Source organism: Pseudomonas sp. LBUM1649 (assembly GCF_059716155.1).
This window is the reverse complement of sequence record NZ_CP166807.1, coordinates 2,273,868-2,331,276: the sequence shown is the minus strand read 5'-3', so window position 1 is coordinate 2,331,276 and position 57,409 is coordinate 2,273,868. Positions and strand designations below refer to the sequence as shown.

Below are 57,409 nucleotides of genomic sequence, written 5' to 3'. Positions count from 1 at the left end.
CACTTCAGGCAACGCTCTACGAGCTCCGCGGCGCTGGTCACTGGGACTTCGCAGGTTCGGTTTCGGCACACATAGGCGCTGGTTTTCCCCGCGAGCGAATGCCGGCCTACGCCGATGGGCACATCCTCGGCAAAGCCCAGGACGCGTCCCGGCAAGTAACAGCGCTGCAGGTTCGCCACCAGGGCGCTGGCGGCGGAACGTTCGCCAGCAATGAAGATGCTGATAGGGCCACTCTGTATGAAGTCCTGTGCCGCCAGGAGATGGGCGAAGCCGAAGGGATTCTGGGCGGCTGCGGCGCGGTACATCGCGAACACCTGCTCGGCGCGCTCCCGGTAAAGCTCGCGGCCGGTTAGCTCATAGAGTCGCAAGAAAGCGAACGTACTGGTCGAGGTGCCCGATGGCCAGGCATTGTCGTGCGGCGCGCGAGGCCTGTGCACCAGCGGCTCGCCATCGCCGGGCGTGAAGTAGAGTCCGTCCTCCCAGAACTTCTCGAGGATCAGTTCGACCAACTGCGTGGCGCGTTCGAGATAACGCTGATCGAAGTCGCACTCGTAGAGATCGATCAAGGCGTTGGCGAGGAAGGCGTAGTCATCGAGGAAACCTGGAACCTTGGCGGTGCTCTCCCACCAAGCCCGGTACAGGCCACCCTCGGGAATCGAGAGTCGGTCCAGAATAAAATCGGCGGCGCGCCTCGCGGCGTCCAGGTGGGCTGTGGTTCCGGTCGCCTGGTAAGCGGCACAGAGGCCCTGGATCATTAGTGCGTTCCAGCTGGTGAGGATGTTCTCGTCGCGCCCTGGACGAATGCGTTGGGCACGCGCCACTAATAGCGTGTCGCGCAGCCCCGCCAGTTGCACCTCCTGCGCCGCGTCCAGTGCTGCTGCGCGGTGCAGCACGGTGGTGCCATGCTCGAAGTTGCCTGTGACGGTCACGCCGTAGGCCAGGCAGGCCAGCTCGGCGTCCGGGTCGCCGAGGACGGTCTGCACCTGCGCGGGTGTCCACACATAAAACTTGCCTTCTTCTCCCTCGCTGTCAGCGTCCTCACTGGCGTAGAAACCGCCCTCAGGGTGCGTCATGTCACGCAGGATGTAGTCAATCGTTTCCTCGAACACGCGCCGCCAGGCAGGCTTGCCGGTCGCGCGATAGGCGTCGGCATAGAGCTTCACGAGCTGGCCGTTGTCGTAGAGCATCTTTTCGAAATGGGGTACGGCCCAACGCTCATCCACGCAGTAACGAGCGAAACCACCGCCCAGGTGATCATAGAGCCCACCGGCGGCCATGCGATCGAGGGTCAGCGCCAGAGAGCGCAGCAAGTCCGGCTCGTGTAGACGCTGATAGAGGCGTAGGACGAGATCGTGGCAGGCCGGGTTGGGAAACTTCGGTGCGCTGTTCAGGCCACCGTGCACAGGGTCGGTGTTCTTGGCAAACAGCCGGGCGGCGGCGGCCGGCGGGTCTTGCTCCAGTAGCGTATTGCCCTCCAGCATCAGAGTCTCCATGACGCCGTAACCCTTGAGAAACTGCTCGACGTTCTGCTGAAGTGCCGCGCGGTTGTTTTGCCACGCCTCGCTCAGACCGCGCAGGAGCTGCGTGAATCCAGGCCTGCCATAGCCCTCCTGCGGCGGGAAGTAGGTGCCGCCGAAGAACGGCTCGCGCTGCGGGGTGAGGAACACCGTCAGCGGCCAGCCGCCGCCCTGCCCCAGCATCTGCACAACTGTTTGATAAATGTCATCGAGGTCAGGCCGCTCCTGGCGGTCGACTTTGATGTTGATGAAGTGCTCGTTCATCAAGCGCGCAATCTCCGGGTTCTCGAACGACTCGTGGGCCATCACGTGACACCAGTGGCAGGCGGCGTAACCCAGCGACAGGTGGATAGGCTTGTCCTCATCGCGCGCACGGCGGAACGCCTCCTCGCCCCAGGGATACCAATCGACGGGGTTCTCTGTGTGCTGCCGTAGATAGGGCGAAGTTTCTTCGGCGAGTCGATTGCTCATCGCTGGCTCCTCACAACAGACCAAGCTGCAGGCGGGCCGCATCGGACATACGGCTTTGATCCCAGGGCGGCTCCCAGACGATCTCGACCTCGACCTGGCTGACCCCGGAGATGGACTGGACCTTGGTGCGCGCCTCCTCCTTCAGTACATCGCCCATCCCGCAACCGGGGGCGGTCATGGACATCTTGATCTCGACTCGCTGGCGGCCGTCGCCGAGCGGCCGGGTTTTGCATTGGTAGATCAACCCGAGATCGACCACGTTGACCGGAATCTCCGGATCGTAGACAGTGCGCAGCATGTCGAGTACCTGCTGGATGTCGAAGGCGCTGCTGATCGTCGGTTGGCCGCCCGCTTGGGGCTGCCCTTCCTGATGAACATCCTGGCCCAGTGCATCGGCATCGCTGGCGGCGATCCGCGCCAGCCGGCCCCCGGAGATCTGAACCGTGAAGCTGCCACCGAGCGCCTGGGTCACCACCACGCGCTCGCCGCGCCTCAGCTGCAGCCGCTCACCGCGCGGAATCAGGGTCACCGCGCAGTCCCGCGTGAGCTCGATCGGTTGCAGACGACCCGGCTGATTCGGGTTATCGAACTGGAAGCCGGCGCCATGCAGGTCATACACGAAATCGATAGACAGGCCATCGGCTCGCTCTGCGCTCGCGGGATCGAGCAACAGGGTGATGCCGTACGTTTCGACGGCAATATCGCCCTCTGTGCCGAGCTCGAAAAGCAACTCATGGGCGAAGCGCTCGTCGATCTTGAGTCGCACCGAGTCCCCGCTCCCATCTTCCTGAGCGGAGCGCAAGATTCGCCGCGCCGAGTCGCTGAGGCGAATGTTGGGGATGAATAGATCGGCTGACATGGCTTACTCCGTGGAGACCTGTGAACCGCCGTCTTCCAGGGCACTGCGCAGCGTGTGCCAGGCCAGAGTGGCGCACTTGACCCGCACAGGGAACTCCCATACCCCCGAAAGCACCGCGAGTTTGCCTAGCTCCGCGGGTGTCACTTGGGCGTTTGGCCCTTCGGTGAGCAGCGTATGCACACGGACAAAGAGTGCCAGCGCCTCTTCCGGCTTCTTCCCCTTGACCGCCAGGGTCATCAAGGACGCCGAGGCCTGGGAGATAGCGCAGCCGGCACCCTGGAAGGCGATGTCCTCGATCACGCCGTCTGCGAGCCTGATATAAACCCTGAGCTGATCGCCGCACAGCGGATTGAAGCCCTCCGCCGTACAGGAAGCATCCTCGATCTTGCGGAAATTGCGCGGCCGCTTGCCGTGATCGATGACCACCTCCTGGTAGAGGTCGCGCAGTTCATCGCCGCTCATCGAAACACCTCCTGGACCTTGGCTAAACCTGCCACCAGCGCATTGATATCAAGCTCGGTGCTGTAGCAGCCAAGCGAAGCGCGGGCGGTGGCGGCCACACCGAAACGGTTCATCAAGGGCTGTGCGCAGTGGTGCCCGGTGCGAATCGCTACCCCCTCGCGGTCGAGGATGGTACCGATATCGTGCGGATGGATGCCGTCGAGGACGAACGAAAGAACGCCGACCTTCTCCGCAGCGGTGCCGATCAGCCTGAGGCCGGGCACCGCCACCAGCGCCTTTAGTGCGTAGGCCAGCACGACCTGCTCGTGGGCAGCAATGGCCTCTGGCCCCAGCTCACCGAGAAAGTCGATCGCCGCACCGAGACCTATTGCGCCGGCCATGTTCGGTGTCCCCGCTTCAAACTTGTACGGTGGTTTGTTGTAGACAGTCTTCTCGAAGCTGACCGAGAGGATCATGTCGCCGCCGCCCTGGTAGGGAGGCATGGCTTCGAGCAGCTCGCGACGGCCGTAGAGCACGCCTATGCCGGTGGGACCGTACATCTTGTGGCCCGACAGGGCGTAGAAATCGCATCCTAGCGCTCGCACGTCGACCTTGAGGTGGGGAGCCGCCTGGGCGCCGTCGACCAGCACACGTACGCCTCGGGCGTGGGCGAGTTCGACAATGCGCCGGATCGGGTTGATGGTGCCAAGCACATTTGAAACATGGGTGACGGCCACTAGTCGGGTCCTGGGCCCGATCAGCCGTTCCAGCTCATCGAGCAAGAGTTCGCCGGCGTCGTCGATGGGGGCCACCCGCAGCCGGGCACCGGTCTGCTCGCAGAGCATCTGCCAGGGCACGATGTTCGAGTGGTGCTCCATGGTGCTGATCAACACCTCATCGCCCGCGCGGACCTGAGCCTTGCCATAGGTTTGCGCCACGAGATTGACCGCTTCGGTCGTGCCGCGGACGAAGACGATCTCTTCGACGTGCTCGGCGTTGAGGAAGCCCTGGACCTTGGCCCGAGCCTTCTCGTACTCCTCGGTAGCGCGCACCGAGAGGTAGTGCACACCACGATGCACGTTGGCGTTCTCCTTTAAGAAGAAGTGCGACATGGCATCGATGACCGCCTGCGGCTTCTGGCTGGTCGCGGCGCTGTCGAGGTAAATCAGCGGCTTGCCGTAGATCATCTCCGCGAGGATCGGAAACGCCTGGCGCACGCGCTCAACGTCGTAGCCTGCCGCCAGGTTGAGCTGTTTCGGTAGTGTCTGAAGGCTGCTTTTGAGGTCACTCATACCAACACCGCCAAGCCCCGCAGCTGCGCGGCGACCACTCGCTCCACATGGGCCCGCAGCGGCTCCAGGTGAATGAGCTCCAGCATCTCGCTGACGAACGCAAAGGTCAGCAGAGACCGCGCCGCCGCCAGGGGAATCCCCCGCGAGCGCAGGTAGAAAATAGCCTGCTCATCCAGTTGGCCGACGGCGACGCCGTGGCCGCACTTGACGTCATCGGCGAAGATCTCCAGCCGTGGCTGGGTGTTGACCTGGGCCGACGTCGACAACAATAGATTCTTGTTGATCTGGCTGGCATCCGTTTTCATCGCACCCGGGCGCACGATGATCCGCCCGTCGAAGACCCCGTGCCCACGATCATCGATCACGCCCTTATAGAGTTCGCGACTGGTGCAGCGCGGAGCCAGGTGCTCAATGGTCGTCTGGTTGTCCAGGTGCTGCTCGCCCCGGGGCAAGTACAGACCGTTCAGGGCGACCTCCGCGCCGGGCCCCTCGAGCACGACCCGAACCTCCTGCCGTGCCAGCGCCGCGCCTAGTGCCCAGGAGTGCGCGGAAAAGTGACTGCCCTGGGCCTGGCGCACGCTGAGCAAAGCAACATGGAACGCCGCCCTGCTCTCGTTCTGCACCGTGTAATGATAGAGCGCCGCGCCTGCGTCGAGCACCACCTCGCTGACCGCATTGCTGAGGTAGACCTCACCCTCGCGACCAACGTGGCTTTCCACCAGGATCGCCTGGCTCCCTGCCCCCACCCACACCATGGAGCGCGGATGGGTCACGCGCGGCACGGCCCCCGGGTCCGATAGGAACACCAGGTGGATCGGTTTTTCGACCGTCGTGTGGGCGGGTATCTGCACCCACGCGCCGTCCTCGGCGAGGGCCGCATTGAGCGCCGTGAAGGCCTGCGTCCGCACACCGAACGCATGCGAGAAAAGAGCTTCAAGCGCCGCCCCGCTATCGGCACGCAGCAGCGTCGCGAGAGGGCTCACCTGGATGCCTGGGGGTAGCCCCTCGAGCATCGAGAGCTCAGCGGCGAAATAGCCATTGACGAAGACCAGTCGCGGGCCGCCGTAGTCGCCGGCCAGCCGTTCGACGCTGGCAGTGGACAGGCGCTGGCTCGCGTCCGGCACGGCCGGCTGAAAAGGGGTTTCGAGGATGGGCGCGACTCGCGTGTACTTCCAGGCCTCGTCCTTGGCCGTGGGAAAGCCCTGTTCGGCCACCCACTGAAACGCTGCGCGGCGCAATTCCTGCAGCCAGGCAGGATGCCGCGCGTCGGCCCGGGGCTCGAGCCGGCCGAGGAACGCTACACTCGCCGCGGTGTTCATGGCCCGGCTCCGGGCTCTGGCGCGGCCTGTTCGAAGCTCGCATAGCCGTGTTTCTCGAGCTCGACGGCAAGGTCCTTGTCGCCGGACTGCACGATCCGGCCGTTGGCCATCACATGGACGCGATCCGGGACAATGTAGTTGAGCAGTCGCTGGTAGTGCGTGATGACGAGCAGCGCGCGATCCTCGCGCTGCAGCGCGTTGACGCTGGCCGCGACGATCCGCAGCGCGTCGATGTCGAGGCCCGAATCGGTCTCGTCGAGAATCGCCAGCTTGGGTTCCAGAATCGCCATCTGGAAGATCTCGTTGCGTTTCTTCTCGCCACCAGAAAAGTCCACGTTGACGCAGCGGTTCATGAAGCTCTGGTCCATCTCGAGCAGCGCCATGCGCTCCTTGGCGAGCACGAGGAAATCCAGCGCATCGAGCTCATCGAGCCCGCGCTGCTTGCGCACGGCGTTGAGGGCCGTGCGCAGGAAGTAGAGATTGCCGACGCCGGGGATCTCAACCGGGTACTGGAACGCGAGGAAGATGCCAGCGACCGCGCGCTCTTCCGGTGGCATGGCAAGCAAATCCTGGCCTTCGTAAAGCACCTCGCCGCTGACCACGTAGGTATCAAAGCCTGCTAGCACCTGGGCCAGCGTGCTTTTACCAGAGCCATTAGGCCCCATGATCGCGTGCACCTCGCCGGCGTTGACCCGCAACGTGATTCCCCGCAGGATTTCACGGCCTTCGACACTGGCGTGCAGATTCTTGATCTCGAGCATGCTCCACCCCGGGCCTCAGCCCACGCAACCCTCCAGGCTCACGCCCAGCAGTTTCTGGGCTTCCACGGCGAACTCCATCGGCAGTTCCTTGAGCACCTCGCGGCAGAAGCCGTTGACGATCATCGGCACCGCGTCCTCCGCGCTGATGCCACGCTGCCGGCAGTAGAAGAGCTGCTCATCGCTGATCTTCGAGGTGGAGGCCTCATGCTCTACCTGAGCGCTCGGGTTCTTCACCTCGACGTAGGGGAAGGTGTGCGCGCCACATTGGCTACCCAGCAGCAGGGAGTCGCACTGCGTATGGTTGCGGGCGCCCGTCGCGGCCTTCTGGATCTTCACCAGGCCACGGTAGGTGTTCTGCCCATGGCCAGCTGAGATCCCCTTAGAAAGGATGGTGCTGCGCGTGTGTCGGCCGATGTGGATCATCTTGGTGCCCGTATCCGCCTGCTGGTGGTTGGCCGTCAGGGCGACCGAGTAAAACTCGCCGACCGAATAGTCGCCCTGGAGAATCACCCCCGGATATTTCCAGGTGATGGCGGAGCCGGTCTCGACCTGAGTCCAGGAAATCTTCGAGTGAGCTCCTGCGCACTTGCCGCGCTTGGTGACGAAGTTGAAGATGCCGCCCCGCCCCTGGGCATCGCCCGGGTACCAGTTCTGCACCGTGGCGTACTTGATCTGGGCGTTATCCAGCGCGACCAGCTCGACCACCGCTGCGTGCAACTGGTTATTGTCGCGCATTGGCGCGGTGCAGCCCTCGAGGTAGCTCACGTAAGCGCCCTCTTCCGCGACGATCAGCGTGCGCTCGAACTGGCCGGTATCCGCGGCGTTGATGCGGAAATAGGTCGACAGTTCCATTGGGCATCGCACGCCCTTTGGCACGTAGCAGAATGAGCCGTCGGAAAACACCGCTGAGTTCAGTGTGGCGAAGAAGTTGTCGCTATAGGGAACGACCGAGCCCAGGTATTTGCGCACCAGGTCTGGATGGTTCTGCACGGCTTCGGAGAAGGAGCAGAAGATCACGCCGACCTTCGCGAGTTTGTGCTTGAAGGTGGTCGCCACCGAGATCGAATCGACCACGGCATCCACCGCGACGCCCGTCAGGCGCTCCTGTTCGGCGAGCGAGATACCGAGTTTGCCAAACATCTCGCGCAGATCGGGATCGACCTCGTCAAGACTATTGGGCCCCGGCGTTTTCGGCTTGGGCGCCGAGTAATAGATGATGGCCTGGTAGTCGATGGGCTCATAGTGGACGTTCTGCCAGGTTGGCTCGCGCATCGTCAGCCAGTGGCGGTAGGCCTTCAGGCGCCAGTCGAGCAGCCACTGTGGCTCGTGCTTCTTCGCCGAGATCAGGCGAATGAGGTCTTCGTTGAGGCCGCGCGGGGCGGCGTCGCTCTGAAAATCAGAGACAAAGCCATACTTGTACGCCCGGTTGCTGAGCTCGCGGATCCTGGCATTGTCGGTGCTCATCGCTGATACCTCCTGCTTTTGGCAGGACGATGTGATCGTTTAACTATACTCCTTCCCTATATCTTGCGACTCGAGCTCGTCCGCAGCGTTCAAACATCCGACGATGTCCGCAACAGGATGTCGTTGCCGTCCACCCGGACCTCGAACTGCTCGACTCGATAAACCGGTTCTGTGAGGCACTCGCCGCTGGTTACGTCGAACTCGTAGGCGTGAATGGGGCACGTCACCACGCTGGCGCAGAGCGTTCCTTCTCCCAGCGGGCCGTCCTCGTGCGGGCAGGTGTTGTGGATGGCGAAATACTGGCCGTTCACGTTGAACAGCGCGACGGGGGTTCCCCCCAGGTTCACGGTCTTGCCGGTACCCGGTTCGATATCGCCCACACATGCGACCTTGACGAATTCACTCATGGCGCCGCTCCAGGGTGCGACCGGTGCTAGTAGCTGAACGCTGAGCCGCCTGAGTCAACAGCTAGACGGTCCCCTCTTGATTGTCATTTTAGCTTCTAGATCTGCTCCTGACTCGTCAGGTTTCGATCACCGAGACTTGCGCACAGCCACAGTAGGCTACGCTTTCAGCAGCTCATTGCTCACGCTGCTCGCTCCGGCAGGTTTTGCGTTTTTCTGAAGAGTGTCTGCAACAGCTATTTCAGACAGACCCAAACCATTCACGCAGGACTGACGTGATGACCGAGTCCCTCCTCAGCTTCGAAGAACTCAAGCGCGCCGCTGCCTCCGGTGAGATCGACACTGTGCTGGTCTGCATGGTCGACATGCAGGGACGACTGGTCGGCAAACGGTTTCAGGTCGAGTTTTTCATCGACAGCGGCCATGAAGAAACTCACTGCTGCAATTACCTACTGGCCGACGACATCGACATGGAGCCGGTGCCGGGTTACACCGTGGCCAGCTGGAGCAAAGGCTATGGCGACTTTGTGCTCAAACCCGACATGGCCACGTTGCGACGGGTGCCCTGGCTTGAATGCACGGCGCTGGTGCTCTGCGATGTGCTCGATCATCACCATCGGCGCGACCTGCCACACAGCCCGCGGGCGATCCTGAAAAAGCAGATCGAGCGACTGCGCGAGCGCGGCTACACCGGCATGTTCGCCTCGGAACTGGAGTTCTACCTGTTCGACGAAAGCTACGAGGCCATCCACGAGCGCAACTACCACAACCCGAAGACGGCCGGCCACTACATCGAGGATTACAACATCCTGCAGACAACCCGCGAAGAGCCGGTGCTCCGGGCGATTCGCAAGCATCTGCAGGCATCTGGCATCCCCGTTGAAAACTCCAAGGGTGAATGGGGGCCGGGCCAGGAAGAGATCAACATTCGTTATGCCGATGCCCTGACCATGGCCGACCACCACGTCATCATCAAACACGCCTGCAAAGAGATCGCGCAATTGCAGGGCAAGGCGATCACCTTCATGGCCAAGTGGCGCTATGACGCCGCCGGCTCCAGCAGCCATATACATAATTCGCTGTGGGACAAAAATGCCAAGAAGCCGCTGTTCTTCGACCCCAAGGCTGAGTTTGGCATGTCGAAGCTGATGCGCGCCTGGGTTGCCGGGCAGCTCAAATATGCCAACGACATCACCTGTTTTCTCGCGCCCTACATCAATTCATACAAGCGTTTTCAGGCCGGCACTTTTGCGCCGACGCGGGCGGTATGGAGTCGGGACAATCGCACCGCAGGTTTTCGTTTGTGTGCCGAAGGCAGCAAAGCTATCCGCATCGAATGTCGCATCGGCGGCGCCGACCTCAACCCTTATCTGGCGTTCGCTGCCCTGATCGCTGCGGGCCTGGCCGGCATCGACGAGAAGCTCAACCTCGCACCGCCCTTCGAGGGCGATGCCTACCTCGACGAGCACTTGCCTGAAGTGTCGAAGACCCTGCGCGAAGCCTGCGCCGCGCTCCAGACCTCAACCATGTTGCGCGAGGCGTCCGGTGACGAAGTGATCGACCACTATGTACACACCGCCGAATGGGAGCAGAAAGAGTACGACCGGCGGATAACCGACTGGGAACTGCAGCGCGGCTTCGAGCGCTATTGAGACCATCATGACTTCGATGATTCAACTCATCTCTCCGGTCGATGGCCGGATCTATGCCGAACGCCGCTGCGCCGATGCGCCGATGCTGCGATGCTGCGATGCTCAAAGCCAACGTCCATGCTACCATCGCCCGCCGCCTGGGTATCTTCGACAAGGTCCTGACTGGCCAAGACTACCTCACCGGCGCCCAGTTCAGCGTGGCCGACGCCTACCTGTTCACCATCGTCAATTGGTCCGGCCTCATGGCCATCGACCTCACGCCCTGGCCGGCCGTCTCCGCCTTCCAGAAACGTGTTGGCGCCCGCCCCGCCGTTCAACAGGCATTGAAAGCCGAAGGCTTGATCTGATTTTCGATCCGGCGCTGCGGCCAGCACAAAAAAATGCCCAGTAATCCGGGCGGGTTTTCATCCCGTCTTCTTCTGCTGGCCATCGGAAGGCGACGCTAACTAGCCGGGAAATCCCCGGCCAGTCTTCTCAATGTTCAAGTCCGGGTTTAATGCACATGTACGTAGGTGCCGGGTGCGGTCTCCATCGGCGGGTGGTTCTGGTTGCCCAGCGCCAGCTGGGTTTCGGTTTGCTCACCCGAGCGCGCCTGAATCCAGCTCAGCCACTCTGGCCACCAGCTGCCATCGTGCTTCTGCGTGTCGAAATACCAGGCACGCGGGTCGGACGGCAGCTTGTCGTTCTCCAGGTAGCTAGCCTTGGGATTACCTGGCGGGTTGAGGATGCTCTGGATATGCCCGCTGTTGCATAGCACGAAGCGCCGGTCGCCACCGAGCAGCAGGGTCGAGCGATAGACCGCGTCCCAGGGCGTGATGTGGTCGTTGATGCCGGCGATGCTGAAGCTGTCGACTGTGACCTTCCGCAGGTCGGTCGGCATGCCGCAGACCTCCAAGCCGCCAGGGTGCGTGAAGGGGTTGTGTTTGAAGAAGTCCAGCAGATCGCCATGCAGGGCGGCCGGTAGGCGCGTGTTGTCGTTGTTCCAGTAGAGGATGTCGAAGGCTGGGGGTTGCTTGCCGAGCAGGTAGTTGTTGACCCAGTAGTTCCAGATCAGGTCATTCGGGCGCATCCAGGCGAACACTTTCGCCATGTCGTGGCCATCCAGCACACCTTGCTGATAGGAGCGACGCCTGGCGGCTTCCAGGGTTTGCTCATTGACAAACAACATCGCTGAGCTGTCGATCTGACTGTCCAGCAGGCTGACCAGATAGGTGGCGCTGGCGACTTTGCGTAGCTGTCGTTTGGCTTGCAGGTAACCTTGCAGGGCGGCGATGCTCAGGCCGCCAGCGCAGGCGCCCATCAGGTGGGCCGCTTTGCTGCCGCTGATGGCGCGGGTCACATCGAGGGCTTCTCCGATGGCCTGTACATAACGCGATAGGCCCCACTCGCGATGGCGAGCGTTCGGGTTGCGCCAGCTGACGATGAACACCTGCAAGCCGTTCTTCAGCGCGTACTGGACGAAGCTCTTCTCCGCGCCGAGGTCGAAGATGTAGTACTTGTTGATCTGCGGCGGCACGATCAGCAGCGGGCGGGCATACTGTGTTTCGCTCATCGGCTGGTACTGGATCAGCTCCAGCAGCTCGTTGCGGAACACCACGGCACCGGGGGTGGTGGCGATATTCCGACCGACTTCGAAGGCCTGCTTGCTGACCTGGCTGGGCATGCCGCCGTTGTGCCGCAGGTCGTCGAGCAGATGACCAATCCCCTTGAACAGGCTGGCGCCGCCGGTATTGAACAGCTCTTTGACCGCCAGCGGATTGAGCGGGTTGTTGGACGGCGACAGTGCATCGCCGAGCTGGGCCAAGATGAAGCGCGCGCGGGCTTGGTCGTCGGCCGCCAGGTTGCTCTCGTCGACCCAGGCGTTCAGTTGCTTCTGCCAGGCTAGATAGGCCTGCAGGCGGCGGCGGTAGAAGGGGTTGAGGTGCCAGGATGGGTCCTGGAAGCGCGTATCCTGGACGGGGGGTTGGTGCGACGTATCGCCGAGCAGCACGCGGCCCAGTTGGCCACCGAGGGCCAGAGCATGGCGGGCGCTGTGGATCGGCTGCTTGATGCCCTGCAGCGCCAGGGTACGCAGCGTGGGGAACAGACTGCGGCCACGCAGGCCGAATATTGTGCTTTGTTCTGCCTTCACAAAGGACGCGGATACGGGCAAGGCGCCTGCCGCTGGTTTCTTTCGCATGGACCACACTCCATCGTCGTATCGTCGTATCGCCATAGAGCCAAACAGAAAGCACTTGTACCAAGGCGCGCCAAACTGCCGCGCGAATTGTCAACCCAGAGCCACGCCACTCTAGCGGAACAAGTGGTTATGCACCGCACTGTGACTATAGATACGGTCACTGGCTGCGTAGCGGTGCCGGCTGCCCAGCGGCGGCGTGCTCTTCGGCTTGACCAGGCTGGAAGCCGGCTGCAGAAAGCCGAGTAAGGCCTGCTGGGTGTCGTGCCAGGCCGCCGGGTGTTCCATATCGAGGAAGTGCCCAGCGTTCTTGATTGTATGGAACCGGGACTGACGGGCATGACCGACAAAAAAGCGGGCGTCATCCACCGAGGTGTACTCATCCCATTCGCCGTTGACAAACAGCAGCGGGACTTCGATGGCATCGGCACAGGCGACGTAGCACTGGGTGTCTTGGGTCAGCACCTCATTGATGTGGAAATGCATCTGCCTGTATTCGTGTTCGGCCAGGCTGCTGACATGGCGGTAATTAAAGCGTTTGAACAGCGATGGCAGGTGCTTGCCAATAGTGCTGTTGATCAAGCGACCGACATTGAGACGATCGCAGGCATGGAGAAAGTTCAGGCCGCTCTCCAGATAATCGCGCATCGGCGTATTGATCCGCGCTGCGAATGAATTGATCACCGCCTTCTCGATTCGTCGCGGCTGTTGGGCCAGCGCCAGCAAGGTAGCCGCTCCGCCCCAGGAAAACGACAGCACATGGTGTGCGCAGAAGTGCTCGATCAGTTCCAGCAGTATCTCTGCCTCGTCTTCCTTGCGGATCGGTTGGCCGTGGCGGTTATGCGGTCGCGACTGGCCGGCGTAGGGCTGGTCGTAGAGAACCACATTGAATCGCGGCTGCAGGTAACGCACCGTTTGGGCGAAGGATGTGGTGGTTGCCAGCGAGCCATTGACCAGAATGATGGTCTTGTCAGCGGCGGTGTTGAGATAGCATTCGGTATAAACCTTGTACTTCTTGCAAATCTCGACGATGGCAGTTTTCGGCTTCATGTCGTTATCCTTCTGGCACAAGTTGGGCTCAGCGGACAGCGTGAGCGGCTGTTTGCAGAACCATATGTAGGCAGCAGAACGCTTAGCCCCGACAGTTGACTGCCAGGCAGTTATATTAATAACTTATTAATTTTCAACTAGTTACGGATATCAATCGGGTAATTCTCGTGCGCCAAGCACTGGATCCCCCCCGTTTTACCAGGCAGCCCAGACAAACAACAACAGCGCGAGGGCTCTTATATGGCCGCTCATATGGCCGCTGCGACTATGGAGTCACCAAACGACCAAATGTCCAGAGTTAAGCAGGCGACTACTCCACATGCAAGCGTGCAAACGAACTATTCCGACGAGCCGTGAGCTATGTGTGACATTTCGCAATAGATGCAACTTGCGGATTCCACGCCATCCGGCCACCCAGCCCACCAACATCCGGCCACCTGTTCCACGATCATCCGGCCGGGCAGTCGGAGCGCAGCGACGCAGGTTTGCATTGTTAGTCTGAAGTCTCTGTCGCCGTCAATTTCGTTGCGCGTCTGCGCATCGATTCGCCCTTCAGTTCGATCCGATAAGCGTTGTGCACCAGCCGGTCGAGGATCGCATCGCCCAAGGTCGGATCGCCGATCAGCGCGTGCCATTTGTCCACTGGCATCTGGCTGGTCACTAGCGTCGAGCGGTTACCGTAGCGGTCGTCCAGCAGTTCAAGCATGTCGCGCCGTTGCGCAGCGGTAAACGGCGCCAGGCCCCAGTCGTCCAGGATCAGCAAGTCAGTCTTGGCATAACCCGCCATCAGTTTCGCGAAGCGGCCGTCGCCGTGGGCCAGGCCTAGTTCTTCCATCAAGCGCGGCAAGCGCAGATAACGCACGCTGTAACCGTCGCGGCAGGCCTTATGAGCCAGCGCGCAGGCGAGCCAGGTTTTGCCTACGCCAGTTGGGCCGCCGATGATCAGGTTCAGACCATCGCGCAGCCACTGGCCGCTGCCCAGTTGCAGGATCAAGGCCTTGTCCAAGCCACGCGGACTGCGATAGTCAATGTCTTCCAGGCAGGCGTTATGGCGCAGTCGGGCCGCCTTGAGGCGAGTAGTCAGGCGGGCGTCTTCGCGCTCGGTCAGCTCGCGATCGACCATCAGACCGAGGCGTTCGTCGAAGCTGAGATCGTTGATGTCAGGCGTTGCGTGTTGTTCGCCAAGGGCCTTGATCATGCCGTGCAGGCGCAGGGTTTGCAGCTTGTCGAGTGTCGGGTTGGGCAGCATTTTGGTGCTCCTTTTTCAGGTCAGTGGTAGTAGCCAGGGCCGCGCAGGTTGATGTGTTCTTCAGGCAGTAACGGCAGGTTTTGCTGGGCCAGCGGCAGCCGTTCCAGCCCTTGGCGCAGGATCGATTCCAGGCTTTTGTAGCTGCACGCGCCCAGTGCCAGTGCTCGCTGGCAAGCGGCTTCCAGCCGCTCTTCGCCGTGCTGTTTGCTCAGGCGCAGGATCCCCAGGCAGGCGCGGAAGCCGTGCTGCGGATGGATCCGGCGTTCGAGGATGTAGGCGATGACACCAGCGGTGTTCGGCCCGGTCTGCTCAGCCCAGTGGATCAGTCGCTGCGGCGTCCATTCGGCATGTTCGCGGTGACTTTTGGGCATGTGCTCGGTTTGGGTGGTGTGGCGGCCTTTGTGCGGTGAGCGCAGATGGCTGGCTACCCGCTGGTTGGCGTGGAAGCACTCGACAGTCCTAGCGGTTAGCCGCACTTCGAGTTGGTGCTTCACCAGCTGGTATGGCACCGAGTAGTAATGACCATCGACCTCGACGTGGTAGTCGATGTGCACCCGCACCTTTTTCCATTCGGCGTAGACATACGGATGTTCTGGTAGCGGTTGCAGTGCGGGTTGGTCGATGGTCTCGAAGGCTGAGCGCCGTGAGCCGGGCAGCTTCTTGAAGGGCTTCTGATTGAGGCGATCGAGCAGCAGCGCGATGGCTGTGTTGAGTTCGCCCAAGGAGAAGAACTGGCGGTTGCGCAGCACCGCCAGGATCCAGCGCTCGACTACCTGTACGCCGACTTCAACCTTGGCTTTGTCCTTGGGTTTACGCGAGCGCGCGGGCAGCACAGCTACGCCGTAATGCTCGGCGAGATCGCGGTAACTGGGGTTGATATCCGGCTCATAGCGATGCGCCTTGGTGACGCCGCTGCGCAGATTGTCCGGTACCAGGATCTGCGATGTACCGCCGAGAAAGGCGAAGCAGCGCACGTGCGAGCCCAGCCAGTCGGGCAGTTTCTGCGACCAGGTGGCCTCGGCGAAGGTGTAGCTGGACGCGCCGAGGACGGCGACGAAGATCTGCGTTTGGCGGATCTCGCCGGTTCGCCGATCAATGACTGGCACGGTCTGGCCGGCGTAGTCGACAAACAGCTTTTCGCCGGCGCGATGTTCCTGGCGCATGACCACATCGATCTTCGCGGCCCAGAGGCGGTAGTGCTCGCAGAACCAGCTGTACTGGAAGCCTTGCGGGTGGGTGAGCCGATACTCTTGCCAAAGCAGGGCCAGGGTGACGCCGGGGCGACGTAACTCGGCATGGACATGAGCCCAGTCCGGCATCGGGCGTTGGTCGCTGGGAACATCGGGCGGAGGCGGAAAAAGGCGCCGTTGCAACTCAACGTCGCTCAAAGCACACGGCCAAATCAGCCCGCTGGCAGCAAAGCGATTGAGGTACTCACCGATGGTCGCGCGACCCACTTCCAAGCTGACAGCGATCTGGCGAGCAGACAGGCCGACCTCGAATTTGAGACGTAGCACTTCCTTAATTTTACGCATGGATAACCGCTCCACGACGACCTCTCTGCTTCGATAAAAGAGGTCGATGGTAATGAATTAATCCTGCGTTGCTGCCTGCCTTATGAGTGGCCGGATGGCCGTGGAATGGGTGGCCGGATCATCGTGGAATCAGTGGCCGGATGTTCATGGAATAGATGGCCGGATGCCCGTGGAATCCGCATGCAACTGATCGGAAATAGATGCAACTGCCGGGTAAAGCTTCACCACGAGTGATTTCACGTAGAAGCCAGACGCTCCGCGGTGTTGCGCCTTTCGCCTGGCAAGGTCAGTTGTGTTTCTCGCCAGTAACCGAAAGCATCGCCCGCCCCGTGGCCCAGGCACTGGAATGCGCCAATACCATCGCTAATGGCGATCTTCGGGAAATGTCGCTGGACGCCGGCGGAGACGATGAGGCGGCACAACTGCTAAGGGCAGTGGCCATCTTGCGGGAAAGCCTGAGTCTTACCTTGGCCGGGATTTCTCAGACAGCGGGCCAGCTTTCTAGCGCCGCCAAAAAGCTGAGCATGCTGGTCAGCAACAGCAACGATGACCTTCAAGCCCAGAACAGTGAATTGGAACAGGCCGCAACAGCCATCACCGAGATAAGCCAGGCAGTTGACGGGGGGGCATATGGGCGACACTGGATAGCAACTTCGGTCCAAGGGCACTCCACGATGATTTCCGTACTTGAGTTGCGCCATGTCATTGAAAGTGGATTCAAGCCGTTTTCCTGCAACTGCACCGTAAACCCGGATGGTTCACTGATGATCAAGGTCTTCGACCCATCCACAGAACGTATTGAATTCCTTGCCACAGCCGTATCCGCCGAAAATCTGACCTCCAACCAGGCGATCGCGAATCTGGTACTTGAGCGGCACAGCGAGATGAGCTCGAGAAAAACTTCTTTCCATGTAAGTAGGCGGCTTCCGCAACGTAACTTCGCCGTTCCCTAGCGCTCCGTACTCGAACTCAGCATCGTTTGATGAAGCTGTATCGCGCTTTCACGCTGCGGGTCGGCAGGATCGAGTGTCTTCAGTTGTTCCTCGAAACGACCAAGGCTCAAAATCACCCAAGGTTCCGGGTAGTGGCGTAGAAGGGACTTCGCACCCTGACGAACAGACTCCGGAAGAGACTGATCCGCCAACAACTCACGCAAAAAATCACCTGTTTGGATAATACTGCGGCTCCGCTCATGGGGCATCGTCATCTCGCCGTCCTCTCAACAAATCCTGACCTTAGTCCAGTATGCGCGAGATGACACACAGTCCGGAGGGTTGCCCGCGACGCCGAGGAAGCCAAGCTCGGTGATCAGAAGCTGAAGCTGGCCATTCATGAAATGGACTGCCTGGCTGCCGAAGTGTCCTTGTGTGCGAAGTCCATCCAAGCACTTCAAGGTGAATGCCACCGACTGGCGGCGTGCTGACCGTGATCAAATCGCTTGCCGAGCAGACTAACCTGCTCGCACTCAAGGCTGCAATTGAGGCCGCTCGTGCCGGGCAAGCAGGTTCTGGACTCGAGGTTGCAGACGAGTTAAGAGCACTGGCTCAGCGTACGCAGAACGCGGCTACCCGCCCAGTTCATCCGAGTCGCTTACGCGCCGTCGACTCATTCAAAAAGTACTGCAAGAAAGCGATGACAAGTTTACAGCCCGCGGCGATGATCTTGGAGCTCAGAGCCCTCTCGCCAGCTCAGGCTGAATTCGAACGGCCGAGGACCATACCCTACGGGCCTGGAGACTGATGTAATCGCAGACCACTACACTCCAAGGTACACAAAACCTTTTTCACTGACTCCGCGATTGAGGCCTTCAGTAGGGTTGAAAACTCAGCATTTGCGGGCAAGCCTTTAAGGGATAATGGGCATGCAATTAAGAAATGGGCGGCTCTCAAATTAGTCGGGGGCATCCTCTCAACACATCCCTTTTTTTTCAGCTACGGACTTTGATTTCGTTGTGTAGAAAGCCCACGCTCTCCGTCAAGAATTGAATTCTGGAGCCCGCTCCGGGCTTTATGCTGTGGTTCCAAACAGGGTACCGACGCCTGCTGCCACCGCCATCGAGAGCGCACTCCAAAAAGTCACACGTAAAACACCTTTTTTAATATTCGCCCCGCCGACCTTGGCCGCCAAGCCACCAAGAATGGCAAGAAAGACCAACGACGCGCCGACGATGACCGGGATAAGACGTCCTTGTGGAACCACCACGACAACGAGTAATGGTAGTGCCGCACCTACGCCAAAGCTTAGCGCAGATGCAAGCGCAGCCTGCAACGGCTTTGCACTCATTGTATCTGTGATTCCCAACTCATCGCGGGCATGCGCACCCAAGGCATCGTGATCCATCAGTTTAGTAGCGACCTCTTTTGCAAGCGGCGCATCAAGTCCCCGTCCAACATAAATTCCTGTCAGTTCACGATTCTCGCCCTTCGGATTTTCCTGAATCTCAATTCGCTCCGTCTCCAGGGCCGCCGCTTCCGTGTCGGCTTGGGACTGCACGGAAACGTACTCCCCGGTTGCCATCGACATAGCACCGGCGACGAGAGCCGAGACACCCGCCACAAGAATGCTGCTGTGAGTTGCGTGTGAGGCGGCTACGCCCAGAATCAGACTTGAAGTTGAAACGATTCCGTCATTGGCCCCCAGTACCGCAGCGCGCAGCCAACCAATGTTGTCTATCGTGTGTTTCTCTTTATGACGCACTACCATTCTGGAATTCTCCGTGTGAAAAATTGCATTAGGTCGGGTCACTCTGGTGTCATGAGGCAGCTTGAAGATAGATGACGCGTGCTGGTGAGGGTTCAGGATGTAGGGGATGCACTGCCCTTTGACTTCAGGACTATCGCGCCATCAATCACCTCGATGATCAGCTCGTCACCAAGGCCTAAGCCCAAACTGGTAAGTAGTTCTGGTGGCAAGTCGACGATGACGTCGCCACTTCCATCTGCGGTGTCTTGGCACGTGACTGTCCAGCTTTGGGTTTCGCTCATGATCCGACTCACGCTGCATCGCTGGAGACGCTTCATTATGCTCGTGATTTGTTATACGTGGATGGATGATATTCACTGATCTCTCCAAATACTCAGGCGAGCGCGACTGGTCGATAGTTGCCTGTCAGGAAGGCAGTGAGCGATCAGAATGGGCCACTTGTATGTGGCTGACGTGACCCCGACGAACCACCTTCACACGTTACGTGATTTGCCGGATGCTGTAGGACAAATGCCGAACCTAAAAAGGCGACCCATGTTTGCTGAAGTTACGCGCGCTAATGCTTACGGTGCTTACCGGGCGCGACTGGAAGCGTTACTCACCATTGGCCTTGATCCAACCATGTACGGTACCCACACGCTACGGAGAACCAAGGCATCGTTGATCTATCGCAGGACGAAGAACCTGAGAGCTGTCCAACTCCTGCTTGGTCATACGAAGCTTGAAAGCACTGTCAGATACCTGGGAATCGAGGTCGATGATGCTCTGGAAATGGCAGAACAGACGGAGGTCTGATCATCCATAGTGACGGTCGATGCTAGACCGTCGCTATCCGACCCATAGCTGTCAGTCGTGACAGGCAGAAATCGGCCAAAAGCCGCCATTCAATCTGTATTCAGTTCCGCAAGATACGTCGCTGTTCGACGATGGTTACTCTCCCTCTTCCCTGCGCCCTGCATAAAAGAGATGCGCAAAACCCTGCAGTGCCGTGTCCACGAAACGCTCATCGCTAGTGCCAGCGGGGAACTGCATAACGCCATGTATTACCAGCGACGCCAGTCCGTGCATGTGTGACCAGCCAGCAAGGGCAGCTCCCCGTACCTCCCGGCTTTCAACGTCAAGCCTGAGAATCTCCGCGATGATGCGCTTGTTTTCACCAAATGCGTCTTCGCGGGCCACGCGAAGCTCCGGGATCATTTCTCCAGAGGCGAATTCAGGGCCGAACATGAGTTGGTAAAGCGCCGGGTTGCTCCGTGCGAAGCTGAAGTAGGCCATCCATGCCTCTCGAAGTTTCTGCTCCTCCGTGGCGGCTAAATCCCTGGCAGCTAGCACCTTGGCAAGTTCTCGAAAACCTTGGGCGGCAAGATGCCCGAGGAGTTCGGTCCGGTTTGCATAATGGTGGTAGGCGGCGGTGGCGCTGACCCCGACCCTTTCGGAAACGGCGCGTAACGAGAGCTTGGTGGGTCCCACCTCCTCGAGCATTTCCCAGGCGGCACTAAGCAGCAGCGGCGCAAGATTTCCCACGTGGTAGGTACCGCGTGTTCGTACGTTCGTTTTCGCCATCATCTACTCGATTCCAGAAAGTGGTGGTAGGCCCTACGGGCGGGCGTCTTCATGGCGAAATCCTAACATGGCTAAGTATCTTGACACCGATAAGATACGAGCCTAGCCTCAGCTCACAACAGCCTAAGGAGAATTCATGTTCCTCTCGATTTTCCGATCGAAGAACTCGAATCCTCCTTTAGTGACCCCCGCCGCCGGGCAGAGCGTGCATCTGATCGGTGGTGCCGATGCTGCAACTGAACTGGACGCCAAGCGTCGGATCAACCACGGCTCGCGAGTGGCCGCGGAGCTCTGATCTGCCTCCCCAGAACACCAACTCCAACACAAGTGATCGAGAGGAATTGAAAATGTCTGAGCTCAAACTACACCCCCAGGCCAACGTATCCCTTCAGCGCTGGCACACCATGATGGCGCAAGGCGACCTGAGCGCTTTGCCTGACCTGCTGGACTCGCAGGTCGTTTTCCGCTCCCTGGCGCACACCCCATATTCTGGAGCACCCGTGGTATCGACGATCCTCAATACCGTGATTAAGGTGTTCGAGGACTTCACCTATCACCGCGAACTAGCGACTGCCGACGCTCTCAGCGTGGTGCTGGAGTTCAGCGCGCGTGTCGGCGGCCGGGAGCTTAAGGGCATCGATATGATCCGCTTCAACGAGCAAGGCAAGATCGTCGATTTCGAGGTGATGATCCGACCGCTGAGCGGCGCGCAGGCTCTGGGTGAGGAGATGGGGCGGCGCCTGGGCGCTTATCTTGCAGCCCGCAAGAGCTGACCCAAGGTGGTCCCAGTTCCGTTGAGGGGAAGAAAGCGTCCCTATTTCCTCGATGGGTTCGAGGAGCTGCTGATTGCAGATCAACGTGATGAGTCTCTCGGAGCACGTATCTAGGCTCTCATGCTGAACTCTCGGGTAATTCAATAGAGTCAGCCCTCAAACTCAATACGATTACCCCAGTTTGCGGGATGATTGAAGTCACACTCAGCATCCCGTTTTTTCTGGCCACTATTGATTTTAAGGTTGCTCTTACGGTCAACAGAGGATAACCATGTCGAGAATAAACGTGATATCCGGTGACTTTCTGGCAGGCGACGCCGAGTTTCAATCAGGGCTGTTCACCTTAAAATCAGTATTAAAACCGTCTCTTAAATTAACGATACCCATATCAAACATTAAGGAATTGGAAGCAGCAACCGAAGAAGTCTTAAAAAATCAAGCAAGCATTATTCGATGGAGCCTGGCTGGAGTATTACTTTTAGGGCCGATCGGGCTAGTTGCAGGCTGGTTGCTATGTGATAAAGAAAGGGAAATAACTGTTTTGTAGGGGCAAGTCCAATAACCTTCTTCGTAATGTTCAAGGATGGCCGCTACCTTCTTGCTACAACAGATATCGACACTTACTCCAAGATCTCCCAAACCCCCACAAGTAACACGCAACTACTTTCCCCTTCAAAGGCAGCTCTATAGCGGCAGGCCATCGTGTCCCTCCAGCGCTGGCACACCATGATTGCGCAAGGCGACCTGAGCGCTTTGTGACCTGAGGACTCGCAGCCGCTTTCCGCTCCACATGGCGCACATCCCGTATCCTGGAGCGCCCGTGGTATCCTTTCTCAGAGACAGTTCTGAGTGTCAGCAAAGGGTCCAGAGTGTGTAAAAACGCTTCGCCAAAATTGAGGTGTGCGCGTCTACGTTAAATCTGAAATTTATCGGCACGTCAGCAGATGTGGATTTTGCGTAGAAGCGCGATTCCAGTCCGGTTTTGAGTGCCTGTCGCGCTGAAAAACGTTTTTACACAGCCTCGGTCGAATGCAGCCGTTGGATTACCTTTGCGAAGCATACGTGGGGATAGGGGTAGGTGTCAGGCTCCCACTGAAAGAGGGGACTAGGGTCCCCTCGTTCTACTGCATTAATGCAACGCTTGAATCAGGGAGTTGAAGAAAACACCCTGCTCGCCATACAACACATCAGGTCCTTCAGCGTGCTCCCAAGTGGACCACTGGACCATAATCAAATTTTCCTTCTGATTGATTGCGATCGCTTGGCCGAAAATGCCATATGCCCAAAAGGTTTCGTCTGAATTAAAGGTACTTGTAGGTGCATAGGAAGCCTCATCACCGGGCGCAAAGCCCATATACCACCACTGATAACCATACTGACCCTTCGGAGCCCATGGCTTTACGGATCCGTCTGCGTTAGTCCAATCCGTAGAACGCTTTATCCAGTCGCCAGGCAGGACATGTTCGCCGTTAGAAAGTACGCCATTATTGGCCACAAACAGACCGAAGCGACCCCAATCTCGCAATGTTGCGTTGAAGCCATAGCCACCCATATCAACTTTTCCGGGTTTAAGCGCATACCAAACACCGTCTCGCTCCATTCCAGCTGGCTGCCACACTTTTTTCTCCAAGTATCTGGCGATGGTCATTCCGGTTGCACGTTCCAAAACCAAACCTACCAGCCAAGCTCCACCAGTGTTGTAACTCCAGCGCTCTCCTGGTTTTACACCGGGGTTTCGGGCGAGGCCGCTAACGAGCGAGAGGATACAACTGTAAGGATCTTTAGCCGTCTCGCATAAAATCATCTTGGAAACATCGGAGTTGGGATCAGCGTAACCCTCACTCCATTGTATGCCGGAAGTATGTCGCATGAGTTGGTGCAGCGTTACTCCTTCCCATGCCGTACCTTCTAGCTCGGGAATATATTTCGTGATCAACGTATCAACCGATTCGATGGCATGGTCTTTTATCGCCGCACCAATGAGTACAGATACAATGGATTTAGCAACTGATCTGGATGTCCAAAGCGTCGTCTCATTAACGCTGTCACCGTAATGCTCCAGGACAATTTTGCCGTTCTTTATTACCAGCAATCCCGCAACGCTTTGATTTTTCAGGTAGTCGCTAATGCCAAGTTTTTTGTTGTCTAACTTATATTCCACATTTGAAATAGATTGACCGACCGGTAGCTTTTGTATGTTATTTTCGGAACTTAAAAAAACATCACCACCATAAAGGTGGTACATATTTTTAGAACCAACAACCCTTTCACTCTGACTCCAGGTAAGCTTTTTTTAGGGTCAGGAATAATTCTATCGAGCGGTTCCGGACAAGAGTGCATCATATAACCATAGCAAGCCACAAGAGGGCTGGCATAAGCTTCCTGCCAAAGTAAACTGCCGATAAGCAAGCTGAAAATTTTTATTGACTTGATCGCGCTATTGGACATTATTATTTTCATGGCGAGCCTCAATGAACTATTAAGCGCATCCACTCATAGCCTCATCTGTTGGTTATTGCGGGATTCCGCTTGATCAATATAGTTATCGGATCAAATATTCCAAGTTGAAATCATCAAAAACATGTAATTTCGAAATACCAATTTGAGGCAAAAAACCACTGTATATTCCGATTGGCTATTCCTGTAAATAATTTGAGACAATCAGGGGTGAGTATCGACCTTCGCTTATTGTTAGAGCTGCAGGAGGGGAATCATGGTCATTGATCGATCACGCCACTGCGCATCATAAAAAGTCCTGGCTCTTCAACGTCAGGCCCAAAGGCATCACGGCTACCGAGTGGTTGAGATCGTAGTTATTGACTGGTGATTAAATATTGAATCACCTCTGGCTTTATAGACACACCCGAATGAAAGCTTTTGGCTGATCACTGCCCTTCACGAAGGGCAGTGATCGGCCAAAAGCTGTCATTCATAATCTCTCCGAAAACACCAGCTACCAACGATTCTCGACCGTTTGGTTAGGGCCGCGGTTAGGATCGCCAGTAATAAAGGCGCAGCAATCAGCATGGAATGCTTCAACGAACGGACCTATCGAGATCACGACATCGGATTGCCCGCCCAGCATAAAAGCTAAATAAACAGGCAGTCAAACGAACTGGAGCAGCAACAGAACCGGGGTTGCCGCAAGGATCCGCGAGAGTCGCCCTTGCCGATGTGCGTAAAAACCACCACGTAGTCGATGCAGGGGCGTCAGCAGAACGAGGAGCGCACCGGCAAGGGTCGCAAATGATTCGTTAGGCCCCTGGTGAGCCCCCACACCATCAGCGGGATCAGGACGAAATAGCGATCAGCAAAGCTGACATGAAACGTTTGTTGCTTAGGCTTTCACGCGGATCTAAAAACGGTATTTGCAGGAACATAACGTACATCAGTATTGAAATTGTCGGGGTCGCCAACGCATTCAAACTCTGGGCGGCTGAGAGGGCCATCACCCCTGCCTATTGCGGCGGTTATGTAACCGCTGCTCCCAAGTCGAGTGTCGCGCTTCCACAGTCGTATAGTTTCGTATAATCAATCAAAAAAAAAGTAAAGAATTCGTAGATCGCCTTGAGTTCCGCAAAAAATATTCTATCCTCCGGAACAAATTTCGACGGAAGAATATCATGAGCAGTTCGCACCTGGGCATTATGATAATTTCAATAATTGGAATGTTCGGATTCGCTTCATTTATTTTTGAATATCTGAGCACCAACTCAACTAAAAACAAACCGCAGAGGCTTCCCGCAGAAGAGGGATCGAAGAGAAAATAAAAAATGCACAGCAGCAATACAACTGATTCCGATCTAATCGCACTATTTTAGATCTTTATAAGATCTTTATTCTTTCGCCCCCAATCCTGTTAACAATTTATTGGACGTCCAACTAGGCTTCCCTCATCGCTGGAGGGAATGCCATGGACTTAATCTTTTTTGTACTTGGTGCGTTGTTTTTCATCAGCCTGGTCGGCCTAGCGCGCGGCTGTGCGGCGCTTAACAGGAGACGGTCATGACCGGCTTCTATTTGTTCGGCGGCCTGATAGCGGCCGGCTTGCTGGTTTATTTAGTCTCCGCGCTGCTGTTTCCGGAGGACTTCCTGTGACTATTCAAGCCTGGGTCCTGCTTGGGGCCTTTCTACTGACGCTCGGCATTCTGGCCTGGCCCCTTGGTCTTTGGCTGACCACAGTGATGGAAGGCAAGTTTGCGTTCGGTGCTCGCATCGAGTCGCCGCTTTATCGCCTTGCCGGCGTCAAGCCTGAAACTCAGATGAGTTGGCTGCAATACGCACTCGCCTTGATCGTTTTCAATTCGCTGGGTTTGTTGGCCGTTTATGCATTACAACGGTTACAAGGTATTCTGCCATTTAACCCGCAAGGATTTGGCGCCATAACGCCAGACTCGTCATTCAATACGGCCGTCAGTTTTGTCACCAATACCAACTGGCAAGCCTACAGTGGCGAAGCAACGATGAGCTACCTGACCCAGATGCTCGCGCTGACAGTACAGAACTTCCTGTCTGCCGGCACCGGTATCGTGGTGGCGGTTGCCCTGATCCGAGGGTTTGCGCGCCACAGCGCGGGCAGCATCGGCAATGCCTGGACCGACCTTACCCGCATCACCTTGTGGGTGCTATTGCCGCTGTCGCTGATTTTCGCGTTGTTCTTCGTGAGCCAAGGCGTGATCCAGAATCTTGACCCCTACAAGGAAGTCACGACGCTGGAGGTCATGCAGTACCAGACCCCGGTACTCAATGAAGCGGGCCAGCCGACCCTCGATACCCAGGGCATTGCGGTGACCAAGGCTGTCAGCATCGACAAGCAGACGATTGCCATGGGGCCGGTTGCCTCACAAGAGGCGATCAAGATGATCGGCACCAATGGCGGCGGTTTCTTCAACGCCAACTCGGCACATCCCTACGAGAACCCCACCGCCATTACCAACTTCTTACAGTTGATCGCGATTTTCCTGATTCCAACCGCGCTGTGTTTCGTCTTCGGCCACATCGTCGGTGACATACGCCAAGGCTGGGCGCTGCTGGCGACGATGACAATCATCTTCGTGATCGCGGTGGTGGCCGTCACCCATTACGAACAACTCGGCAACCCGCAGTTTACAGCGCTGGGCATCGATACGGCGGCGGGCAACATGGAAGGCAAGGAGCTGCGCTTCGGCATCAGTGCTTCCAGCCTGTTCGCGGCCGTGACGACCGCGGCTTCATGCGGCGCGGTTATTGCGATGCATGACTCGTTCAGCCCATTGGGCGGCGCGGTGCCCTTGGTGCTGATGCAGTTGGGCGAAGTGGTCTTCGGCGGCACCGGTTCGGGCCTGTACGGCATGCTGGTGTTCGCCATCCTCGCTGTGTTTATCGCCGGCCTGATGATCGGCCGCACACCCGAGTATCTGGGCAAGAAGATCGAAGCGTACGAGATGAAGATGGTGGCCATCGCGATTCTGGTGACGCCATTGCTGGTGCTGTTCGGTACGGCCATCGCCGTCATGTCCGAGGCCGGCAGGCTGGGGATCGCTAACCCCGGTGTTCATGGCTTTTCGGAAATCCTCTATGCATTCACCTCGGCGGCCAACAACAACGGCAGTGCATTCGCCGGTCTGTCGGCCAACACGCCGTTCTACAACACGTGGCTGGCTATCGCCTGCTGGTTCGGACGGTTCGGCGTCATCGTGCCTGTACTCGCGGTCGCCGGTAGCCTGGCAGCCAAGAAACGACTGGCGGTCACCGGCGGCACGATGCCCACCCACGGGATGCTGTTCGTGGTTCTGCTGATCGGCACGGTGTTGCTGGTCGGCTTGTTGAACTACGTACCGGCGCTCGCGCTGGGTCCCGTCGTTGAACACTTCATCATGATCAAGTGAGATCACGAACATGACACGCGAAGCGTTCTCCTTGTTCGACCCCAAGCTCATACGACCTGCCATGGTCGACTCCATGCGCAAACTCAGTCCCAGGACCCAGTGGCGTAACCCGGTGATGTTCGTCGTCTATATCGGTGCAATCATCACCACCAGCCTGTGGATTCAGGCCCTCAGCGGCAAGGGTGAAGCCAGCACCGGCTTCATTCTCGCGATTGCCCTATGGCTCTGGTTCACGGTGCTGTTCGCCAATTTTGCCGAGGCTCTGGCCGAAGGCCGCAGCAAGGCTCAAGCCGCGTCCCTGCGCGACCTGAAAAAGGAAACCTGGGCCAAGAAACTGCGCGAGCCGCACTATGGCGCAGAGTGGCAATTGGCTCAATCGAGCGACCTGTGCAAGGGCGACGTAGTGCTGGTTGAGGCCGGTGACCTTCCGGACTCGGTGATCCCTGCCGACGGCGAGGTAATCGAAGGTGCCGCCTCAGTGGATGAGTCAGCCATCACCGGTGAGTCGGCGCCAGTGATACGCGAATCTGGCGGTGACTTCTCGGCGGTGACCGGCGGGACTCGGGTCCTGTCGGACTGGATCGTCATCCGCGTGACCACCAACCCTGGCGAAACCTTCGTCGACCGAATGATCGCGATGGTCGAGAACGCCAAGCGGCAAAAGACCCCGAATGAAATCGCCCTGTCGATTTTGCTGGTCGCACTGACGATTGTGTTCCTCGGCGTAACGGTGTCGCTTCTACCCTTCTCGCTGTTTGGTGTTGCAGTGGCGAAATCCGGCATACCGGTCTCGATTACCGTCCTGATCTCACTGCTGGTGTGTCTGATTCCCACCACCATTGCCGGCCTATTGTCGGCAGTCGGTGTGGCGGGCATGAGCCGCATGATGGAGGCCAATGTGATTGCCACCTCCGGCCGAGCCGTGGAAGCCGCAGGAGATGTAGATGTTCTGTTGCTCGACAAAACCGGGACTATCACTCTGGGCAACCGTCACGCCTCAGTGTTTTTACCGGCTCCGGGCATCAAGGAAGACGAACTGGCGGATGTGGCGCAACTGGCCTCCCTGGCCGACGAAACACCCGAGGGACGCAGTATCGTCGTATTGGCCAAGCAGCGTTTCAATTTGCGGGAACGAGACATCGGCGCGCTCAACGCCCACTTCGTGCACTTTTCGGCGCAAACGCGCATGAGCGGAGTCAACCTGGGCGACCGGCAAATACGCAAAGGGGCTGGCGAGGCCATCCTCAAGCATGTCCAGAGCCTGGGCGGCAGCTTTCCCGAGACCGTGCAAGCCAGCATAGAGGAGGTGGCGCACCGGGGCAGTACTCCGCTGGTTGTCGCCGATGGGGCCAAGGTACTGGGGGTCATCGAACTCAAGGACATCGTAAAGGGCGGCATCAAGGAGCGCTTCGTCGAATTGCGCCGCATGGGAATCAAGACGGTCATGGTGACGGGCGACAACCGGGTGACCGCCGCCGCCATCGCCGCCGAAGCCGGTGTCGATGACTTTCTGGCAGAAGCGACGCCGGAAGAAAAATTGCAGCTGATCCGCAGCTACCAGGCCGAAGGCCGGCTGGTGGCCATGACCGGCGACGGCACCAACGACGCCCCGGCGCTCGCGCAGGCGGATGTCGCCGTGGCGATGAACTCGGGGACTCAGGCCGCCAAAGAAGCGGGCAACATGGTGGACCTGGACAGTAACCCGACGAAGTTGATCGAGGTAGTGGAAACCGGCAAGCAGATGCTGATGACCCGTGGTTCGCTGACCACCTTCTCGATAGCCAACGACATCGCCAAGTATTTCGCCATTGTGCCGGCGGCCTTTGTCTCCACTTACCCACAGCTCTCAACACTCAACATCATGGGCCTCACCAGCCCGAACTCGGCGGTGCTGTCAGCGGTGATCTTCAACGCACTGATCATCATCTTTCTGATTCCCCTGGCACTCAAAGGCGTGAAATATCGCCCGGTCGGCGCGGCCTTGCTGTTGCGTCGCAACCTGTTGATCTATGGGCTGGGTGGAGTGATCGTTCCATTCATTGGCATAAAAGTGATCGACATGGCGCTGTTTGCCGCCGGTCTGACTTGAAGGAGTACTGTCATGGTTTCTCTGCTGCGTCCGGCGTTGACCCTGCTGATTGTACTTTCATTGATCACGGGCCTGGCTTATCCACTGGTCACGACCGGGATCGCCAGGCTGGTCTTCCCGTCTCAGGCGGCAGGCAGCCTGATCGAAAGAGATGGCAAAACCGTGGGTTCGTTGTTGATCGGTCAGGGCTTCAGCGATCCAGGGCATTTCTGGAGTCGCCCGTCTGCAACCAGCCCTATGGCTTACAACGCGGCGGCATCATCGGGGTCGAACCAGGGGCCTCTGAACCCCGCACTGGCGGACGCGATCAAAGCCCGCATCGATGCCCTGCGTGCAGCCGACCCCGGGAACACCGCTACGGTGCCCGCCGACCTGGTCTACAGTTCGGCTAGCGGCCTTGATCCGCATATCAGCATCGCAGCAGCCCTGTATCAGGCGGGCCGAATTTCGCGCGTGCGCAGCCTGTCCATTGAACGTGTTCGTCAACTCATTGCCGAGCACTCTGAAGGCATGCTGTTAGGGTTCCTTGGCGAGCCTCGGGTCAACGTATTGGCATTGAACCTGGCACTCGACGCCACGCATTGAGCGCCAACTCACACACGGTGGGCTTGATGGCCGAACAACGTCCTGATCCAGACCAGCTACTGGCACAGATTCGCGAAGAAGAAGCGCAGGCCAAACGCGGTCGGTTAAAGATTTTTTTCGGGGCCAGTGCCGGGGTCGGCAAGACTTACGCGATGCTGGTCGCCGCCCAAACGGCGAAACAACAGAACATTGATGTACTGATCGGCGTAATCGAAACCCACGGCCGCGCCGAGACCCTGGCGCTGACATCGGGGCTCGAACAATTGCCTCTCAAACAGGTCATCGACAAGAACCGTACGCTGACCGAGTTCGATCTGGATGCCGCTCTATTGCGAAAACCGGCCCTGATTTTGATCGACGAACTGGCTCACTCCAACATCATCGGTTCCCGCCATCCGAAGCGCTGGCAGGACGTAGAAGAGGTGCTCAGCGCCGGTATCGATGTCTGGTCTACCATGAACGTTCAGCATCTTGAGAGCCTGAATGACATCGTCGGCGGTATTACCGGTATTCGCGTATGGGAGACCGTGCCCGACCATGTGTTCGACACGGCCGATGAAGTGATCATTGTTGACTTGCCGCCTGACGACCTGCTTCAACGCCTCAAAGAAGGCAAAGTCTATCTGGCCCATCAGGCCGAACGTGCGGTGCAGAACTTCTTCCGCAAAGGCAATCTGATCGCGTTGCGCGAACTGGCGTTGCGGCGTACTGCCGACCGTGTCGACAGCGAGATGCTGCAATACCGTAAGAGCAGTGCAGTAAAACCCGTCTGGGGCACCCGCGACTCGCTGCTCGCTTGCATTGGCCCCCATGAGCAGGGAGAAAAAACCGTACGCTTGACAGCTCGTCTGGCCGCACGGCTCAACGTGCCATGGCATGCCGTGTATGTCGAGACACCCGCCTTGCAGCGCCTTTCCGATGCCAAACGTCGTCGTGTCCTGGCGACCTTAAAACTGGCTCAGGACTTGGGCGCGCAGATCTCGACCCTGGCCGGCCAGGACATTGCCGAAACCCTGGTCAAGTACGCACGGCAGCACAATCTCTCCAAAGTCGTGCTGGGGCGCGACGATCGACCCCGTCGTCGATTCTGGGGGCGGGTGCTCGCGAATCGGGTTGGCGCACTGGGTGCGGATCTGGACGTGATTCAAGTCTCGCTTCCGGCCAGCCAGGGTGTACAGGCCGAAACCGGCCCCGCGACGAACGAGAACCCGGTGGCGTGGAAGTCCTATATATGGAGCGTGGCACTTTGCGCGGTGACGACCCTTGCGATTTTGCCCCTGGCTGAGGTACTGGAGGAGGCCAATATTGTCATGCTGTTCTTGCTGGCCATCGTCGCCGTCGCGGTTCGATGGGGGCGCGGTCCGGCAATTCTGGCGGCCTTTGTGTCGGTGGGTGCATTCGATTTCTTTTTTGTAACGCCGCGTTTTTCGTTCGCCATTGCCGATGTCCAGTACCTGGTGACCTTCAGCGTCATGTTCGTTGTCGCGCTGGTGATCGGACAAATGACCGCAGGCCTGACCTACCAGGCGCGGGTGGCGCAACGACGCGAAGACCGCATGCGGGCGCTGTACGATATGTCGCGCCTGTTGTCTGCCGCGCTGCTGACCGAGCAAGTCGCCGAAATCGGCGCACGTTTTCTGTTCACCGAGTTTAGTGCAAAGTCAGCACTGCTGGTCGCTGACGACAACAACAAACTACAACCCGCGCTGATCACCGACGATGCTCCGCTAGTCGACTTGGCCATTGCGCAGTGGTCTTTCGATAAAACCGAACCGGCCGGCTATGGCACTGACACCCTGCCCTCCAGTTCCACCCTCTACCTGCCCTTGTCAGCCCCCATGCGGGTGCGCGGTGTGCTGGCCGTGCAGCCAAGAGACACGAGCCGGTTGGTGGTGCCGGAACAGCGACGCCTGCTCGATACTTGCGCGTCATTGCTGGCTATCTCCCTCGAACGGATTCACTACATCCACGTGGCCCAAGACACGACGGTCCAAATGGAATCCGAGCGCTTGCGAAACTCTCTGCTCTCGGCTATTTCCCATGATCTGCGAACGCCGCTTTCGGTGTTGGTGGGACTTGCCGAGGCGCTCAAACTGACCAGGCCAGCCCTGACTGGCGAATCCGCAGAGATCGCCACTGCGGTGGGTGAGTCGGCGCTGCGCATGAATACGCTGGTCAACAACCTGCTGGACATGGCACGCCTCGAATCCGGCAAAGTGGTGTTGAATCGGCAGTGGCAACCCATCGAAGACGTAGTGGGCAGCGCCCTGAGAGCCATCCAGCCGGTTCTGGGGACTCACCCCGTTCGGGTTGCACTGAATGAAGACTTGCCACCGGTTCGTATCGACGCCGTGTTGATTGAACGCATCCTTATCAACCTGATCGAAAACGCCACCAAGTACACAGCTACCAACACACCTATCCACCTGGGGGCCAGTGCGGCGCCTGACAGTATCGAGTTATGGGTTGCCGATGAAGGACCAGGGTTACCTCGTGGTCACGAGGAAGCGATATTCAGCAAATTCGTACGCGGCAATAAGGAAAACTCGATACCCGGCGTTGGGCTGGGCTTGGCCATTTGTCGAGCCATCGCCCAAGCTCACGGAGGAACCATTTATGGGGTGACACGCCCAGAGGGCGGTGCGCGCTTCACGTTACGCCTGCCCCGTGAGGAGCCTCCCCTCGAACCCTTTGCTCAGCAGACCGATGAGGAATAGCCATGACCGAATCGATGCTGCACGTCCTGATCATTGAAGACGAGAAGGAAATACGACGCTTCGTGCGAATGGCCCTGCAAGCCGAAGGCCTGGAAGTTCATGAAGCCGATACCTTTCACCGCGGCCTCATTGATGCAGGAACACGCCATCCGGACCTGATCGTGCTCGACCTCGGACTTCCCGACGGAGACGGTATTGACCTTATCCGGGACGCACGGAGTTGGTCAGAGGTGCCCATCATTGTCTTGTCTGCCCGTGGCGCTGAGTCGGACAAAATCCTCGCACTGGATACGGGAGCTGACGACTACCTAGTGAAACCTTTTGGCACCGGGGAACTGCTTGCTCGCGTTCGCGCACTGCTACGCAGACACATGAAGGATACCGAGAACCATGCGGTCCTGGCCTTTGGCGAGGTCCAAATCGATATGGAACGGCGTGTCGTGGAACGCTCCGGTGCCCCTCTGCATTTGACACCGCTAGAGTATCGGCTGCTGGTCCATCTGTGCTCACATCCGAACCGGGTGCTGACTCATCAGCAATTACTCAAGGCTGTCTGGGGGCCTACGCACACCACAGATACGCCTTACCTTCGAGTATTCATGGGAGGACTGCGTAAAAAAGTCGAAACAGACCCTTCCCAACCGCGACACCTCATCACCGAAACGGGTGTTGGGTATCGCTTCATTCCTTGAGCATACATTTACGAGGATAAAAGTCCCTAAAGTCGTGGCATACGAGGTCCCCTTAACACAAGGCTTCGGTGTTGGAGACAGTCGGCAGTCCGCTGACGAACTGCTCGCGTGCGTAAAGAGTCACGGAGGCACGCAACTTGTTGCCGCCGAAAGCGCACATCTTATCGAACGCCTTGTGACTGACGGGAAGATGCTGGCAGTCGAGTGCGTCACGGTGCTGACTGTGATCAATGTCCGGGTCATGTAGGTAGACGAAGTCTTCATCGTAGTCAGTAACCATTACCCAGTGCGGGGCTTTCGAGCGAGTCAGGCGGTAGCTGCTGATCAGCACCAAGGGTTGACCGCCGGCCTTCAACGTGAGTGGCAGATCCAGCTGGTTGCTGCTGACCTGCTCCACATCACTCTGCTGAAGCTCCGTGCAGAACTCTTCGTGAACCAGGCGCATAACTTCCTTTTTATGTTCGTCGCGAACGCCGTCGAGAAACAACGGGCCTGCGATGCTCACTTGCAGGCGTACTCGAAATCCTCGGCGCCAGGCCGCCAGTGCCAGGCCTTGGGGACTGCAGCCGCCGTGCCCCGAGGTCATGAACACTGTCGTGGCTTCACGCCATATTTGCAGTTCGTCCCTGCGCTCGATTAAGCGATCTGGTTGCAATGCACTCATGGCCATCAGGAGGCAAGCCGGGCCGCAGGTAAATTCAGTGGTCTGTTGGTAATAGGGCACTTGGAATTCACGGTTTTCCCGATGTTGCAGAATACGCTTCTCCAAACGCAGCGCATGCACATGGTCTTCGTAGTAATCCTTGACCACGGCGAAGCGCCGGTAACCATTGCGCTCATAAAGACTGATGGCGACGGGATTATCCGGTCGAACTTCCAAACGCAGGTAGGCGCAGTCGTGTGCGCGAGCACAATCTTCCGCTTGATCCAATAGCTGTTTTCCTAGGCCGAGACCACGACTGTGGGTGGCGATCGCGATGGAGTACAGACGTGCCAAAGAGGTGCCGCGGTGGAACAGGATCAGGCAGTAGCCCATCAGTTGGCTCTCGGCTTCTGCGACGATCAGGCTGGCATGGGCTCGGCTGATCATCCACTGAAAGCTGCGCGGAGTCAGCCGATCATAGGTAAAGCATTGGTTTTCCAGTTCCAGCAGAGACTTCAGATCATTTTGTGTAGCCTTGCGAAATACGAGGTTCATATAGCCGCCGTAAAAGTTGCGTAATGAAACGAGACTTTTTTAAAAGATCGTGCTTAATAGATAAGGACTTGTTTTCCAACGGACCTTTTCATATGTCAGCGGTACAGGGTGATTGGCGTAAAGTATCAGAGCAAAATCGGTTAACGGCAATATCAAACCTTACCTATTTACCGGACGCACCGGGAAGGTCCAGCCAGGTGGTTATTATTGTTGAGCGAAAAGAAGACTGGGCCTCTTATTTCCCCTCGGAGGACGTAGTGAGTGCACAGGAATATCTCGAGCAACCACTTGAACGCGAAGCCGGTAAGCGTGTTCAGGTTATTAATTTGTGCCGGAGCTACAAGTATTTAGGGCACGGATATTACTGTTCATTGCTGGCAGAAGCTCGCGGTCATAAAGTTATTCCGTCTGTGCGCACCATTAGCGAACTGACCCGAAAGTCACTGTATGGCCTAGCGCTAGATGATCTGGGCAAGGCTCTTGAAAAAGCACTGAACAACCACCTGTATAGCAATACTGAAGGATTCACACTCACCCTGTACTTTGGTAAAACCAACCTTGAACCGTTACAGGAACTGGCCCGGCAAATTTTCGAAATATTCCCTTGCCCGATCCTTCTGGTAGAGTTCCGCAAAAGCAATAGTTGGCGCATCGAGGGAATAAAGTCCGGTGTCTTGCAAAAGTTGCGCGAAGACCAGGAGGATCAGTTTGCCAACTCGCTGGACAGTTTCAGCCGCAAGATCTGGCGAATGCCGCGTTCACCACGCGTGGCCCGCTACGACCTGGCCATATTGCATGACCCGCAAGAAGCGCTGCCGCCTTCCAACGCCAAGGCACTGGAGAGTTTTATCCGGGTCGGCAAAGGCTTGGGTATTGATGTCGACCTGATCGAAAAGAAAGACTATTCGCGAATCGCCGAGTATGACGCCCTGCTGATTCGTGAAACCACCAGCGTGGATAACCATACCTACCGCTTCGCCAAGAAAGCAGAAAGCGAAGGTCTGGTGGTGATGGATGATCCCGCCTCGATTCTGCGCTGTACCAACAAGGTGTATCTGACTGATTTACTCAAAAGCCATCAACTGGGTATGCCGGCGACCGAAATTCTCTATAAGGAACGACCGGAAGACTTCGAGCGAGTCGGTGAACGCCTGGGCTTTCCGTTAGTGCTGAAGATTCCCGATGGATGTTTTTCCCGTGGGGTGATCAAGGTCGAAAGCCAGCAAGCACTGCTGGAAGCCACCGCAGAACTATTCGAACACTCGGTGTTGTTGCTGGCGCAGGAGTTCTTTTACACCGAGTACGACTGGCGTATCGGCGTGCTCAATCGCAAACCGATTTTCGCCTGCCAGTACTTCATGTCCAAAGGTCACTGGCAGATCTACAACCACAAAGCCAAGGGCCCGGACATCAATGGGGAATGCCGCACCTTGGCCGTCCACGAGGCACCGCGCGCGGTAGTCGAACTGGCGGTGAAGACCGCCAACCTGATTGGCGATGGTTTGTATGGAGTCGACCTGAAGCAGTCCGGCGATAAGGTGGTAGTGATCGAAGTGAACGACAATCCCAACCTAGATGCGGGTATCGAAGACGCCTACTTGCAGGACGACCTGTATTCCTTGGTTCTGGAAGAATTCATTCGCCGCCTTGAACTGAAACGCCGCGGCCAGGCCTGGTGAATGCTTGATCCGATACGTATCCTGCCCGACACTGATTTTCTCATTCGATAACGCCAGAGGTCAGATGTGATCAAGAGTTTTCAACTCGCCAATGGGGCGCTGGTATCGGTTGAACACCTCAATGCCGACGTGATGTTGTTCAGCAATCCCGATATCGCAGAACGGGATCTACTGCGCAGCGATTTCAAACTGGACGATCACGCCTTGGCTTCGGCACTGGATCCTGACGAAGTCTCACGCATCGAATTCCACCCGGATAATCTGTTCTTGATCTGGAAGCGTCCGGAAAGTTACTCGGGCGGAGAAAGCCTGGCCTTCGAGGTCTCGTCGTTCGGCTTACTGTTCTCTAAAACACGCTTGCTGGTCATCGCCACCGACGATTCCCAGTTGAGCGGACTGGGGGAGCGGCACCCCTTGCACACACCGCTGGATGTGCTGCTGGACATGCTGTTCAACAACCTCCACCACTACTTGGGCCACCTCAAGGTGATCAAGATGGTTGCTCGTGAGTTGCAGCAGAAGTTCAACTCCTCGATGGAAAATCGACATCTGATCCAGATGTTTAATCTCAGCGAAAGCCTGATCTATTACATCAACGCAATTCACAGCAATGGCGCTGTGCTGACCCGGCTGCGCAACCATGCAGAAAAAGAGCACTTCAGCGTCGAGGCGATCGCGCTGATTGACGATCTGATCATCGAGAACACCCAGTGCAACAAACAGGCGGAAATCTACTCCAGGGTGTTTGCCGGCTTGATCGATGCACGCGGCAATTTGATGAACAACACCATGAACAACCTGTTACGCAAACTGACGCTGATCAATGTGGTCTTCCTGCCTCTCAACCTGATCGCCAGCATTGGTGGCATGTCCGAATTCAGCATGATGACCTCAGCCGTTCCGTGGTGGATTGCCTATCCGCTTTTTCTCACGGGAATGCTGGTTGCCGGGGGCCTGATGGTGATCGCGCTCAAGCGTCTGACGCGTGGCTCACCCAGTGTGAGTGGCCCCCATTGAACCTTCATGTACTGCGCTAGTAGTGCAACTCCCCCTCCCACTTCATCAAGTACGCTGTCGATGACACTCTCACGACCTCCTAGGGGTTATCGGCGCGATCATAAATTGCCAATAATCCTCATCGTGGCAAACGTCGAAATTACACTCTCCAGCGCAGAAAACGGCCGAAAGCCTTGTGCTGGGTCGAATCCGTAGATTGGCGTTCTGGTTTGCGTCGCCAATACCTTCGTCAGCGGGAAGCGGCCAAAGGAAGTGCTCTCGGCCAATTCCTCAGGCGTGCTCTGAGCGGCTGAGGAAGAGGTGTCCGAGTTCGTTCATGGATGACAATCCACCGAGGTTGCCGACATCTCCCTGCGGGGTGATGCACCTACGATACCTTACCCTCGAACCCACTATGCTATTCCTGCACCGGTTTTATATGGAAAAGTATCCGACACAATTCAACGACACCGCCAACGGAAATGACCGCTTCAGCCCGATCGTGACAGGCAGCAATCGGCTGTGGATTCAACTGGTCGACGCAACACAACTAAATTCTGTGTAAGCAGAAGGAGTGTTGCAGATGAAGCAGAGACCTCGGATCTATTACACCGAAAGCCAGAAAAAACTGATGTGGGATCACTGGCAGAACCGGCAATGCCTCGAAACTCCCAACAAACCCTAACGACCCATCAGCGAACTCGCCAACAACGCCTGCAACCCCATCGGCTTGGCAAAGTAATAACCCTGGGCCTGCCCTGCGCCCATTTCGCGCAGCAAGTCCAGCGTCGCTTGATCCTCGACACCTTCGGCCACCACACTCAGGCCCAGCGATTCGGCCATACGCACGATCGCCCGGACGATCGCGCGACTGCGAGGACTGGTGGTCAGTTCGAGGATGAACGACTTGTCGATCTTCAAGCCGCTGAAACGGTATTGATGCACATAGCTCAGGGATGAAAACCCTGCACCGAAGTCATCGAGCACCACCGACATGCCGTTGTCGGCCAATTGTTGCATGGTCAGTCGGGCAATCGCCGGCTCAGCCACCAGCGCACCTTCGGTCAATTCCAGGCAGATCCGCGACGGCTCGACCCGGTGCCGCGCCAACAGTGCAAGCACATCACTGGCGAAGTCCGGACGCGTCATGCTGTAGCTGGAACAATTGACGTGCACCGGAGGCCAGTTGGCGTGCTCGGGCTCTGCGAGGATCACTGCGATGCTGGTCAGCATGTACAGGTCCAGGCGACCGATCAGGCGCAAACCCTCGACATCCGGCAAAAACTCACCCGGCGCGATCACCCGGCCGCCCGGCTGATGCCAGCGAATCAGCGCTTCAAGGGCCAACAGTTCGCCGCTTTCGACGCTGACAATCGGCTGGAAATACGGCAGCAATTCGTCGGTTCGTTTGAGCGCGTTGCGCAACGCCCCTTCACGTTCAACCTGGTCCGAGACTTCACGACGCACTTCCTGATTGAACACCGCGTAGCTGTCGCGCCCGGCACACTTGACCCGGTACATCGCCGCATCGGCATCGCGCAGCAAGTCGGCTGGTTCGTGATGGAACTGACTGTCGGCGCTGACAATGCCGATACTGCAGGACGAAAAAACTTCATGGCCATTGATTAAAAACGGCAGGTCAAACGCCACCAGAATCCGTTCGGCGATGTCGATCACCACGTCCAGCGGCGCCTCGGGAGCGAGCACGGAAAACTCATCGCCCCCCAGGCGCGCCAGCATGTCGGTGTCGCGCAGGCAACCGCGCAAACGGTGGGCGGCCTGCATCAACAGCAGATCACCAAAATGGTGGCCGAGGCTGTCGTTGACCAGTTTGAAACGGTCGAGGTCGATGAACATCACCGCCAGGCGCCCGCCTTCAATGCCGAACTGCGACCAGGCCAGATTGAGGCGCTGTTGCAGGTAGGTACGATTGGGTAGCCCGGTCAGCGCATCGTGGGAGTTCTCGTGTTGCAACTTGGCATTGGCGTGATCGAGCTCGCGGGTTCGGTCGTGCACCCGGGCTTCCAGCTTGAGGTTGGCGGCATGGATCGCTTCGGCGGCCGTGCGTCGCGACAATGCTGTGTCTATGTGCCGCGACACGAACGTCAGCAGTTCCTGGTCACGCAGGGTATAACGCACCTGCGGGGTATAGGTTTGCACCGCAAGCACGCCACGCACCACATCGCCATCGAACAATGGAATGCCCAGCCAGGAGTAGGATCGGACATACTCCTCGTCCAGTTCGATTTCGCCGTGCACGGACAATCGCTCAGCCTCGTCGGCGTCAATCAGGCAAGGTCGACGCTGACGGATAACGTACTCAGTCAAGCCCCGGCGTCCTCGCCGTGCCACCGGGCAGGTCGTCTGCCGCTCATCGACGAAATACGGAAATGTCACTTCACTGGTCGTGTCGTCGAACAACGCAATGTAGAAGTTCCGTGCGAACAGCAGATCACCGACAATGCCATGCAAGGTTTGAAACAACTCAGCCATGTCGCCAGGCTGGCTCGACAGTTCAGCAATCTGGAACAGCGCGCTCTGCAGATGTTCGGCACGCTCGCGGTCTGCCACTTCCTGCCTCAATGCGTCGTTGAGCGCCGAAAGCTCCAGGGTGCGACGCATCACGGTCGCTTCCAGGTCCTCGCGGTGCAGAATCCGGTCCAGCGCCATGGCCACGTGGCGGGCCACCACCAGAAACAGTGCGCGGTCCTCAGCGCTGTAGGTACGGGAAACGTCGTAGACCTGCATCGCAAGCATGCCGAACACGTCATCCGAGGCATTTTTCAACGGTGCGCCCATCCAGAACTCGGGACGATCACCCACGCAGTAGAAACGCTCCTCGGCCTGAGCCGCGAGAATGCCGGCGGCGTCGATCAGCAACGGCTGGCCAGTGGTCAACACCTGGCCGGTCAACGACAGGTGCGAAAGGTCCAGGTATTCGTAGTGCTCGGACTCCACGGCATCAACGTCGATGATGTCGACGTAGTACGGGTAGTCAATCTTGCCACTGTGCGGGTCATACAGCGCGAGATAGAAGTTCTCGGCATCGATCAGGCTGGCCAGCAGCTGGTGAACCCCCTCCAGAAACACTGAGCGGTCGCGGGTCGAACTGGCCAGGTAGGTAATTTCATACAGCACACGCTGGGTAATCTGCGCACGGGCAAGGGTATTGGTCTGTACCTGATTGCCGAGGCGCCGGGCAAACTCGGCGAGCGCCGGTTCCCCGGCATCCTGGAGGGGCGCGAGTAGCCAACCCAGCACACTTTCGCCTCTGCCGGTCGGCCAGCGGTGCAATTTCCAGGTCAGGCAAAAGGCTTCGAACTCTTCATTCGCTACGCTTGAGGGCCATTGCACCCGTGGGTCGCCCTGCCCGACCAAATGCATTTGTTCACCGGCCCGGTAAATTACCCACGCGGTGGTGTGCACCCAGTTGCGCGCTGAGTCCAGCAATTGTTCGATCGTGTCCTCGTTGCAAGCGTAGTCCATGCTGACCGTATCCGAATTCCCTTCAAACTGAAGTGCGACACCGTCGCAATCGTTAGATTGGCCCAAGAAGTCGGTCAATGGACGAAAACTCATCAGCGCTCCCTGAGCCAGAAACTGGCGATACTCACTTACTGGTTGCTAGCAATGTGCCAGTGAGCTTCCCATTTAAAGCTTTTAGAGTTTTTGTTCAACAGGTTTTTCGCTTTGGTACAAACCCGGCGCGGGTTGTGTGATTGACTTCACTGTCGTCGTGCCATGGGGAAGATAGGCGATGTCAGTCCAGTCCAAGTCTAGCGGCTGCTTTCGGAACCAGCGGCAGTCATCGATCTCATTGCAAGGGCGAGGTTTGCGCTGCCTCGCCAGCGGTGCGTCGAACAAAAAATAAATGACTCAGCTGTTTTCGTAGGCAGCAGCTCAACTGAGAATGAGTTTCCAGAAGGAATAGCTCTATTCAAGTTCAGCCCGGCCCAGCGCCGGGCTTTTCCTATCTGCCCTGTCATGCCTTTGTCATACCTGCTAAGCACAATGCGGCCGGCCAAAAGGATTTGGCTCCATCGATAGAGGGCCCGCCACGTGCGGGCTTTTTGTTGCCTGCGCGGGATCTTTCCGATGGTGCTCGCACACAATAAGCGCCTGCATCGCTGATCGATGGCACCGCCACTTATCGTCAAACCGTTGACGCATCAGCCCTGAGCGCGCGCAATAAGTCCCCAAAAAATGATCGCCAAGGGACAATTCCACATGGCAAAGATCATAGTACTCGCAGGTGATTTCCCCCAGTGCGATGGGGAGTACAATCTTGGCACCATGACCCTTAAGACGACCCTTAAGCCGCGCCGAGGGAAAAGCTTCCTCGTCTCCGAGTTTAAAGATCTGACAGTCGAAAACACTGACTCCAATAAAAACATAAAGAGCGCCATAGGCTTTGGAATAGCTGGGGCTATGCTGCTTGGTCCGGTGGGAGCCATAGCGGGCTATCTACTAGCAGGCCAAAACACCGAAGTGACATTTTTGGCCACGCTAAAAGGTGGTCAAACGCTCCTTGCTGCAACCGATAGCGATACGTACCAGGATATCTCGGCGCGAGTCCGCAAAAAATACCACTCCAGCTGAGGCGCCCCATTCGAATCGCAGAGCCGCCCAGTGCGGGCTTCGTGTTTCTGAGGGCCAACCTTACGCGTACTCCCCCAAGTATCCACTGAGTGCTTTTCGGGCCAGGTCATTCAAGGAAATGCTTTGCCTGGTGGCCGCCACGCTCGCACCAAGGTGCAGGTCATGCCCTACCCTCACGTTGAACGACCCCTTGCACGGAGTTTCCGGCTCATGCCCAAGTGATGCGCATGTTTGGAGGTAGTCGTCCATCGAATCACGGAACGCCTGCGTCAGCTCGGCAACCGTCTCGCCTTCATAGCTGACCAGGGCACGAATTAATTCAAGCTTGCCGAACAGGCAATTGTCCTCAGGCTGGCCTCGATGGAGCCGTAGTAGCCCCGGTGCTGCAACATGGTGCTCATTAGATCAGAAGCAGCCATTCTGTTATGGCGAAGCGAGGTGCCGCTAGGAAACGTGGTACAAGGTTTTGGATACCCAGCAGAAGGCCCAAGTTGACGGAACTATCAGCCGCCCTGAATATTGCCGCATAACCTGGCAAATCTCGGTGGTTTGTTCCAAAACCATCTGAGGATCCTGAGCACATTTTAGATACTCCCCTGAATCGGTGAAGTGTTTAGTCCGGCGCGTAAGCCTTCAGAAAGGTAAAAACAGCTCGATCCACCGCGAGCGCAAGTTCCTTTTCATCTGGGGCGCTTTCCAGCACGTGTAACAGTAATGGCTCGGCAAGGTCAGCCTCCAATAGGGCGCGCAGATGCTCTGCGGCAAGTTGTGGATCGGCGGTGCGCAAGACTCCCAATGCCATGCAGTTGGATAGAAACACTGCTACATGTGCCCGCAGAGAGATGATTTTGGTGAAGAACAGTTTGCCGATATCAGAGCGTTCCGCTTCGGCGATCATCAGGCGGCGCACAGCCACCATGTCGGCGGAGCAGATCAAACGTAGGAAACTGACACCAAAATTTCGAAGTACTGATTCCGGGTCGGTTCGAGATGCATCCAACTGCGCAATGGCTCCCGAGATGTACTCTTCGGCGGCACCCACCATACATTCGAGGAACAGATCTTCCTTCGAGGAGAAGTGGCTGTAGATCGTCGCCTTGGAGCCGCCAACCTCGGTGGTTATTTGTGAGACGGATGTCTTGTCGAACCCCTGCGTACGGAATAACCGGTAAGCGGTGTCCAGAATGGCGTCCCGCTTCGCGCTCCTTCTATTCATGTGTCCTCCTTCGTTGCATGAACTGAACTGTTCGGTACAGTTTTTCTTGACGGGAGCCCAAAGTCAACGCTATAAACTGTACCGTACGGTACGAATTGATAAATCCTCTATCGATAAACGTCCCTTGCCACTGTCACCCCGGCACCTCTTCGGGTTTGATTGCTCGCTGCAATCCTCGTCGCGTCCGGGGGCGCCCAAAACTACGAATGAACAACTCAAGGAATTCGAGGAGCTATCAATGGCCCAACCTTCCGAAAACTTTATCCCGAGCACTACTATCTCGGGACGCAACAAACGCGGGCGATTGACGGTTCTGTTCGGACTGCTTGCCATTTTCCTGATGATTGCCGGAGCCGGTGGCTGGGCCTACTTGACTGAAATGGACTCTCGCCATGCCGAGAAAGCGCCGGCACTCACGGTAGATAGCGGGGCGATGAGCTTTTTCCGGCATGTAATGGAGCAGGACTATCTGGTAGGACTTTCCGGCGGCAAGTCGGCATTGGTGGAGCTTTCCTTGGTCAGCCCAGTTGAACAGATGCCGAGTTCCAGTCTGGCAGCCCTGTATGCAGAGGGCGAGGCGATGGCCACTGAGCCCTACAAGAGCAGGAAGATAATTGTCAGCGGAGAAATCGTCGCCGTCAGGATTGACTTCAACGATGACGTGATCGTCGAGCTTCCCGGTTATGACCCTTCCTACAATGTTCAGGCGGTTCTCCACAAGGACGTCAAGCGTTATACCGGCCCTATCCTGACAGGCGAAAATGTGCGGCTTTATTGCACTGTGCATGGAAAGACGCTCGCCGACATCGCCAGCCTGGTCTACCTGACGGATTGCGCGTCGGTTGACCTCAGTGCCGATGCCCGCGAGTTCGCAGCGCACCTTACCGACAAGATGAATACCTGGCTGCACACCGGGGGTGCACACGAGTTTCGTTCCGATTACGTCGCCTCCTATTTTCTGACGACCTATCTCACCGGAACCAAATTGCCGGCAGATCACCCGTGCCGACTCAAGCAGGCCTCCCTCGATCAATGTGTCAGTTCATTCGAGTCCATCAACCTGCGGGCCCTATTTGAAATGGCCAGGGTCGATCTCGATAGTTGGCGCCCATGGCTAGGCTTACAGCCACTGGCAAGGCAGGTCAGCAGCCTTTGATCCACTGGACTCCTAAGGTCGTACTTCATGATGATTTATCCTGACGCGATCGCGGCGCCTCGGAGACCCCGCGTTTCTTCGATAGTCAATGTCCTTTGCAAGGAGGAGCAGATAGTCGACAACTGCCTCTTTGCCAATCTTAGTGTCAACAAGAAGCTTGTCTGGGGGTTGGCCCTGATCCTGCTCATGACTTTTTTCGTTACATCGGCCGGTATGCAGCACCTGGAGCGGTTGATTGTGCGCAGCGAGAAGATGGGCGCCATCACCGAACTCAACAAGCTGGTGCAGCAAGCCAGGGTGCTGCGTCTCCAGTTCGAGGTCACAGCCCAGGCACGCGCCTTTTTATGGAGCCCCCAACACCATGTCTAAAACCCAAGGGTTTGCCCTTGCCGCCCTGCTCGCCGTCGCCGCTATTTCGCTGTGGACCCTGCTCGCCCAGTTCGCCCCAACCGTCAAATCCGCCATTGAGACCGAAGGCGGCCTTGCTACCCAAGCTCAGGTGCTCGTAGGTACCGTTGAATTCTCGCCCTTCACCGGCATGGGGGTGCTTGATGGGCTTACCGTGGGCAACCCTAATGGTTTCTCTTCGCCCTATGCGGTGGTGGTGAACCGTATCGCCTTGCAAGTGGAGAGTGGCTCCCTTCTTGGCAACGGCCCTGTCATTGTCGACTCCGTCACAATCGTCGCGCCGCAGATCACTTACAAGGCGCAAAGTCCCACCGCCATTAGCAATCTGGAAACTATCAAGAACAACGCCCAAGCCTATTCCGCCACCCCGGCTGCTATACGGGCGGGCAGCACCGTACGCAAGGTCATCATCCGCGATCTCACCGTCATGGGCGGCTCGATCTCACTTGACATTCCCCTGTCCGGAGGCGCGCTTACGGTACCGCTGCCTCCGCTGCATCTCGCCAATATCGGCGTGACCACAAACGGTGCCACTCCGCCCGCGATCATCCGCGCCGTGTGCGAGGCACTCGCGGAGGCAGCCAAAAAGGCGATCACCGAGGCCATTGCCCAGAAGGTCAAATCCGTTGTCCATCTGCTCAAGCCGCCCGCAGGTGGGTTACCAAAGCTACCGCCGCCGCCTTTGCCCCAGCCAACTTCCCCACCCGGTCCTCCTGACATAAAACCTATGCCGTCCCCGCCCGGTTTTCCCGACATAAAACCTTTGCCGTCCCTACCCGATCCTCCCAGCATAAAGCTCTTGCCTCCTCCCGGTATGAGGGCTTTACCGCCTCCACCTGGCTTTTAGGGGCTGACTGGGCCACTGCACGCAGGGCGTGTTTGGCGGCATTACTGTGTACGCCCTGATAAGACGTATGAACTCAATGGATGCAAATGTAACCCGGTGCAGACAGGTGGCTGGTATGGGCAAAAAACGGTGTTGTCTGAGATAGTTGGCCTCTTAAGTGTAAAAATCTTTCCCGGGAGTTCACCCTTCACCAGTACGCGACGGCTGCAACGTGAGCATGCATGCGAAAAAAGGCGATATGCGCATTATCGATTTGTAGACGCAGGGCACCCAGCTTTGCTGAGGATGTGGAATAAACGCTGGAATAAGCTATACACCGGTATCATCCACGTCACATGCGTAAACTTTGATGCCTGATTTAAGTCCAGGCTGACGTCGATTCCGCTCGGTCGCCACCGGCAGAAACCGGCCCAGAGTGTGTAAAAACGCTTTCGCGAACCCTTGCTATGATTTCTGAGGATTTCATCGCAAGGATCGCCCATGAAGCGCTTTATCCAAGGTGAGCATCGAGGCCAAAGCACCTTACTTCCCGAGAGTCTCGACGATTACGTCACGGATACCAATCCGGTGCGCGTAGTCGACGTCTTTGTCGACGAACTCGACCTGGTCGAACTGGGTTTTGAAGGCGCCATACCGGCAGATACTGGCCGGCCGGCTTACCATCCCGCTGTCCTGCTGAAGATCTACATCTACGGCTATCTGAACCGCATTCAGTCGAGCCGGCGCCTGGAACGAGAAGCCCAACGCAACGTCGAACTGATGTGGCTGACCGGGCGTTTGATGCCCGATTTCAAGACCATCGCCAACTTCCGAAAAGACAACAGCAAGGCCATCCGAGGCGTCTGCCGCCAGTTCGTGGTGCTGTGCCAGCAGTTGGGATTATTCGGAGAAAATCTGGTTGCCATCGACGGCAGTAAATTCAAGGCCTTCAACAACCGCGACCGCAATTTCACCAGCGCCAAACTGAAGCGGCGAATGGAAGAAATTGAATCGAGTATCAATCGGTATCTGACTGCGCTCGACGAAGCCGATCAGCAAGAACCCTCAGTCGCTCAGCCCAAGGCTACTAGTCTGCAAGAGAAAATCGACAAACTCAAAGCTCAGATGAAAGAGTTACAGGTCATTGAAATTCAGCTCAACAAATCGCCGGATAAACAGGTCTCACTGACCGATCCAGACGCCCGTTCCATGATGACTCGCGGCACGGGAATCGTCGGTTACAACGTGCAGACAGCGGTCGATACCTAGCACCATTTGATCGTTGCGCATGAGGTGACTAACGTCGGTTCCGACCGCGATCAACTCAGCTCGATGGCCAAGCAGGCACGCGAGGCGATGGCGTCAGAAACGCTTTCGGTAGTGGCTGACCGAGGTTACTTCAAAAGCGAAGAAATCCTCGCTTGTCACGATGCAGGCATCACCGCCTATGTGCCCAAGCCGATGACCTCTGGAGCCAAAGCCGATGGGCGTTTCAACAATGATGCCTTCATCTACGACGCTTCAAAAAATGAATACCTTTGTCCGGCTGGAGAAGCGCTGATCTGGCGCTATACCAACGTTGAAAAAGGCCTGACGTTGCACCGTTACTGGAGTTCGAAATGCCGGGGCTGCGCAATGAAACCGCAGTGCACACCGAGCACGGAACGGCGGGTTCGACGCTGGGAGCATGAAGCCGTACTGGAGGAAATGCAGGACAGGCTGAGCAACGCGCCGGAGATGATGCGAGTCCGAAAACGGACGGTTGAGCATCCCTTCGGGACGCTCAAGCAATGGATGGGCGCGACACACTTCCTGACCCGAAAGCTTAACGGGGTGAGTACAGAGATGAGCCTGAATGTGCTCGCCTACAACCTGAAAAGGGTCATGAAAATCATCGGCACCACTGGCTTGATGAAAGCGTTAACGGCGTAAAAACCGGTCTTTTTTACCCCGTTCAAAGGACTTTAAGAGGCTGCTGAGCCGTTTTAACTGTTCCTGAAAGCGTCGTGACCTTGATCGGTGTGCGAAACGTGAGCACGGTCTCCTAGCGTCGATATAGAAAACCCAATCTGACGTTTTTACACACTCTGGGCCGGTAGCAGTCGGCCTACATCCTCGCAGAATATAAACCTGGACATGGTCGGAGGCGCCGTCCTGGCGGAGAAAAGCCACCCGAAGGTGGCCCTAATCTCAAACCGCAATCAACTGCCTAGCCAACGACATCTCAACCGAATCCCCGTGCCCACGTCGGCGGCCATGCCGATGTCGATTTCCTTGATCGAGAATTGCGCATCTTGCGCCGCGTAATGCATGTCGCAGCCGGCAATCAGGTCGATGGCGCCACCCAGGCAATAACCCTGAATGGCCGCGAGCACCGGTTTGCGGCAGTTGTCGACGACGTTGAACGAAGCCTGCAGGGCGAGGATCTTGCGGCGCAGCAGACGCGCGTTGCGGCCAACGTCCTTGCCCAGCTCATTGGCCACACCGGCCAGCATCATCAGGTCGATGCTGGACGAGAAATTCTTGCCGGCGCCACTGAGCACCACCACCCGCACTTCGTCGGTGTCGTCGATCCACTGGAAGATCTCGGAGGTTGTGACCCCAGGTGTTTTGACCTAGGCCCATGGAGCGTTTCTAAGAGGGCTTGGTAGGTGATCACTTCTGAATCGGAACTCAAGTTGGGATGAATTTACCGGTTTGTAAATCCATGAACGCCTGGATGATTTCCTCCTGGGTATTCATAACAAATGGCCCGCCCATCGCGATTGGCTCATCGAAAATGGGACTGGCGTAAACGAGTAACCGCAAGGAGGTCTGCGAGGTTATTTTTAGTGTGGACGTTTGATCCGCTGGCGCAATCTCCGGCCAGGCCAAGTCACCAGCGGTCACGGATCGATCGCCGATGCCAAGCAAGGCATCGCCACCTAGCAGATAGGCAAATGCACGCTGTCCCGCAGGAATTGGGAGCTCGAAGCTCGTTCCTGTATCCAGTTTCAGCTCTATCAATGTGAGCGGCCAGGTCGATCCGTTTGGCACGCTTACCTCACCCAACTGGCCTGCGTAAACACGCGCCTCAACACCTGGCTCCCGATGAACCGGTACGTCTTTCATCTGAAGGTCGGCATAGCGCGCGGGGGTTGATTTGAGCCGTGCAGGGAGGTTCAGCCACAATTGCAAGAGGTGCACTCCCTGCGGTCCAGGCATCTCGCTATGCATGACCCCACCGCCAGCAGTCATAAACTGCGCGGCACCGGGACCGAGCATTCCGCTGGTGCCGGTATGGTCCTCATGCAGCAACTGCCCCTCAATCACGAAAGTCACCGTCTCCATGCCGCGGTGCGGGTGGGTCGGGAACCCGGCGGGCGATGCGAACCAGTCCTCGACCAGCAAAAGGAATGGACTGTTATCGACCGCGTCGTCCGGCGAGATCACCAGGCGAGCTCGGTGGTTGGTGGCTCGAACCTGAGGCTCACCCGCGCGCTGTACCTTTTGGATTGAGAGGGTCACTGCATCATTCTCCAATGACTGACTTACGCGTCGATCGCGGCGATGTGCTGCTCTGCCTGGGCGAGTGCTACCTGGCGTTGCTCCGGTCCAGCGTTGACACCTTCTGCGGCTACTACTTCGAGATCTTTGATGCCCATGAAGGCGAAGGCGCCCCGCAGGTAGGTTTCAGCATGCTCCAGCGCCTGCGCGGGCGAACCTGCGCCGTAGAAACCGCCTCGCGAGATGGTCAAGATAACCCGCTTGTTTCCCGCCAAGCCTACGGGCCTGCCTTCGATGTATTGGAATGTCTTGCCGGCAATGGCAATGCGGTCAATCCACGTTTTGAGCTGGCTGGGGATGGTGAAGTTGTAGAAACCGACGCCAATGACCACGATGTCAGCTGCAAGGAACTCCTGCAGGACCTGCTCTCCCAGCGCCAAGTCCGCCAGCAGTTCCGGATTTTGTGGTGCCTCCATTCCCTTGTGTGAGACCGCGACGTAGGCGCCCGAGAGGTGAGGTATGGGATTGGCAGCCACGTCCCGATAAGTTACCTGAAGCTGCGGGTCAGCCTGAGCCAAGCGGGCCGCAACTTTTGCAGACAGGGAGCGGCTCACAGAGTGGGAGCCAAGAATGCTGGAGTCGAGATGGAGCAGGTTTTTGGACATGGGGCTTCCTTTGGTATAAATTTGATACTTAGAAACTAAATTAAACCGTTGGGTTCATGCAAGAAGGCACATGAATGATACCTGGGCACATTTTGGAAACTATTGGTGGTGAAGTGGCTCTGCTCTCGGACAGCTGCCAGCGGGTTAGCGAGGTGCTGTCGCGTGTCGGTGACAAGTGGAGCGTACTGGTGGTGATTCTGTTACAGGACGGTCCGCGCCGGTTCAACGAACTCAAGCGCATGATCAATGGGGTTTCCCAGCGCATGCTGACAATGACACTGCGAGGCTTGGAGCGAGACGGCCTGGTCAAGCGAACCGTGTACCCATCGACGCCACCTCGCGTTGAGTACGAACTGACGCCTTTAGGGCATTCGCTTAGCAAACCGGTAGAGGCGCTAGGGCGCTGGGCTTTCGCCCATCTCGATGAGATCCAGGCGGCGCGAGTAGCTTTCGATGAGCGCATTTTAAGGGAGTCTGCAGAAACCTCTGTTTCTACGGGTACCTAACGCCGCTAGCGGCATCTTCCGCTGGAGATCAGGTTGTTGCTCGGTCTAGTCCCTTTCACCGAAGCCGCTGTTTCATTCGCTGCTCTTCCCCGGCCCTCGGGGATCATGGGGCGCCTGAATCATTATGCCCTCGGTGTGGGGGGATGGAGGTGTAAAAGGCGGCTGTCGAAAATGTGACGGGAAGGGATGGGTGCCAAAGGAAATGGAGCGAGATCTGGTCTACGGACCTGATCAACACGTTCCTGAAAACTCTAGCTTTTCCAATGCAGACTATTTCGGAGGGAACGATGGTGCACACGTTCGAGAAATGGATGGAAGGATCGGCACCATTCCAATGTACGACGACTACGGCGAGGAAAGCTGATTATTCGACCTACCGGTCGTCACTTGGTCAAGTCGCATGCAAACGGTTGGTCAGCACGGGAACAATTGACCGGTCAGCGGCAATGAAAATGGGTGGTCAAGTGGGTGCAATTTCCCAGCTTGTTTTTTCTTTTCCCCAAAGGCGCTTTGGGTCGTTTTCAGTCGGTCGCGACAGGCTGAAAACGGCCGATTCTGTTGAAAAGGTCGGTCATGGTTTCCACGGCAGAAAAGTACGCGCTTGAGATTTAAATCTTTACGTTGAGCAGAGTATTCCGGGCTCAAATTTCGTGTAGCGGCGCGCAAAAAAAGCGTTTTCAGCGGTCAGTATGCGGGCAGTCTGGAAGAGCCGACTTTTTCAACAGAATTGGCCAGGAGCAGTCAATCAACCATAACCGAGTTGACATGGATTAAACGCTTGAAATGCCCGGAGATTTAGGTCAATTCACCTGCTGCGTGGGGATTCCATGCGCACTTGGACACCCAGTCCACGAACACTTGGACAGCGATTCCACGCTGACTTGGACACTCATTCCACGGCCACTTGGACACTGATTCCACGAGCACTTGGACAGTGATCTCTCACTGATCCGCCCCAAGCTCAGGCAGGCAGCAACGCAGGATTATTCACTACCATCGACCTCTTTTCTCGAAGCGAAGAGGTCGTCGTGGAGCGTATATCCATGCGTAAAATCCGAGAGGTACTACGCCTAAAGTTCGACGCCGGCCTGTCCGTGCGCAAAATTGCTACCAGCCTGCGCATTAGCAGCGGCAGTGCCGGCAATTACCTGCACCGCTTCAACGCTTGCGGGCTGACTTGGCCCACGCAGTTGTCGGACGCCGAACTGGAGCGACGTCTATTCCCGCCAGCGCCGACGGTGCCCAGTGATCAACGCCCGATGCCGGACTGGGCTCATGTCCATGCCGAGTTACGTCGCCCCGGCGTCACCCTGGCCCTGCTTTGGCAAGAGTATCGGCTCACCCACCCGCAAGGCTTCCAATACAGCTGGTTCTGCGAGCACTACCGCCTCTGGGCCGCCAAGGTCGATGTGGTCATGCGCCAGGAACATCGCGCCGGCGAGAAGCTGTTTGTCGACTACGCCGGCCAGACCGTGCCAGTCATTGATCGGCGAACCGGCGAGATCCGCCAAACGCAGATCTTCGTCGCCGTCCTCGGCGCGTCCAGCTACACCTTCGCCGAGGCCACCTGGTCGCAGAAACTGCCTGACTGGCTGGGCTCGCACGTGCGCTGCTTCGCCTTTCTCGGCGGTACATCGCAGATCCTGGTACCGGACAATCTGCGCAGCGGCGTCACCAAGGCGCATCGCTACGAGCCGGATATCAACCCCAGTTACCGCGATCTCGCCGAGCATTACGGCGTAGCCGTGCTGCCCGCGCGCTCGCGTAAACCCAAGGACAAAGCCAAGGTTGAAGTCGGTGTGCAGGTGGTCGAGCGCTGGATCCTGGCGGTGCTGCGCAACCGCCAGTTCTTCTCCTTGGGCGAACTCAACACAGCCATCGCGCTGCTCGTGGATCGCCTCAATCAGAAGCCCTTCAAGAAGCTGCCCGGCTCACGCCGTTCGGCCTTCGAGACCATCGACCAACCCGCACTGCAACCGCTACCAGAACATCCGTATGTCTACGCCGAATGGAAAAAGGTGCGGGTGCACATCGACTACCACGTCGAGGTCGACGGCCATTACTACTCGGTGCCGTACCAGCTGGTGAAGCACCAACTCGAAGTGCGGCTAACCGCTAAGACCGTCGAGTGCTTCCACGCCAACCAGCGGGTGGCCAGCCATCTGCGCTCAGCACATAAAGGCCGCCACACCACCCAAACCGAGCACATGCCCAAAAGTCACCGCGAACATGCCGAATGGACGCCGCAGCGACTGATCCACTGGGCTGAGCAGACCGGGCCGAACACCGCTGGTGTCATCGCCTACATCCTCGAACGCCGAATCCATCCGCAGCACGGCTTCCGCGCCTGCCTGGGGATCCTGCGCCTGAGCAAACAGCACGGCGAAGAGCGGCTGGAAGCCGCTTGCCAGCGAGCGCTGGCACTGGGCGCGTGCAGCTACAAAAGCCTTGAATCGATCCTGCGCCAAGGGCTGGAACGACTGCCGCTGGCCCAGCAAAACCTACCGTTACTGCCTGAAGAACACATCAACCTGCGCGGCCCTGGCTACTACCACTGACCTGAAAAAGGACCACCAAAATGCTGCCCAACCCGACACTCGACAAGCTGCAAACCCTGCGCCTGCACGGCATGATCAAGGCGCTTGGCGAACAACATGCAACGCCTGACATCAACGATCTCAGCTTCGACGAACGCCTCGGTCTGATGGTCGACCGCGAGCTGACCGAGCGCGAAGACGCACGCCTGACGACTCGCCTCAAGGCCGCACGACTGCGCCATAACGCCTGCCTGGAAGACATCGATTATCGCAGTCCGCGCGGTCTGGACAAGGCCTTGATCCTGCAACTGGGCAGCGGCCAGTGGCTGCGCGACGGCCTGAACCTGATCATCGGCGGCCCAACTGGCGTAGGCAAAACCTGGCTCGCCTGCGCGCTGGCTCATAAGGCCTGCCGCGACGGTTACAGCGTGCGTTATCTGCGCTTGCCGCGCTTGATGGAAGAACTAGGCCTGGCCCACGGCGACGGCCGCTTCGCGAAACTGATGGCGGGTTATGCCAAGACCGACTTGCTGATCCTGGACGACTGGGGCTTGGCGCCGTTTACCGCTGCGCAACGGCGCGACATGCTTGAACTGCTGGACGACCGCTACGGTAACCGCTCGACGCTAGTGACCAGCCAGATGCCAGTGGACAAATGGCACGCGCTGATCGGCGATCCGACCTTGGGCGATGCGATCCTCGACCGGCTGGTGCACAACGCTTATCGGATCGAACTGAAGGGCGAATCGATGCGCAGACGCGCAACGAAATTGACGGCGACAGAGACTTCAGACTAACAATGCAAACCTGCGTCGCTGCGCTCCGACTGCCTGTCCAAGTGGACGTGAATCAGGTGTCCAAGTGAGCATGGAACGAGTGTCCAAATAATCGTGGGCTGAGTGTCCAAGTGTCGTGGAATCCGCATGCTGCGCGAACATCTTGCGAAATGCCGCTGGCGAGGAGCCGATACGCTGCTGGAATAAACGGCGAAACGAGTTGCTGTCTTCATAGCCAACCTTGGCGGTGATACTTTCTAGGCTCAGTTGAGTCGTTTCAAGCAGGTGCTTGGCTCTTTCCAGGCGCAATGCTTGCAGATAGGCCAGCGGGGTGTATCCCGTTGCCTCGCGGAAACGCCGCTTAAAGTTGCGCACACCAAAACCAAATCGCTTAGCAAGCTCGTCGATCACAATGGGATGATCGAAACATTCTTCCATCCAGCTCTGTACCCGCAGGATTGCCTCGTCGCCATGGTGTTTGGGCATCGACCAGAGCACATAGACTGACTGTTCACTGCGCACGTTATCGATGAGCAGATAGCGACGGCATTGCTGGGCCAATTCGAGGGAGGCGAAGCGTCGGACCAGGTGCATCAAAAGATCTATCGCTGCACTGGCTCCACCGCAGCTGATCAAGCGCTCGCTCTCGCAGAGGATACGGCGCTCATCAAGCAGAACCCGCGGGTATCGGCGTCGGAAAAAGTCTGCGAAAGCCCAATGGGTGGTTGCCGGCACACCATCGAGCAAGCCGGCCTCTGCAACCATGAAGCTGGCGGTACACATCGCAGCGATAAAAGCGCCTTGGGCATGCTGCTGCCTCAGCCAAGGGGCGAACTGACTCAGCGTGGGCAAGGCATCACGAAGGCTGAAGAGAAAACCTGGAATTACCACCAGATCGCTTCGCTCGATATCGGCAAGTGATGTATCAACCTGCAATATTTGCCCAACCGGACTCGCAACGGGCAGACCATCGGCAGAGGCAACTACTACCCTGAATGGTTGCTGGCCACCTTCGGCAAAGCGATTGGCGGCATCAAGTATCTCAAGCGCAAGGCTGGCACTGGCGAGCGAGCATTGGTCGGCAAGTAGAAGCGTCACATGCATATCGGCTCCAATGCACTTATCGCATGAAATAAGTCATTTCTGCATCTACTATACCGCAAGGATGCTTACTAGAGTGCGTCATCACTCACTCAAACAGGTGTCCTATACATGAATCTCTGGTTTCGCCTTTTATGGATGCTGCTGCGACGCCCCTGGCGCAATCCTATGCCTGGCCTTGCTACCACGATCATTCGGTTACGCGTGTGGCCGCTGGATCTCGACTTCAATCGGCATGTCACCAATGGACGCTACTTCACTCTGGCGGATGTTGGGCGCATGGAGTACGTGTTGCGTAGCGGAGCCTATAGGGTTGCTCTACGCCACCGGGCGTTCCCCATCGTTGGCGATGTATGGGGTAAGTTCCGCTGTGAGCTAAAGCTGTTTGAAGCCTTCGAAATTCATACCCGCATGCTTGGATGGGACGACAAGTGGAGCTTCGTCGAGCACTCCTTCGTCAAGGAGGGGCGAGTGCTCGGCATGGTCATTATGCGTGGACTGTTCCGTGGCCCTAAGGGCAACGTGTCACCCGCGGAGTTCGCCTTAGAGTTGGGTCTGGCGGAGCAGTCGCCGATACTACCAGCATGGCTGACAAGCTGGTCAGCGAGCTGCGACAAACTGAGCGGTCAACTGCGTGGCGAAGAGCAACAGGCATCCTGATGGTTCTCCCTTCTTCTTGACGGCGTTAATGTAAGAGGGGCTGAATCGCTGCCCGCTTTTGTACAGCACCATGCGTCTGTATGTTTGCCGATTCTGTTGAATAAGTCAGATTTTCAGCGATACGACCACCACCGGAGAGCGTAATTCCCCAGCGACGGTCGCGACTAAACCGTCTCTATCCGACCCAATATAGCGGGCATTCGTGATCGGCAGAAAACGGTCCAGACTGTGTGAAAACGCAGACAGGGTTATGAGGTCCACGTTTCTACGTTAAATCTGCCAGCGTTCGGTTAGTCAGCAGACCTAGAATTTACGTAGAAGCGAGGTATTTGCTCCATTTTTGAAGACTACGATTGCTCGAAAGCGTTTTCACACAGCCTGGGCCAAAAGCGGCCGGTGGTCGTTGCATTTCGCTTGTCGCCGGCGTGTGGCTAAGCTTAATAAATCGGGGTGAATTGGAACCTGGGTGATAGCGGCCATCAGCGGATCTGGATAGGCATCAAGACGGTGCTCCCAAAGGAGACGACTATGTATGCGGTTATAAGAACCTACTTGGGTACTGGAGCAAAGCAGCTTTTCGAGCTTTTGGAAGAGCGCAAAACCGACGTCGAAGCTACCCTGCGGACAGTGCCTGGCCTCGTAAGCTACACACTGCTGAATACTGGTGATGGTGGTACGTCGGTGACTGTTTGCACGGACAAGGCCGGCAGCGATGCGAGCTTGAAAGTCGCACGTGAGTGGATTCAGAAAAATGCATCAAATATCCACGCGGACCCGCCGATCGTAACGGAAGGTCCGGTCATTGTGCAGATCAATTAACGCGCCCTTCCGATTGATCTCACGACACTATCGCTGACGCAGGCTTTGTATGTTTGCTTCGCGCAGATGTGATCGTCCGCAAACCATCAGATTGGGTTTGATTGCGGTGGAAGCGAACGACGGCTCTGGGTCGACTGTCGCCGGTCATCACAGGCGGCAGTCGACCCACAGGAGACGTTCAAACCATGGAAAACAGATCCGCCTCTGCCTAGTCATTGCCCCTAAAACTAAGCGTCAGATGGTTTTTTGGCCAACCCAATGGCTGTGGTCATATGCGGCACTGCATAAACCTTGTACCTACTCTGGGTCAGTTCCCGGTCGCTTCTGCCTTCTTCTTTGAACAGTCGCCGCTAACTCGTCCTGCCCGGTACGCCAGATCTCGTACCGTCCGGCCAGAATCTCTGCGGTCACCCTCCCTGAGGTGCTTGACGAAGGTTTTTTTTCATGGCAAAACGCCTAACATTAGGTCTTTAGACTGATATCAAGTCGGAGGTTCAATGCTCACGCGAAATGTTCAGGATCCAGCCGCAATGAAAGCGATCCCCACTGTGATCAGGGCGGCGGACCTAGCCTCCTACTCGCCGGCGAACCACACCGGCACCTCCAACGTGCGCGTGATTGGCCCCGAGACCGTGGGCGCGACGGCACTCGAAGTGCTGGTCGGCACGATCGTGAAATCCCATGGCGCGAAGCCGCACGCGCATCCGTACCTGGAGCAATGCGCCTACATGATTGAAGGCACTGGCGAGTCGCAAGCGCAGGGTCGCGTCGACGTGATGCACCCCGGAACCTGGGTCTACGGGCCGGCGGGCGTGTTCCATTCGTTTCGCGTGACCAGCGACCAGCCCGGACGAGTGCTGGTGGTCTATACGCCGCCTTATGGCGAGAACCCGGCGCAGACGATCACGGAGCCCGACCCTGCGGTTGCTGAGTGTGGCGACGTCCGCGTGCTGACCGTCGACGCCGCCGCCACCGGCAGAGTTCCACTTATCGACCGCGACACCGTCGGCGCGCAGTGGGTCGACATCTCGGCGCTGCGGATGCTTGCCGGCAGCGCATTGGCCTGCCCGACAGAACTCGACGCTGAGCAGGTTCTCTACGTCGAAGACGGACAGATCGAGGCGCACGTCGACGGGCAGGACTTCAGTCTCGCGACGGGCGACTTCCTGTTTTTACCTTGCGGGGTTTCCACAGCCCTGCGCTGCCCGCCGGAGCAGCCCGCTTCCGGCTTTCTCATCAAAGGACGACTTCCGTCAACCGCTTTACTCACAACAACAAAAGGAAACAACGCATGAACGCTAAATTTCCCACCCAGCAAAAAACTTCCACCGGCGCGTTGCTGCCGGTGGTCGGCCTCCCGCAGGACACTCTGCTGACCGTCAACATCGAGCAGATCCCACTGATCAAAAATGTCTTCCCGGGCATCCACATTCAGCCGCTACGCATCGACCCGGAGCGCGGCGAGTGGGTCATCAAGGCCATCGTGGAGCCCGGTTGCTCCCTGCCGATTCACTACCACACCGGTACGGCGCAGGTGTGGACGATCCAGGGCTGCTGGAAGTATCTCGAGTACCCCGACCAGCCGCAGACGGCGGGCTCCTA

General features: G+C 57.6%; 49 protein-coding genes and 7 pseudogenes (2 of these 56 only partly in view). 29 read left to right on the top strand and 27 right to left on the bottom strand.

Annotated features, from left to right (window positions below):
• From ACA058_RS10875 to ACA058_RS10840, 8 genes are all read right to left on the bottom strand, one after another.
• A protein-coding gene (locus ACA058_RS10875; RefSeq protein ID WP_497639077.1) for a thioredoxin domain-containing protein crosses the window boundary here: on the bottom strand, positions 1 to 1,988 show its 5' portion. Its footprint begins 1 nt before the window's first position; the window shows 1,988 of its 1,989 coding nt (coding positions 1-1,988); the start codon lies at positions 1,986 to 1,988; only part of the stop codon is in view: it crosses the left edge, with 2 bases visible at positions 1 to 2.
• A 10-nt stretch (positions 1,989 to 1,998) separates the two neighbouring features.
• Positions 1,999 to 2,847 carry a putative Fe-S cluster assembly protein SufT gene (gene sufT, locus ACA058_RS10870; protein ID WP_497639076.1) on the bottom strand — a complete coding sequence of 283 codons (849 nt, stop codon included), beginning with the start codon at positions 2,845 to 2,847 and terminating at the stop codon, positions 1,999 to 2,001.
• Positions 2,848 to 2,850: 3 nt separating this feature from the next.
• Positions 2,851 to 3,309 (bottom strand): Fe-S cluster assembly sulfur transfer protein SufU, encoded by a 459-nt coding sequence (gene sufU, locus ACA058_RS10865; RefSeq protein ID WP_497639075.1) that lies wholly within the window; start codon positions 3,307 to 3,309, stop codon positions 2,851 to 2,853.
• A complete protein-coding gene (locus tag ACA058_RS10860; protein WP_497639074.1) occupies positions 3,306 to 4,580 on the bottom strand; it encodes a SufS family cysteine desulfurase in 1,275 nt (424 codons plus the stop codon). The genes sufU and ACA058_RS10860 overlap by 4 nt, the downstream gene beginning before the upstream one ends.
• Entirely contained in the window at positions 4,577 to 5,899 is a 1,323-nt protein-coding gene (sufD, locus tag ACA058_RS10855) for a Fe-S cluster assembly protein SufD (protein WP_497639073.1), read from the bottom strand. Before sufD ends, ACA058_RS10860 begins: the two co-directional genes overlap by 4 nt.
• On the bottom strand, positions 5,896 to 6,660 hold the full coding sequence (gene sufC / locus ACA058_RS10850; protein WP_497639072.1) for a Fe-S cluster assembly ATPase SufC: 765 nt from the start codon (positions 6,658 to 6,660) through the stop codon (positions 5,896 to 5,898). The genes sufD and sufC overlap by 4 nt, the downstream gene beginning before the upstream one ends.
• A 15-nt stretch (positions 6,661 to 6,675) precedes the next feature.
• Positions 6,676 to 8,124 (bottom strand): Fe-S cluster assembly protein SufB, encoded by a 1,449-nt coding sequence (sufB, locus tag ACA058_RS10845; protein ID WP_497639071.1) that lies wholly within the window; start codon positions 8,122 to 8,124, stop codon positions 6,676 to 6,678.
• 89 nt (positions 8,125 to 8,213) lie between these two features.
• Positions 8,214 to 8,531 (bottom strand): Rieske (2Fe-2S) protein, encoded by a 318-nt coding sequence (locus ACA058_RS10840; protein WP_497639070.1) that lies wholly within the window; start codon positions 8,529 to 8,531, stop codon positions 8,214 to 8,216.
• Positions 8,532 to 8,806: 275 nt separating this feature from the next.
• On the opposite strand from ACA058_RS10840, the gene ACA058_RS10835 reads away from it, so the two are divergent.
• On the top strand, positions 8,807 to 10,180 hold the full coding sequence (locus ACA058_RS10835) for a glutamine synthetase family protein (RefSeq protein WP_497639069.1): 1,374 nt from the start codon (positions 8,807 to 8,809) through the stop codon (positions 10,178 to 10,180).
• 53 nt (positions 10,181 to 10,233) lie between these two features.
• On the top strand, positions 10,234 to 10,527 hold the full coding sequence (locus ACA058_RS10830; RefSeq protein ID WP_497639068.1) for a glutathione binding-like protein: 294 nt from the start codon (positions 10,234 to 10,236) through the stop codon (positions 10,525 to 10,527).
• 146 nt (positions 10,528 to 10,673) lie between these two features.
• On the opposite strand, the gene phaC is transcribed toward ACA058_RS10830, so the two are convergent.
• The 4 genes from phaC to istA (ACA058_RS10810) all read right to left on the bottom strand — a co-directional run bounded on the left by phaC (position 10,674) and on the right by istA (ACA058_RS10810) (position 16,190).
• Positions 10,674 to 12,359, bottom strand: a complete 1,686-nt coding sequence (gene phaC / locus ACA058_RS10825; protein ID WP_497639067.1) for a class II poly(R)-hydroxyalkanoic acid synthase — start codon at positions 12,357 to 12,359, stop codon at positions 10,674 to 10,676.
• Positions 12,360 to 12,470: 111 nt separating this feature from the next.
• Positions 12,471 to 13,406, bottom strand: a complete 936-nt coding sequence (locus ACA058_RS10820) for an alpha/beta fold hydrolase (protein WP_497639066.1) — start codon at positions 13,404 to 13,406, stop codon at positions 12,471 to 12,473.
• Between the two features lie 493 nt (positions 13,407 to 13,899).
• Entirely contained in the window at positions 13,900 to 14,655 is a 756-nt protein-coding gene (gene istB / locus ACA058_RS10815; protein ID WP_024264899.1) for an IS21-like element ISPsy14 family helper ATPase IstB, read from the bottom strand.
• A gap of 20 nt (positions 14,656 to 14,675) precedes the next feature.
• Positions 14,676 to 16,190 (bottom strand): IS21 family transposase, encoded by a 1,515-nt coding sequence (istA, locus tag ACA058_RS10810; RefSeq protein ID WP_497635052.1) that lies wholly within the window; start codon positions 16,188 to 16,190, stop codon positions 14,676 to 14,678.
• 200 nt (positions 16,191 to 16,390) lie between these two features.
• Here istA (ACA058_RS10810) and ACA058_RS10805 point away from each other — a divergent pair, with 200 nt between their 5' ends.
• Positions 16,391 to 17,143 (top strand): DUF1652 domain-containing protein, encoded by a 753-nt coding sequence (locus ACA058_RS10805; protein WP_497639065.1) that lies wholly within the window; start codon positions 16,391 to 16,393, stop codon positions 17,141 to 17,143.
• Here the strand turns inward: ACA058_RS10805 and ACA058_RS10800 are convergent.
• Positions 17,140 to 17,397, bottom strand: a complete 258-nt coding sequence (locus tag ACA058_RS10800; protein ID WP_497639063.1) for a BPSL0761 family protein — start codon at positions 17,395 to 17,397, stop codon at positions 17,140 to 17,142. The two genes, ACA058_RS10805 and ACA058_RS10800, sit on opposite strands and share 4 nt — an antisense overlap.
• A 209-nt stretch (positions 17,398 to 17,606) precedes the next feature.
• On the opposite strand from ACA058_RS10800, the pseudogene ACA058_RS10795 reads away from it, so the two are divergent.
• A pseudogene (locus ACA058_RS10795) lies at positions 17,607 to 17,753 on the top strand (methyl-accepting chemotaxis protein); the annotation flags it as partial.
• Positions 17,754 to 18,197: 444 nt separating this feature from the next.
• Here the strand turns inward: ACA058_RS10795 and ACA058_RS10790 are convergent.
• The gene (locus tag ACA058_RS10790; RefSeq protein ID WP_497639062.1) at positions 18,198 to 18,893 is read right to left on the bottom strand and encodes a VIT1/CCC1 transporter family protein; all 696 of its coding nucleotides are present in this window, start codon (positions 18,891 to 18,893) and stop codon (positions 18,198 to 18,200) included.
• Between the two features lie 92 nt (positions 18,894 to 18,985).
• Complete coding sequence (locus ACA058_RS10785; RefSeq protein ID WP_497639060.1) at positions 18,986 to 19,174, bottom strand: AbrB/MazE/SpoVT family DNA-binding domain-containing protein; 189 nt, start codon at positions 19,172 to 19,174, stop codon at positions 18,986 to 18,988.
• 319 nt (positions 19,175 to 19,493) lie between these two features.
• Between ACA058_RS10785 and ACA058_RS10780 the strand changes: the two are divergent.
• Positions 19,494 to 19,688, top strand: a pseudogene (locus tag ACA058_RS10780) (tyrosine-type recombinase/integrase); the annotation flags it as partial.
• 135 nt (positions 19,689 to 19,823) lie between these two features.
• Here the strand turns inward: ACA058_RS10780 and ACA058_RS10775 are convergent.
• Positions 19,824 to 20,456, bottom strand: coding sequence for a TetR/AcrR family transcriptional regulator (locus tag ACA058_RS10775; RefSeq protein ID WP_497639912.1), 633 nt, complete (start codon positions 20,454 to 20,456; stop codon positions 19,824 to 19,826).
• A 190-nt stretch (positions 20,457 to 20,646) separates the two neighbouring features.
• Here ACA058_RS10775 and ACA058_RS10770 point away from each other — a divergent pair.
• The 3 genes and pseudogenes from ACA058_RS10770 to ACA058_RS10760 all read left to right on the top strand — a co-directional run.
• Positions 20,647 to 20,751, top strand: a pseudogene (locus ACA058_RS10770) (hypothetical protein); the annotation flags it as partial.
• Between the two features lie 52 nt (positions 20,752 to 20,803).
• A complete protein-coding gene (locus ACA058_RS10765; protein ID WP_497639059.1) occupies positions 20,804 to 21,229 on the top strand; it encodes a nuclear transport factor 2 family protein in 426 nt (141 codons plus the stop codon).
• 271 nt (positions 21,230 to 21,500) lie between these two features.
• A complete protein-coding gene (locus tag ACA058_RS10760; RefSeq protein ID WP_497639057.1) occupies positions 21,501 to 21,776 on the top strand; it encodes a hypothetical protein in 276 nt (91 codons plus the stop codon).
• A gap of 582 nt (positions 21,777 to 22,358) precedes the next feature.
• On the opposite strand, the gene ACA058_RS10755 is transcribed toward ACA058_RS10760, so the two are convergent.
• The 3 genes and pseudogenes from ACA058_RS10755 to ACA058_RS10745 all read right to left on the bottom strand — a co-directional run.
• Positions 22,359 to 23,474: a serine hydrolase domain-containing protein gene (locus tag ACA058_RS10755; RefSeq protein WP_497639056.1), complete on the bottom strand. Its 1,116-nt coding sequence runs from the start codon at positions 23,472 to 23,474 to the stop codon at positions 22,359 to 22,361.
• A complete protein-coding gene (locus ACA058_RS10750; protein WP_497639054.1) occupies positions 23,441 to 23,689 on the bottom strand; it encodes a hypothetical protein in 249 nt (82 codons plus the stop codon). Before ACA058_RS10750 ends, ACA058_RS10755 begins: the two co-directional genes overlap by 34 nt.
• Before the next feature lie 489 nt (positions 23,690 to 24,178).
• Positions 24,179 to 24,678 (bottom strand): annotated as a pseudogene (locus ACA058_RS10745) (arsenic resistance protein); the annotation flags it as partial.
• A gap of 556 nt (positions 24,679 to 25,234) precedes the next feature.
• Here ACA058_RS10745 and kdpF point away from each other — a divergent pair.
• Genes kdpF through ACA058_RS10715 form a run of 6 tightly spaced genes read left to right on the top strand, consistent with a single transcriptional unit; the run spans position 25,235 to position 33,179 of the window.
• The gene (gene kdpF / locus ACA058_RS10740) at positions 25,235 to 25,327 is read left to right on the top strand and encodes a K(+)-transporting ATPase subunit F (RefSeq protein ID WP_497639052.1); all 93 of its coding nucleotides are present in this window, start codon (positions 25,235 to 25,237) and stop codon (positions 25,325 to 25,327) included.
• Positions 25,324 to 27,096 carry a potassium-transporting ATPase subunit KdpA gene (gene kdpA / locus ACA058_RS10735; RefSeq protein WP_497639051.1) on the top strand — a complete coding sequence of 591 codons (1,773 nt, stop codon included), beginning with the start codon at positions 25,324 to 25,326 and terminating at the stop codon, positions 27,094 to 27,096. The genes kdpF and kdpA overlap by 4 nt, the downstream gene beginning before the upstream one ends.
• 10 nt (positions 27,097 to 27,106) lie before the next feature.
• Positions 27,107 to 29,185 (top strand): potassium-transporting ATPase subunit KdpB, encoded by a 2,079-nt coding sequence (kdpB, locus tag ACA058_RS10730; protein ID WP_497639050.1) that lies wholly within the window; start codon positions 27,107 to 27,109, stop codon positions 29,183 to 29,185.
• A gap of 12 nt (positions 29,186 to 29,197) precedes the next feature.
• Positions 29,198 to 29,770, top strand: coding sequence for a potassium-transporting ATPase subunit KdpC (gene kdpC / locus ACA058_RS10725; RefSeq protein ID WP_497639049.1), 573 nt, complete (start codon positions 29,198 to 29,200; stop codon positions 29,768 to 29,770).
• A gap of 26 nt (positions 29,771 to 29,796) precedes the next feature.
• On the top strand, positions 29,797 to 32,487 hold the full coding sequence (gene kdpD, locus ACA058_RS10720) for a two-component system sensor histidine kinase KdpD (protein ID WP_497639048.1): 2,691 nt from the start codon (positions 29,797 to 29,799) through the stop codon (positions 32,485 to 32,487).
• 2 nt (positions 32,488 to 32,489) lie between these two features.
• Complete coding sequence (locus ACA058_RS10715; protein WP_497639047.1) at positions 32,490 to 33,179, top strand: response regulator; 690 nt, start codon at positions 32,490 to 32,492, stop codon at positions 33,177 to 33,179.
• 52 nt (positions 33,180 to 33,231) lie between these two features.
• On the opposite strand, the gene rimI is transcribed toward ACA058_RS10715, so the two are convergent.
• Positions 33,232 to 34,377 carry a ribosomal protein S18-alanine N-acetyltransferase gene (gene rimI / locus ACA058_RS10710; RefSeq protein WP_497639046.1) on the bottom strand — a complete coding sequence of 382 codons (1,146 nt, stop codon included), beginning with the start codon at positions 34,375 to 34,377 and terminating at the stop codon, positions 33,232 to 33,234.
• 92 nt (positions 34,378 to 34,469) lie between these two features.
• Between rimI and ACA058_RS10705 the strand changes: the two genes are divergently transcribed.
• Both ACA058_RS10705 and ACA058_RS10700 read left to right on the top strand, forming a co-directional pair.
• Positions 34,470 to 36,056, top strand: a complete 1,587-nt coding sequence (locus ACA058_RS10705; protein WP_497639045.1) for a RimK family ATP-grasp domain-containing protein — start codon at positions 34,470 to 34,472, stop codon at positions 36,054 to 36,056.
• A gap of 66 nt (positions 36,057 to 36,122) precedes the next feature.
• On the top strand, positions 36,123 to 37,073 hold the full coding sequence (locus ACA058_RS10700; protein WP_497639044.1) for a magnesium transporter CorA family protein: 951 nt from the start codon (positions 36,123 to 36,125) through the stop codon (positions 37,071 to 37,073).
• Positions 37,074 to 37,733: 660 nt separating this feature from the next.
• Here ACA058_RS10700 and ACA058_RS10695 read toward each other — a convergent pair.
• On the bottom strand, positions 37,734 to 40,631 hold the full coding sequence (locus ACA058_RS10695) for an EAL domain-containing protein (protein ID WP_497639043.1): 2,898 nt from the start codon (positions 40,629 to 40,631) through the stop codon (positions 37,734 to 37,736).
• Between the two features lie 648 nt (positions 40,632 to 41,279).
• On the opposite strand from ACA058_RS10695, the gene ACA058_RS10690 reads away from it, so the two are divergent.
• Complete coding sequence (locus tag ACA058_RS10690) at positions 41,280 to 41,651, top strand: hypothetical protein (protein ID WP_497639042.1); 372 nt, start codon at positions 41,280 to 41,282, stop codon at positions 41,649 to 41,651.
• A gap of 60 nt (positions 41,652 to 41,711) precedes the next feature.
• On the opposite strand, the pseudogene ACA058_RS10685 reads toward ACA058_RS10690, so the two are convergent.
• Positions 41,712 to 42,052 (bottom strand): annotated as a pseudogene (locus tag ACA058_RS10685) (type II toxin-antitoxin system HicB family antitoxin).
• 212 nt (positions 42,053 to 42,264) lie between these two features.
• Entirely contained in the window at positions 42,265 to 42,867 is a 603-nt protein-coding gene (locus ACA058_RS10680) for a TetR/AcrR family transcriptional regulator (protein WP_497639041.1), read from the bottom strand.
• A gap of 238 nt (positions 42,868 to 43,105) precedes the next feature.
• Here ACA058_RS10680 and ACA058_RS10675 point away from each other — a divergent pair, with 238 nt between their 5' ends.
• From ACA058_RS10675 to ACA058_RS10660, 4 genes and pseudogenes are all read left to right on the top strand, one after another.
• The gene (locus ACA058_RS10675; protein WP_497639040.1) at positions 43,106 to 44,023 is read left to right on the top strand and encodes an OB-fold protein; all 918 of its coding nucleotides are present in this window, start codon (positions 43,106 to 43,108) and stop codon (positions 44,021 to 44,023) included.
• A gap of 27 nt (positions 44,024 to 44,050) precedes the next feature.
• Positions 44,051 to 44,392, top strand: a complete 342-nt coding sequence (locus tag ACA058_RS10670; protein ID WP_497639039.1) for a hypothetical protein — start codon at positions 44,051 to 44,053, stop codon at positions 44,390 to 44,392.
• Positions 44,385 to 45,278 (top strand): hypothetical protein, encoded by an 894-nt coding sequence (locus tag ACA058_RS10665; protein ID WP_497639038.1) that lies wholly within the window; start codon positions 44,385 to 44,387, stop codon positions 45,276 to 45,278. Before ACA058_RS10670 ends, ACA058_RS10665 begins: the two co-directional genes overlap by 8 nt.
• Before the next feature lie 480 nt (positions 45,279 to 45,758).
• Positions 45,759 to 47,189: pseudogene (locus ACA058_RS10660) on the top strand (IS1182 family transposase).
• A 293-nt stretch (positions 47,190 to 47,482) separates the two neighbouring features.
• Here the strand turns inward: ACA058_RS10660 and ACA058_RS10655 are convergent.
• The 3 genes and pseudogenes from ACA058_RS10655 to ACA058_RS10645 form a co-directional block, all read right to left on the bottom strand.
• Positions 47,483 to 47,845, bottom strand: a pseudogene (locus tag ACA058_RS10655) (enoyl-CoA hydratase-related protein); the annotation flags it as partial.
• A gap of 85 nt (positions 47,846 to 47,930) precedes the next feature.
• A complete protein-coding gene (locus ACA058_RS10650; RefSeq protein ID WP_497639037.1) occupies positions 47,931 to 48,764 on the bottom strand; it encodes a pirin family protein in 834 nt (277 codons plus the stop codon).
• Between the two features lie 23 nt (positions 48,765 to 48,787).
• The gene (locus tag ACA058_RS10645; RefSeq protein ID WP_497639035.1) at positions 48,788 to 49,408 is read right to left on the bottom strand and encodes an FMN-dependent NADH-azoreductase; all 621 of its coding nucleotides are present in this window, start codon (positions 49,406 to 49,408) and stop codon (positions 48,788 to 48,790) included.
• Positions 49,409 to 49,521: 113 nt separating this feature from the next.
• Between ACA058_RS10645 and ACA058_RS10640 the strand changes: the two genes are divergently transcribed.
• The 4 genes from ACA058_RS10640 (at position 49,522) to istB (ACA058_RS10625) (ending at position 53,248) form a co-directional block, all read left to right on the top strand.
• Positions 49,522 to 49,914, top strand: coding sequence for a winged helix-turn-helix transcriptional regulator (locus ACA058_RS10640; protein ID WP_497639034.1), 393 nt, complete (start codon positions 49,522 to 49,524; stop codon positions 49,912 to 49,914).
• Between the two features lie 287 nt (positions 49,915 to 50,201).
• The gene (locus tag ACA058_RS10635; protein WP_497639033.1) at positions 50,202 to 50,519 is read left to right on the top strand and encodes a hypothetical protein; all 318 of its coding nucleotides are present in this window, start codon (positions 50,202 to 50,204) and stop codon (positions 50,517 to 50,519) included.
• A 438-nt stretch (positions 50,520 to 50,957) separates the two neighbouring features.
• Positions 50,958 to 52,472: an IS21 family transposase gene (gene istA, locus ACA058_RS10630; RefSeq protein ID WP_497639031.1), complete on the top strand. Its 1,515-nt coding sequence runs from the start codon at positions 50,958 to 50,960 to the stop codon at positions 52,470 to 52,472.
• Between the two features lie 20 nt (positions 52,473 to 52,492).
• Positions 52,493 to 53,248, top strand: a complete 756-nt coding sequence (gene istB, locus ACA058_RS10625; RefSeq protein ID WP_024264899.1) for an IS21-like element ISPsy14 family helper ATPase IstB — start codon at positions 52,493 to 52,495, stop codon at positions 53,246 to 53,248.
• Here istB (ACA058_RS10625) and ACA058_RS10620 read toward each other — a convergent pair.
• Positions 53,240 to 54,331, bottom strand: coding sequence for a GlxA family transcriptional regulator (locus ACA058_RS10620; RefSeq protein WP_497639030.1), 1,092 nt, complete (start codon positions 54,329 to 54,331; stop codon positions 53,240 to 53,242). The genes istB (ACA058_RS10625) and ACA058_RS10620 overlap by 9 nt on opposite strands.
• Before the next feature lie 108 nt (positions 54,332 to 54,439).
• On the opposite strand from ACA058_RS10620, the gene ACA058_RS10615 reads away from it, so the two are divergent.
• The 4 genes from ACA058_RS10615 to ACA058_RS10600 all read left to right on the top strand — a co-directional run.
• On the top strand, positions 54,440 to 54,988 hold the full coding sequence (locus ACA058_RS10615) for an acyl-CoA thioesterase (RefSeq protein ID WP_497398740.1): 549 nt from the start codon (positions 54,440 to 54,442) through the stop codon (positions 54,986 to 54,988).
• A gap of 528 nt (positions 54,989 to 55,516) precedes the next feature.
• The gene (locus ACA058_RS10610) at positions 55,517 to 55,807 is read left to right on the top strand and encodes a hypothetical protein (RefSeq protein WP_489256653.1); all 291 of its coding nucleotides are present in this window, start codon (positions 55,517 to 55,519) and stop codon (positions 55,805 to 55,807) included.
• 530 nt (positions 55,808 to 56,337) lie between these two features.
• Entirely contained in the window at positions 56,338 to 57,102 is a 765-nt protein-coding gene (locus ACA058_RS10605; protein ID WP_497639028.1) for a cupin domain-containing protein, read from the top strand.
• Positions 57,099 to 57,409 carry the 5' portion of a 2,4'-dihydroxyacetophenone dioxygenase family protein gene (locus ACA058_RS10600; protein WP_497639027.1) on the top strand. Its footprint extends 238 nt past the window's final position, so the window shows 311 of its 549 coding nt (coding positions 1-311); it begins with the start codon at positions 57,099 to 57,101; its stop codon lies beyond the right edge, outside the window. The genes ACA058_RS10605 and ACA058_RS10600 overlap by 4 nt, the downstream gene beginning before the upstream one ends.

Coding starts and splice junctions, on each gene's coding strand:
- ACA058_RS10785 (WP_497639060.1), bottom strand. CDS start 19,174: ATGAGCGAAACCCAAAGCTGGACAGTCACGTGCCAAGACACCGCAGAT.
- istB (WP_024264899.1), bottom strand. CDS start 14,655: ATGCTGCCCAACCCGACACTCGACAAGCTGCAAACCCTGCGCCTGCAC.
- ACA058_RS10675 (WP_497639040.1), top strand. CDS start 43,106: ATGGCCCAACCTTCCGAAAACTTTATCCCGAGCACTACTATCTCGGGA.
- sufD (WP_497639073.1), bottom strand. CDS start 5,899: ATGAACACCGCGGCGAGTGTAGCGTTCCTCGGCCGGCTCGAGCCCCGG.
- ACA058_RS10835 (WP_497639069.1), top strand. CDS start 8,807: ATGACCGAGTCCCTCCTCAGCTTCGAAGAACTCAAGCGCGCCGCTGCC.
- kdpC (WP_497639049.1), top strand. CDS start 29,198: ATGGTTTCTCTGCTGCGTCCGGCGTTGACCCTGCTGATTGTACTTTCA.
- sufT (WP_497639076.1), bottom strand. CDS start 2,847: ATGTCAGCCGATCTATTCATCCCCAACATTCGCCTCAGCGACTCGGCG.
- ACA058_RS10665 (WP_497639038.1), top strand. CDS start 44,385: ATGTCTAAAACCCAAGGGTTTGCCCTTGCCGCCCTGCTCGCCGTCGCC.
- kdpB (WP_497639050.1), top strand. CDS start 27,107: ATGACACGCGAAGCGTTCTCCTTGTTCGACCCCAAGCTCATACGACCT.
- ACA058_RS10755 (WP_497639056.1), bottom strand. CDS start 23,474: ATGTACCACCTTTATGGTGGTGATGTTTTTTTAAGTTCCGAAAATAAC.
- ACA058_RS10680 (WP_497639041.1), bottom strand. CDS start 42,867: ATGAATAGAAGGAGCGCGAAGCGGGACGCCATTCTGGACACCGCTTAC.
- sufU (WP_497639075.1), bottom strand. CDS start 3,309: ATGAGCGGCGATGAACTGCGCGACCTCTACCAGGAGGTGGTCATCGAT.
- ACA058_RS10790 (WP_497639062.1), bottom strand. CDS start 18,893: ATGGTAGTGCGTCATAAAGAGAAACACACGATAGACAACATTGGTTGG.
- istA (WP_497635052.1), bottom strand. CDS start 16,190: ATGCGTAAAATTAAGGAAGTGCTACGTCTCAAATTCGAGGTCGGCCTG.
- ACA058_RS10860 (WP_497639074.1), bottom strand. CDS start 4,580: ATGAGTGACCTCAAAAGCAGCCTTCAGACACTACCGAAACAGCTCAAC.
- ACA058_RS10830 (WP_497639068.1), top strand. CDS start 10,234: ATGCCGAACGCCGCTGCGCCGATGCGCCGATGCTGCGATGCTGCGATG.
- ACA058_RS10705 (WP_497639045.1), top strand. CDS start 34,470: ATGTCAGCGGTACAGGGTGATTGGCGTAAAGTATCAGAGCAAAATCGG.
- ACA058_RS10610 (WP_489256653.1), top strand. CDS start 55,517: ATGTATGCGGTTATAAGAACCTACTTGGGTACTGGAGCAAAGCAGCTT.
- rimI (WP_497639046.1), bottom strand. CDS start 34,377: ATGAACCTCGTATTTCGCAAGGCTACACAAAATGATCTGAAGTCTCTG.
- ACA058_RS10820 (WP_497639066.1), bottom strand. CDS start 13,406: ATGAAGCCGAAAACTGCCATCGTCGAGATTTGCAAGAAGTACAAGGTT.
- ACA058_RS10695 (WP_497639043.1), bottom strand. CDS start 40,631: ATGAGTTTTCGTCCATTGACCGACTTCTTGGGCCAATCTAACGATTGC.
- ACA058_RS10635 (WP_497639033.1), top strand. CDS start 50,202: ATGGTGCACACGTTCGAGAAATGGATGGAAGGATCGGCACCATTCCAA.
- istB (WP_024264899.1), top strand. CDS start 52,493: ATGCTGCCCAACCCGACACTCGACAAGCTGCAAACCCTGCGCCTGCAC.
- ACA058_RS10805 (WP_497639065.1), top strand. CDS start 16,391: ATGCAACTGCCGGGTAAAGCTTCACCACGAGTGATTTCACGTAGAAGC.
- phaC (WP_497639067.1), bottom strand. CDS start 12,359: ATGCGAAAGAAACCAGCGGCAGGCGCCTTGCCCGTATCCGCGTCCTTT.
- kdpD (WP_497639048.1), top strand. CDS start 29,797: ATGGCCGAACAACGTCCTGATCCAGACCAGCTACTGGCACAGATTCGC.
- ACA058_RS10775 (WP_497639912.1), bottom strand. CDS start 20,456: ATGGCGAAAACGAACGTACGAACACGCGGTACCTACCACGTGGGAAAT.
- sufB (WP_497639071.1), bottom strand. CDS start 8,124: ATGAGCACCGACAATGCCAGGATCCGCGAGCTCAGCAACCGGGCGTAC.
- ACA058_RS10715 (WP_497639047.1), top strand. CDS start 32,490: ATGACCGAATCGATGCTGCACGTCCTGATCATTGAAGACGAGAAGGAA.
- ACA058_RS10840 (WP_497639070.1), bottom strand. CDS start 8,531: ATGAGTGAATTCGTCAAGGTCGCATGTGTGGGCGATATCGAACCGGGT.
- ACA058_RS10620 (WP_497639030.1), bottom strand. CDS start 54,331: ATGCATGTGACGCTTCTACTTGCCGACCAATGCTCGCTCGCCAGTGCC.
- sufC (WP_497639072.1), bottom strand. CDS start 6,660: ATGCTCGAGATCAAGAATCTGCACGCCAGTGTCGAAGGCCGTGAAATC.
- ACA058_RS10605 (WP_497639028.1), top strand. CDS start 56,338: ATGAAAGCGATCCCCACTGTGATCAGGGCGGCGGACCTAGCCTCCTAC.
- ACA058_RS10800 (WP_497639063.1), bottom strand. CDS start 17,397: ATGACGATGCCCCATGAGCGGAGCCGCAGTATTATCCAAACAGGTGAT.
- ACA058_RS10750 (WP_497639054.1), bottom strand. CDS start 23,689: ATGAAAATAATAATGTCCAATAGCGCGATCAAGTCAATAAAAATTTTC.
- ACA058_RS10760 (WP_497639057.1), top strand. CDS start 21,501: ATGTCGAGAATAAACGTGATATCCGGTGACTTTCTGGCAGGCGACGCC.
- ACA058_RS10615 (WP_497398740.1), top strand. CDS start 54,440: ATGAATCTCTGGTTTCGCCTTTTATGGATGCTGCTGCGACGCCCCTGG.
- ACA058_RS10765 (WP_497639059.1), top strand. CDS start 20,804: ATGTCTGAGCTCAAACTACACCCCCAGGCCAACGTATCCCTTCAGCGC.
- ACA058_RS10645 (WP_497639035.1), bottom strand. CDS start 49,408: ATGTCCAAAAACCTGCTCCATCTCGACTCCAGCATTCTTGGCTCCCAC.
- kdpF (WP_497639052.1), top strand. CDS start 25,235: ATGACCGGCTTCTATTTGTTCGGCGGCCTGATAGCGGCCGGCTTGCTG.
- istA (WP_497639031.1), top strand. CDS start 50,958: ATGCGTAAAATCCGAGAGGTACTACGCCTAAAGTTCGACGCCGGCCTG.
- ACA058_RS10690 (WP_497639042.1), top strand. CDS start 41,280: ATGGCAAAGATCATAGTACTCGCAGGTGATTTCCCCCAGTGCGATGGG.
- ACA058_RS10670 (WP_497639039.1), top strand. CDS start 44,051: ATGATGATTTATCCTGACGCGATCGCGGCGCCTCGGAGACCCCGCGTT.